The organism is Nitrososphaera sp., assembly GCF_037447015.1.
In the GTDB taxonomy this organism is placed as follows: Archaea; Thermoproteota; Nitrososphaeria; order Nitrososphaerales; family Nitrososphaeraceae; genus Nitrososphaera.
Map to the genome: position 1 here is coordinate 1 of NZ_JBBIHK010000003.1, position 52561 is coordinate 52561.

Annotated in this window: 60 protein-coding genes and 1 other RNA gene; 28 read left to right on the forward strand and 33 right to left on the reverse strand. The window is 54.9% G+C overall.

Annotated elements, in window-relative coordinates; all coding sequences use genetic code 11:
• Positions 1-689: transcription initiation factor IIB (gene tfb, locus WKI84_RS01675; protein ID WP_337861780.1), on the forward strand; the 689-nt coding region annotated here is incomplete at its 5' end.
• Here tfb and WKI84_RS01680 read toward each other — a convergent pair.
• Positions 679-1152: a hypothetical protein gene (locus WKI84_RS01680; protein WP_337861781.1), complete on the reverse strand. Its 474-nt coding sequence runs from the start codon at positions 1150-1152 to the stop codon at positions 679-681. The two genes, tfb and WKI84_RS01680, sit on opposite strands and share 11 nt — an antisense overlap.
• 45 nt (positions 1153-1197) lie before the next feature.
• Positions 1198-1506 carry a stress response translation initiation inhibitor YciH gene (gene yciH, locus WKI84_RS01685; protein ID WP_337861782.1) on the reverse strand — a complete coding sequence of 103 codons (309 nt, stop codon included), beginning with the start codon at positions 1504-1506 and terminating at the stop codon, positions 1198-1200.
• Positions 1507-1614: 108 nt separating this feature from the next.
• On the opposite strand from yciH, the gene WKI84_RS01690 reads away from it, so the two are divergent.
• From WKI84_RS01690 to WKI84_RS01700, 3 genes are all read left to right on the forward strand, one after another.
• The gene (locus WKI84_RS01690; RefSeq protein WP_337861783.1) at positions 1615-2010 is read left to right on the forward strand and encodes an Sjogren's syndrome/scleroderma autoantigen 1 family protein; all 396 of its coding nucleotides are present in this window, start codon (positions 1615-1617) and stop codon (positions 2008-2010) included.
• Positions 2011-2094: 84 nt separating this feature from the next.
• Entirely contained in the window at positions 2095-2238 is a 144-nt protein-coding gene (locus WKI84_RS01695) for a preprotein translocase subunit Sec61beta (protein WP_337861784.1), read from the forward strand.
• Positions 2239-2249: 11 nt separating this feature from the next.
• Positions 2250-4151, forward strand: coding sequence for a DUF2070 family protein (locus tag WKI84_RS01700; RefSeq protein ID WP_337861785.1), 1902 nt, complete (start codon positions 2250-2252; stop codon positions 4149-4151).
• Here WKI84_RS01700 and WKI84_RS01705 read toward each other — a convergent pair.
• Complete coding sequence (locus WKI84_RS01705) at positions 4126-4884, reverse strand: hypothetical protein (RefSeq protein ID WP_337861786.1); 759 nt, start codon at positions 4882-4884, stop codon at positions 4126-4128. The genes WKI84_RS01700 and WKI84_RS01705 overlap by 26 nt on opposite strands.
• Before the next feature lie 121 nt (positions 4885-5005).
• Here WKI84_RS01705 and WKI84_RS01710 point away from each other — a divergent pair, with 121 nt between their 5' ends.
• Positions 5006-5356 (forward strand): hypothetical protein, encoded by a 351-nt coding sequence (locus tag WKI84_RS01710; protein WP_337861787.1) that lies wholly within the window; start codon positions 5006-5008, stop codon positions 5354-5356.
• Here WKI84_RS01710 and cofC read toward each other — a convergent pair.
• Complete coding sequence (gene cofC / locus WKI84_RS01715; protein WP_337861788.1) at positions 5336-6031, reverse strand: 2-phospho-L-lactate guanylyltransferase; 696 nt, start codon at positions 6029-6031, stop codon at positions 5336-5338. The two genes, WKI84_RS01710 and cofC, sit on opposite strands and share 21 nt — an antisense overlap.
• 74 nt (positions 6032-6105) lie before the next feature.
• Positions 6106-7128, reverse strand: coding sequence for a 2-phospho-L-lactate transferase (cofD, locus tag WKI84_RS01720; RefSeq protein WP_337861789.1), 1023 nt, complete (start codon positions 7126-7128; stop codon positions 6106-6108).
• Positions 7129-7246: 118 nt separating this feature from the next.
• Here cofD and WKI84_RS01725 point away from each other — a divergent pair, with 118 nt between their 5' ends.
• Entirely contained in the window at positions 7247-8311 is a 1065-nt protein-coding gene (locus WKI84_RS01725) for a hypothetical protein (RefSeq protein WP_337861790.1), read from the forward strand.
• A 128-nt stretch (positions 8312-8439) separates the two neighbouring features.
• On the forward strand, positions 8440-8595 hold the full coding sequence (locus tag WKI84_RS01730; protein ID WP_337861791.1) for a hypothetical protein: 156 nt from the start codon (positions 8440-8442) through the stop codon (positions 8593-8595).
• Here WKI84_RS01730 and WKI84_RS01735 read toward each other — a convergent pair.
• The 7 genes from WKI84_RS01735 to WKI84_RS01765 form a co-directional block, all read right to left on the reverse strand.
• Positions 8567-9274 (reverse strand): NIP7 N-terminal domain-related protein, encoded by a 708-nt coding sequence (locus tag WKI84_RS01735; RefSeq protein ID WP_337861792.1) that lies wholly within the window; start codon positions 9272-9274, stop codon positions 8567-8569. The two genes, WKI84_RS01730 and WKI84_RS01735, sit on opposite strands and share 29 nt — an antisense overlap.
• 1 nt (position 9275) lies before the next feature.
• Positions 9276-10232, reverse strand: a complete 957-nt coding sequence (locus WKI84_RS01740; protein WP_337861793.1) for an RsmB/NOP family class I SAM-dependent RNA methyltransferase — start codon at positions 10230-10232, stop codon at positions 9276-9278.
• Positions 10233-10305: 73 nt separating this feature from the next.
• The gene (locus WKI84_RS01745; RefSeq protein WP_337861794.1) at positions 10306-10686 is read right to left on the reverse strand and encodes a hypothetical protein; all 381 of its coding nucleotides are present in this window, start codon (positions 10684-10686) and stop codon (positions 10306-10308) included.
• An 85-nt stretch (positions 10687-10771) separates the two neighbouring features.
• The gene (locus WKI84_RS01750) at positions 10772-10951 is read right to left on the reverse strand and encodes a hypothetical protein (RefSeq protein WP_337861795.1); all 180 of its coding nucleotides are present in this window, start codon (positions 10949-10951) and stop codon (positions 10772-10774) included.
• Between the two features lie 75 nt (positions 10952-11026).
• Positions 11027-11322: RNase P RNA component (gene rnpB / locus WKI84_RS01755), an RNA gene on the reverse strand.
• A gap of 131 nt (positions 11323-11453) precedes the next feature.
• Entirely contained in the window at positions 11454-12017 is a 564-nt protein-coding gene (locus WKI84_RS01760; protein WP_337861796.1) for a DUF367 family protein, read from the reverse strand.
• Positions 12018-12140: 123 nt separating this feature from the next.
• Entirely contained in the window at positions 12141-12458 is a 318-nt protein-coding gene (locus WKI84_RS01765) for a CU044_2847 family protein (protein ID WP_337861797.1), read from the reverse strand.
• A gap of 205 nt (positions 12459-12663) precedes the next feature.
• On the opposite strand from WKI84_RS01765, the gene WKI84_RS01770 reads away from it, so the two are divergent.
• Entirely contained in the window at positions 12664-14019 is a 1356-nt protein-coding gene (locus WKI84_RS01770) for a DEAD/DEAH box helicase (RefSeq protein ID WP_337861798.1), read from the forward strand.
• Positions 14020-14126: 107 nt separating this feature from the next.
• On the opposite strand, the gene WKI84_RS01775 is transcribed toward WKI84_RS01770, so the two are convergent.
• From WKI84_RS01775 to WKI84_RS01800, 6 genes are all read right to left on the reverse strand, one after another.
• Positions 14127-16856 (reverse strand): hypothetical protein, encoded by a 2730-nt coding sequence (locus WKI84_RS01775; RefSeq protein ID WP_337861799.1) that lies wholly within the window; start codon positions 16854-16856, stop codon positions 14127-14129.
• A 448-nt stretch (positions 16857-17304) separates the two neighbouring features.
• Positions 17305-18486, reverse strand: coding sequence for an FAD/NAD(P)-binding oxidoreductase (locus WKI84_RS01780; RefSeq protein WP_337861800.1), 1182 nt, complete (start codon positions 18484-18486; stop codon positions 17305-17307).
• Between the two features lie 234 nt (positions 18487-18720).
• Positions 18721-19608, reverse strand: coding sequence for a CBS domain-containing protein (locus WKI84_RS01785; RefSeq protein WP_337861801.1), 888 nt, complete (start codon positions 19606-19608; stop codon positions 18721-18723).
• A gap of 287 nt (positions 19609-19895) precedes the next feature.
• Positions 19896-20852, reverse strand: a complete 957-nt coding sequence (locus WKI84_RS01790) for a DUF4352 domain-containing protein (protein ID WP_337861919.1) — start codon at positions 20850-20852, stop codon at positions 19896-19898.
• A 40-nt stretch (positions 20853-20892) separates the two neighbouring features.
• On the reverse strand, positions 20893-21102 hold the full coding sequence (locus WKI84_RS01795) for a hypothetical protein (RefSeq protein ID WP_337861802.1): 210 nt from the start codon (positions 21100-21102) through the stop codon (positions 20893-20895).
• 197 nt (positions 21103-21299) lie between these two features.
• On the reverse strand, positions 21300-21758 hold the full coding sequence (locus WKI84_RS01800) for a universal stress protein (protein ID WP_337861803.1): 459 nt from the start codon (positions 21756-21758) through the stop codon (positions 21300-21302).
• 1381 nt (positions 21759-23139) lie between these two features.
• Between WKI84_RS01800 and WKI84_RS01805 the strand changes: the two genes are divergently transcribed.
• Positions 23140-24183 (forward strand): hypothetical protein, encoded by a 1044-nt coding sequence (locus WKI84_RS01805; RefSeq protein WP_337861804.1) that lies wholly within the window; start codon positions 23140-23142, stop codon positions 24181-24183.
• Positions 24184-24623: 440 nt separating this feature from the next.
• Here WKI84_RS01805 and WKI84_RS01810 read toward each other — a convergent pair whose 3' ends face one another.
• Complete coding sequence (locus WKI84_RS01810; RefSeq protein ID WP_337861805.1) at positions 24624-25706, reverse strand: hypothetical protein; 1083 nt, start codon at positions 25704-25706, stop codon at positions 24624-24626.
• Positions 25707-25910: 204 nt separating this feature from the next.
• Between WKI84_RS01810 and WKI84_RS01815 the strand changes: the two genes are divergently transcribed.
• Both WKI84_RS01815 and WKI84_RS01820 read left to right on the forward strand, forming a co-directional pair.
• Positions 25911-26456, forward strand: coding sequence for a winged helix-turn-helix transcriptional regulator (locus tag WKI84_RS01815; RefSeq protein ID WP_337861806.1), 546 nt, complete (start codon positions 25911-25913; stop codon positions 26454-26456).
• On the forward strand, positions 26440-26745 hold the full coding sequence (locus WKI84_RS01820) for a hypothetical protein (RefSeq protein ID WP_337861807.1): 306 nt from the start codon (positions 26440-26442) through the stop codon (positions 26743-26745). Before WKI84_RS01815 ends, WKI84_RS01820 begins: the two co-directional genes overlap by 17 nt.
• Before the next feature lie 125 nt (positions 26746-26870).
• Here WKI84_RS01820 and WKI84_RS01825 read toward each other — a convergent pair whose 3' ends face one another.
• Complete coding sequence (locus tag WKI84_RS01825; RefSeq protein ID WP_337861920.1) at positions 26871-27788, reverse strand: fibronectin type III domain-containing protein; 918 nt, start codon at positions 27786-27788, stop codon at positions 26871-26873.
• A 306-nt stretch (positions 27789-28094) separates the two neighbouring features.
• On the opposite strand from WKI84_RS01825, the gene WKI84_RS01830 reads away from it, so the two are divergent.
• The 4 genes from WKI84_RS01830 to WKI84_RS01845 all read left to right on the forward strand — a co-directional run bounded on the left by WKI84_RS01830 (position 28095) and on the right by WKI84_RS01845 (position 31847).
• Positions 28095-28625, forward strand: a complete 531-nt coding sequence (locus tag WKI84_RS01830) for a hypothetical protein (RefSeq protein ID WP_337861808.1) — start codon at positions 28095-28097, stop codon at positions 28623-28625.
• Positions 28626-28805: 180 nt separating this feature from the next.
• A complete protein-coding gene (locus WKI84_RS01835; RefSeq protein WP_337861809.1) occupies positions 28806-29822 on the forward strand; it encodes a hypothetical protein in 1017 nt (338 codons plus the stop codon).
• Between the two features lie 24 nt (positions 29823-29846).
• Positions 29847-30398 (forward strand): hypothetical protein, encoded by a 552-nt coding sequence (locus WKI84_RS01840; protein ID WP_337861810.1) that lies wholly within the window; start codon positions 29847-29849, stop codon positions 30396-30398.
• Between the two features lie 504 nt (positions 30399-30902).
• The gene (locus tag WKI84_RS01845) at positions 30903-31847 is read left to right on the forward strand and encodes a F510_1955 family glycosylhydrolase (protein WP_337861811.1); all 945 of its coding nucleotides are present in this window, start codon (positions 30903-30905) and stop codon (positions 31845-31847) included.
• Between the two features lie 936 nt (positions 31848-32783).
• Here the strand turns inward: WKI84_RS01845 and WKI84_RS01850 are convergent.
• Together WKI84_RS01850 and WKI84_RS01855 are read right to left on the reverse strand one after the other, a co-directional pair.
• The gene (locus WKI84_RS01850) at positions 32784-32966 is read right to left on the reverse strand and encodes a hypothetical protein (protein ID WP_337861812.1); all 183 of its coding nucleotides are present in this window, start codon (positions 32964-32966) and stop codon (positions 32784-32786) included.
• A gap of 133 nt (positions 32967-33099) precedes the next feature.
• Positions 33100-34302 (reverse strand): trypsin-like peptidase domain-containing protein, encoded by a 1203-nt coding sequence (locus tag WKI84_RS01855; RefSeq protein WP_337861813.1) that lies wholly within the window; start codon positions 34300-34302, stop codon positions 33100-33102.
• Positions 34303-34567: 265 nt separating this feature from the next.
• Between WKI84_RS01855 and WKI84_RS01860 the strand changes: the two genes are divergently transcribed.
• Positions 34568-35227: a CBS domain-containing protein gene (locus tag WKI84_RS01860; protein WP_337861814.1), complete on the forward strand. Its 660-nt coding sequence runs from the start codon at positions 34568-34570 to the stop codon at positions 35225-35227.
• Positions 35228-35243: 16 nt separating this feature from the next.
• Here the strand turns inward: WKI84_RS01860 and WKI84_RS01865 are convergent, their stop codons facing one another.
• On the reverse strand, positions 35244-35903 hold the full coding sequence (locus WKI84_RS01865; protein WP_337861815.1) for a hypothetical protein: 660 nt from the start codon (positions 35901-35903) through the stop codon (positions 35244-35246).
• Positions 35904-36078: 175 nt separating this feature from the next.
• On the opposite strand from WKI84_RS01865, the gene WKI84_RS01870 reads away from it, so the two are divergent.
• Positions 36079-36333 (forward strand): hypothetical protein, encoded by a 255-nt coding sequence (locus WKI84_RS01870; protein WP_337861816.1) that lies wholly within the window; start codon positions 36079-36081, stop codon positions 36331-36333.
• 4 nt (positions 36334-36337) lie between these two features.
• Here WKI84_RS01870 and WKI84_RS01875 read toward each other — a convergent pair whose 3' ends face one another.
• Positions 36338-36586 carry a histone gene (locus tag WKI84_RS01875; protein WP_337861817.1) on the reverse strand — a complete coding sequence of 83 codons (249 nt, stop codon included), beginning with the start codon at positions 36584-36586 and terminating at the stop codon, positions 36338-36340.
• Between the two features lie 77 nt (positions 36587-36663).
• Between WKI84_RS01875 and WKI84_RS01880 the strand changes: the two genes are divergently transcribed.
• Genes WKI84_RS01880 through cgi121 form a run of 4 tightly spaced genes read left to right on the forward strand, consistent with a single transcriptional unit; the run spans position 36664 to position 38534 of the window.
• The gene (locus WKI84_RS01880) at positions 36664-37449 is read left to right on the forward strand and encodes a TatD family hydrolase (RefSeq protein WP_337861818.1); all 786 of its coding nucleotides are present in this window, start codon (positions 36664-36666) and stop codon (positions 37447-37449) included.
• A gap of 44 nt (positions 37450-37493) precedes the next feature.
• Complete coding sequence (locus WKI84_RS01885; RefSeq protein ID WP_337861819.1) at positions 37494-37766, forward strand: 30S ribosomal protein S17e; 273 nt, start codon at positions 37494-37496, stop codon at positions 37764-37766.
• Complete coding sequence (locus WKI84_RS01890) at positions 37763-38032, forward strand: MoaD/ThiS family protein (RefSeq protein WP_337861820.1); 270 nt, start codon at positions 37763-37765, stop codon at positions 38030-38032. Before WKI84_RS01885 ends, WKI84_RS01890 begins: the two co-directional genes overlap by 4 nt.
• On the forward strand, positions 38010-38534 hold the full coding sequence (cgi121, locus tag WKI84_RS01895) for a KEOPS complex subunit Cgi121 (protein ID WP_337861821.1): 525 nt from the start codon (positions 38010-38012) through the stop codon (positions 38532-38534). Before WKI84_RS01890 ends, cgi121 begins: the two co-directional genes overlap by 23 nt.
• Here cgi121 and WKI84_RS01900 read toward each other — a convergent pair.
• From WKI84_RS01900 to WKI84_RS01920, 5 genes are all read right to left on the reverse strand, one after another.
• Complete coding sequence (locus tag WKI84_RS01900; protein WP_337861822.1) at positions 38531-39070, reverse strand: THUMP domain-containing protein; 540 nt, start codon at positions 39068-39070, stop codon at positions 38531-38533. The genes cgi121 and WKI84_RS01900 overlap by 4 nt on opposite strands.
• Complete coding sequence (locus tag WKI84_RS01905) at positions 39060-39719, reverse strand: L-threonylcarbamoyladenylate synthase (protein WP_337861823.1); 660 nt, start codon at positions 39717-39719, stop codon at positions 39060-39062. Before WKI84_RS01905 ends, WKI84_RS01900 begins: the two co-directional genes overlap by 11 nt.
• Positions 39720-39729: 10 nt before the next feature.
• Entirely contained in the window at positions 39730-41850 is a 2121-nt protein-coding gene (locus tag WKI84_RS01910) for a hydantoinase/oxoprolinase family protein (protein ID WP_337861824.1), read from the reverse strand.
• Positions 41851-42196: 346 nt separating this feature from the next.
• Complete coding sequence (locus WKI84_RS01915; RefSeq protein ID WP_337861825.1) at positions 42197-42349, reverse strand: hypothetical protein; 153 nt, start codon at positions 42347-42349, stop codon at positions 42197-42199.
• 61 nt (positions 42350-42410) lie between these two features.
• The gene (locus tag WKI84_RS01920) at positions 42411-45221 is read right to left on the reverse strand and encodes a PQQ-dependent sugar dehydrogenase (protein ID WP_337861826.1); all 2811 of its coding nucleotides are present in this window, start codon (positions 45219-45221) and stop codon (positions 42411-42413) included.
• A gap of 188 nt (positions 45222-45409) precedes the next feature.
• Between WKI84_RS01920 and WKI84_RS01925 the strand changes: the two genes are divergently transcribed.
• Together WKI84_RS01925 and WKI84_RS01930 are read left to right on the forward strand one after the other, a co-directional pair.
• On the forward strand, positions 45410-45583 hold the full coding sequence (locus WKI84_RS01925) for a hypothetical protein (RefSeq protein WP_337861827.1): 174 nt from the start codon (positions 45410-45412) through the stop codon (positions 45581-45583).
• A gap of 1 nt (position 45584) precedes the next feature.
• On the forward strand, positions 45585-45821 hold the full coding sequence (locus WKI84_RS01930) for a hypothetical protein (RefSeq protein ID WP_337861828.1): 237 nt from the start codon (positions 45585-45587) through the stop codon (positions 45819-45821).
• Here WKI84_RS01930 and WKI84_RS01935 read toward each other — a convergent pair.
• Together WKI84_RS01935 and WKI84_RS01940 are read right to left on the reverse strand one after the other, a co-directional pair.
• Positions 45784-46212, reverse strand: coding sequence for a hypothetical protein (locus WKI84_RS01935; RefSeq protein ID WP_337861829.1), 429 nt, complete (start codon positions 46210-46212; stop codon positions 45784-45786). The genes WKI84_RS01930 and WKI84_RS01935 overlap by 38 nt on opposite strands.
• Before the next feature lie 78 nt (positions 46213-46290).
• A complete protein-coding gene (locus WKI84_RS01940) occupies positions 46291-47223 on the reverse strand; it encodes a S16 family serine protease (protein ID WP_337861830.1) in 933 nt (310 codons plus the stop codon).
• 103 nt (positions 47224-47326) lie between these two features.
• On the opposite strand from WKI84_RS01940, the gene WKI84_RS01945 reads away from it, so the two are divergent.
• Positions 47327-47722 carry a hypothetical protein gene (locus WKI84_RS01945; protein WP_337861831.1) on the forward strand — a complete coding sequence of 132 codons (396 nt, stop codon included), beginning with the start codon at positions 47327-47329 and terminating at the stop codon, positions 47720-47722.
• 8 nt (positions 47723-47730) lie between these two features.
• On the opposite strand, the gene WKI84_RS01950 is transcribed toward WKI84_RS01945, so the two are convergent.
• On the reverse strand, positions 47731-48072 hold the full coding sequence (locus WKI84_RS01950) for a muconolactone Delta-isomerase family protein (RefSeq protein WP_337861832.1): 342 nt from the start codon (positions 48070-48072) through the stop codon (positions 47731-47733).
• A 94-nt stretch (positions 48073-48166) separates the two neighbouring features.
• On the opposite strand from WKI84_RS01950, the gene WKI84_RS01955 reads away from it, so the two are divergent.
• The 4 genes from WKI84_RS01955 (at position 48167) to WKI84_RS01970 (ending at position 51095) form a co-directional block, all read left to right on the forward strand.
• The gene (locus WKI84_RS01955; RefSeq protein ID WP_337861833.1) at positions 48167-48736 is read left to right on the forward strand and encodes a hemerythrin domain-containing protein; all 570 of its coding nucleotides are present in this window, start codon (positions 48167-48169) and stop codon (positions 48734-48736) included.
• Between the two features lie 24 nt (positions 48737-48760).
• Positions 48761-49207 (forward strand): hypothetical protein, encoded by a 447-nt coding sequence (locus WKI84_RS01960; RefSeq protein ID WP_337861834.1) that lies wholly within the window; start codon positions 48761-48763, stop codon positions 49205-49207.
• 106 nt (positions 49208-49313) lie between these two features.
• On the forward strand, positions 49314-49781 hold the full coding sequence (locus tag WKI84_RS01965; protein WP_337861835.1) for a PDZ domain-containing protein: 468 nt from the start codon (positions 49314-49316) through the stop codon (positions 49779-49781).
• A 63-nt stretch (positions 49782-49844) separates the two neighbouring features.
• A complete protein-coding gene (locus WKI84_RS01970) occupies positions 49845-51095 on the forward strand; it encodes an aminotransferase class III-fold pyridoxal phosphate-dependent enzyme (protein WP_337861836.1) in 1251 nt (416 codons plus the stop codon).
• On the opposite strand, the gene WKI84_RS01975 is transcribed toward WKI84_RS01970, so the two are convergent.
• On the reverse strand, positions 51092-52357 hold the full coding sequence (locus tag WKI84_RS01975; RefSeq protein ID WP_337861837.1) for an acyl-CoA dehydrogenase family protein: 1266 nt from the start codon (positions 52355-52357) through the stop codon (positions 51092-51094). The genes WKI84_RS01970 and WKI84_RS01975 overlap by 4 nt on opposite strands.
• Positions 52358-52561 lie beyond the last annotated feature (204 nt).

The following is a 52561-nucleotide window of genomic DNA, read 5'->3' on the forward strand; positions in this document are numbered from 1 at the left end:
TTGCCACCATCATAGGCCCCGTGGACAAGGACGCGTCGGGCAAGCCGCTGTCCGCCTCGATGAAGAGCACCATCGAGCGTCTCAGGACGTGGGACAGCAGGAGCCAGGTCCACGAGCCGGTCGACCGCAACTTCCGCCAGGCGTTCTCAGAGCTTGACAGGCTCAAGGACAAGCTGGCAGTCGGCGACGCGGTGATTGAAAAGGCGGCGTACGTTTACCGCAAGGCGCTTGAAAAGGGCCTCGTGAGGGGACGCTCTATTTCTGCTCTGGTAGCGGCTGCTCTTTACGCGGCGTGCCGCGACACCGAGACGCCAAGGACGCTCAAAGACATTGCAAACGCAAGCAACATCAAGAAAAAGGACGTGGCCCGGTGCTACCGCCTTCTGATACGCGAGCTTGACCTGAAGATGCCTGTCGTCGATCCTGTGAAATGTGTCGCAAGGATTGCAAGCAAGGCCGGCCTGTCTGAAAAGACCAAGCGCAAGGCCCTGGAAATCCTGAAAAAGGCAGAAGAGGGCAAGATCTCGGCCGGCAAGGATCCGATGGGCCTCGCAGCTGCGGCGCTTTACGTGGCGTGCGTGATGAACGGCGAGAACAAGACGCAGAAAGACGTGGCAGAGGCGGCAGGCGTGACAGAAGTCACGATACGCAACCGCTACAAGGGCCTAAAGACGCACCTCAAGCTCTGAGGGCGGCCACAAACTTTTTCCTTTCCTGCACCAGCTCTTCAAGCGTCTCTGCCGCTTCGGCCTTTTTCCCGTTGCCCTGTTTTAATTCAGATTCCAGGATGCCGAGGCAGGTGGCGATGTCGGCATCTATCGAAAGCAGCGCGTCCAGCTTTTCCTGCATGACGGCGCCGTTTGGCGTGAGAACGTCTGTATAGCCTTCAGGCATCTCCTGCGCAAGGCCGCGGAGCAGCGCGTCCAGCCCGCGGTCATGCGACAGCCGTGGCAGGATGGCGCGCACCCTCGTCCGGATGTTCTGGCCCGTCTGGCGTGCAAGGGCGCGCATCTCGACGTAGCTGGACCTGCCCGCAGACACGCCCTTTTGCACTATGGATGCTATCCTGACGGTCTCGCCGGCGTTGCCCTCCAGTTTGCGCCCCCGGACGTTGTTATTGTTGTTGTTATTGATACGACGATGCCTGGGCAATGGAGAAAATCCTGTCCGGCCGGCTTAAATGCCTTACCGAGTCTCCTACTGTACTTCAATCGCGGCTTCGTTAAAGCCCTTTTTCACAAGGTAGTTCTTGACGTCGTCTCGGTGATCGCCCTGCAGCATGATAAAGCCGTCCTTGGCCGTCCCGCCGCAGGCAAACGTGCTCTTTAGCTCCTTGACTATCTTTTGCATGTCCGAAATCTTGGGGTTGATACCCTCTATGAGGGTCGTCGTCTTGGAGAAGCGGCGCGTTTCCAGGCGGACGACAATCCGGGCGTCCTCCTTGTCGAGCTCCCCGCAGGCGCATAGATCGTCGGGGAGACCGCATTTTTTGCAGATAAGCGCCATCGAGTAACTAACTCGGTTTCCACGATTCCTATTATTAAGCCTTGTTGTGGCCCTCGCACACAACAGATATTTGCATGCGGCTGCACAGTAAAGTCGCAGTATAGATACATGGCGGCCAAAGAAGACAACGGTGCCAGAATCAAGAGCGCGGCGTCGATCCTGCTAAAGGGAGGGACGCTTGTCAGCGAGCCGTGCGAAAAATGCGGAGGGGTGCAGGTCAGGTTTGCAGACAAGGTGTCCTGCATAAACTGCGGCAACGAGTCAGGCAAGAAAGAAACGCCTGCGGCCGGCGCACCCGCTGCGACGGTGGCGAAGCAGCCAGAAGTATCCCCACCATCGGCATTGCCATCTTCAGCCGCAGCGGCAGCCATAGAGGCCAAGATAACCGCTTTAGCGCAGGAGCTGAAGGACGAGAGGGACACCGCCGTGCAGAAGGAGAAAGCAAGCCTGCTCGAGACGTACCTTCGGATACTGGAAAAGATGCGGGCGCTCCAGCTCGGCTAGCAGGGCAGAAGCAGGGAAACGGAATGTATTTAAAAGAATGAAACCAGACTAGTCCCGTTGAGCAGCAAGAAAAAGAATGCCCCGTTGCCGGCCTCCAGTGCAGGGCTGCTGCGCTTTTTCGAGGATGAGACAAAGGGCATCAAGGTCAAGCCAGAGTACGTGCTGGCCGGCGCCGGCGCCATGATAGGCGTGTCCATAGCAATCAGGATAATCTTCCCGGCTGGCTGAGCCGACGAGATATGTTGACGGCAACAAGACAGGGTGGCGGAGGAAGAGAAGCAGGCGGCAATGGTGACGACGACGTCTCTAACATCCACAGGCGCTGGTCTTTTGCAAGGCTGACCCCGACCACCCTGAGGGCGTCCTTTGCCATGACGCTTGCGTGCGCAGGCGCAATAATAGCAGCATCGCACATCTTTCACCTTGGTACAGGATTGGCGGGGCTTGCGGTGCACCTGCCGGCAGGGCTTGCGGCCACGGCAGGTCTGGCGTTTCTGGACTTTGCCATGCTGCGCGGCACGCCGGTCAACAAGCTGTCCAAAGTGGTCCATGTCTCGTCGTTTGCAAACCTGCTGTGGGCGCTCACCGTCCTGGCAGGGGCGCTTGCAAACGCCGTCTTTGCAAAGCAGGGCGAGGGCTATATCGTGGCAGGCATGTTCCTGGCAGCCGGCCTGAGGGTCGGCATATTCACGTCCGTGTTCGGGGCAGGGGTTCTCAGGGCCGTTGCAATATGCCTTGTCGCCCCGGTGCTTTTCGCGCTATCGTTCATCCCGCCCCAGTACTATGCCGCTGTGCTGGTAGAGCCGGTGGTCGGCCTTGCGTTTGGCGCCCTGTTTGTGGCCCTTGCCATCACGTGGGCGATCATCGCAGACAGGGCCGGGAGGCCGCAGGTCGAAAGCACGTTCAGGTTGTTGCAGGCGTTCCTGTCGGCCTGGACAGAGAACAAGACAGACGGGATGGAGGAATATTTCGAGTCAAAAGCGAGGAGCGAGAGCGTGTCGACCAAGGTGCTCACGATGGTGCCGGTGGAAAGTGCGCAGGCAGGGGCGGCGGCTGGAGCAATGACTGCGGCCATAGTCCTGCCAGATGTCCACCCCGGGCCGTTTGGCAACGTCGGCGGCAGCAACCTGCCGCACGTCCTGCACGAGCGGTTTTCGCGGCGCGCCCTTGTGATGCACAGCGTCTCTGACCACTCGCTCAACATCCCCTCGGGGAAAGAAGTGAGCAGGTACGTCGCCGGCCTGGACAGGCTGCAAGCCAGAGAATCGGGCAGCACGTGCAGCGAGCCGGTGCAGCGCAGGCAGGGGAGCGCCACTGCGACAGGGATAGCGTTTGGCAGGAGCGCCCTTTTGATGCTGTCGCTTGCGCCAAAGGGCATGGAAGACGTGCCCGACTCTGTCAGGGACGAGCTCGAGTCGCACGCCGCGCGCCTCGGGTTTGGGAACCTGATGCTGGTAGACTGCCACAACGCCATGGGCGACCACATAGGCGACGGCGACAGGGCCGACCTTCTGGCCGCAGCAAAAGCATGCCTTGACGGCCTAAAGGACGCGGATCAGGGCGAGTTTCTTGCCGGCATGGCAGTCATGCAGGACGACGACGACGTTTCGCGCAGCAACCTTGCAGGCTCGGTCGAGCTTGGCAAGGCCGGCCTTGTGGTGCTTGCCCTGCGCACGGCCACAGGCAGGGATTTTGCGATAGCGTGGGCCGACTCGAACAACATGGAAAACAGCGTGCGCGACAGGATTGTTGCCGCTGCGGCGGCTACTACTACTGCTGTTACTGATTCAGCGGCATCAGGCACGGCTACGACTACTGCCACCACCATGGTAGCAGAGGCGTGCTCGTCTGACACGCACGCGACATCGGGCAAAAAGGGCGCAGCCGGCGGCTATTTCCCGCTTGGGAGCACCCAGGACAGCCGCGAAAAAGTGGCGGTGGCGTTTTCCAGGCTTGCCCGGCTTGCCATGCAGAGGGCCCAGCGGTGCAGGTTCGAGCTGGCAGCCGTCACGACGGAGGTAAAGGTCATGGGGTCGCAGTTTGGCGACTACTCGTCGGCACTTGACAGGTCGATGGGCATAACGAAGGCGTTTGTGGGCGTTACCTGCGCGGCTTTTATCGCGCTGCAGATCCTTGCCTGACGATTGCGCGCATCTCGCCGAGATAGCCCCTTGCGTCCATTGCAAACGAGCGGAACTGCCAGACAGGGACCACGGGTATCCCGCCTACAAAGCGCGTGCTCTCTGCGTGGAGCGTGAGTATGGCAGGCACGGCAACCGATATCGAAGAGTCGCCGCCGACCAGCCGCTCCGCCCGCACCGCCTGCTTTTCGCAAAAGCGCGAAATGGACGACAGGTTGCCGCGCTTCCAGTGCTTGCAGTCGACGGCGAGGGCAAAGCCGGCCTGGATGCCGAGCACGTCGATCTCCATCCTCGGCTTTGTAAAGCGGACGTTGGCCCGGGTCGCAAATCCAAGCGACGAGAGCACCTCCGTAGCAAGCCCCTCAAAGTCCTTCCAGGAAAGGCCCTGCGACACCTGCTCGATGTCGCAGCCGGCTTCAAGCGCAAGGGCCGCGGCGCGCAGCCTGTCGCGGCCTGAAAACGACAGGGATGTGTCGTCACCATCACTATTATCGTTGCCACCGCCTTTTCCCTCCGTGCCTATCCCCTTTGAAAGCACATAGTCCAGGAGCGAATCGGCCGCCGACCTGCTGCTGCCGCTGCCGGCGACGCCTGACGCGGCGCGGAACCTTTCCCGCGTGGTCGCATGCTCCATGGCAGGCAGCGCCCTGACTATCATCCGGGCACGGGCAAGGCCGGGGTCGCCGACACAATCATAATTATAATCACAATCACCATCATCATCACCTTTCATGCGTCTCCCCGCTCTTTGGCAGCCCGGCTATTTAAGAAAAAGCATTGAAGAGATGGTTAGTTAGTCGGAAGCAGCAAGGGCGGTGACAACAGAAATAAGCCGGCGGCCATAACGCGCGGGTGTGGCTGACTGGAGAGACCTGACCGTCGTGCTGTGCATGGCCCTTGTGGTTCTGGGCGCAGTCGCGCTAGCCGTGACGGCCCGCTCTTTCTCGCTTGTCACCGGCAAGGTGGTAGAGAAAGGCGTAGGCGTGCTCCAGTTCGAGGGCAGGCCCCGGCTGACAAACACCGTGACAGTCCTGATAACAAGCGAAGACAGGGTCTTTGGGATAGGGCGCGGGACGGTGGTGCAGTATCCAGTCACAGAGGCAGACGCCAGGGCGCTCGCGGTGGGCTCGGACATAAAGTTCATGGTGTCATCGTACAGCCAGACCGTCAGGATAATCGATGGCCTACCGGAAAACGCCGCCTGACTTGCGGCATTTCTTTGCAAGAAACTGGGCAGCTGCTGAAGTGGCAACAGCAGAGAGACCTTGCTTGTTTTTCTCCACCCGCATCGCAAGCTCGGCCACGTCTGCCGGCGTGTCAACGTCGAACATCAGCCTCTCGATCAGGGCGACGCGTGCAGGGATGCCGGCCTGCCTTGCTGCCTGCAGGTGCATCTCGTAGCTGTTGCTGTCATAGTGCGTCTTTATCGCGGCAGGCGGCCTGCGCAGGAGCACGTTTGTCCCGTCGTACCTGACAGAGGGGCAGATCACTATGCACCGCTCGTCCTCCGCCGCCGTGGCTATGATTCGCCGAATATCCTTGGCGTCGAGCAGCGGCAGGTCCTGCGGCACGACGATGCTGGCGACGGCCCCGTTTTTCTTGCAGTACGCGTCTGCAAGCGCGACTGCCGAGTTGACCCCGCTGTCGGACCCCTGCTGCAGAAAGGTGGCGCCGTGCAGGTCTGCCACCTCTTTTGCCCTGCCGTCGCTTGAAACCACTACGATGCGCACGCCTGTCGCTGCAAGCGCCTTGAGCGTGTCGCCAAGCATCAGGCCGGCGAGCTGGGCGCGCTCGCCGTCTGTCAAAATGGGCGAAAGGCGGGTCTTCGAGTTTTCAAACCGCTTGACGGGGACAATGGCAAACGTATCTTCCTCTTTCAACAATGGCACGACGACAACAACACCCCCTCTTTCTCTCCTCCTTCTTTTCCTGCCCCGCCCCTCTTCCTCTCCACCTATCTCCGCCCAAGCAAGTACCTTGCCAGCGCGACCTCGTCCCTGCTGCTTTTCATCGTTATGTTTGCCAGCCTCACGCGCATGCCGGTCCGGCCTTCAATGCGGCCTGACATGCGGCTGTCGCTTTCAGAGATGACCAGCGTGCCGGCAAAATCTTGGTAATACCTTGCGACGCCTTCTGGCGAGCTTGGCAGCCCCACGGCTTTCATGTACTTGGCTGCCGGCCCGCTCACGGCCTTGTTGCCTATCATGGGAGACACTGCGACGACCCTGTCCCTTGCGCGTGCGAGCTCTTGGCGCAGGCCGGCAAGAGCGACCGTAGGGCCTATGCTCGATACAGGGTTGCCCGGGGCGATTATCACCATGTCGGCGTCTCTGATGGCGCGCATTGCATCGGCACTCGGCTTTGCCTTTTCAATCCCCCGGTACTGCACGCCAAGCACTGCCGGCCTGCCCCGGTTCTTGACCCAGAACTCTTGGAGGTGCATGGTAGTAGTTGTTGTTGTTGTCGACGTTGCATCAGCCCCGCCTGGCGCCCTTGCGGCGGATATCATGGTCTGCACGTCGTCGTCAGTGGCAGGGATTATTTTTTCCCGGATTCCAAGCCGCTTTGCGACTGCAGCCGTCACCTCTGACAGGCTCTTGCCCTCCCGCAGCATGGCCGTGCGCAGGACGTGCATCGCAAGGTCGCGGTCGCCAAGGGAGAACCAGGGCTTCTCACCCTTGCTTGCCGCCTGCGCTGGCGCCACCTTTGCCACCTGGTCAAGAAAAGAAAAGGTGTCGCCCCTGACGCCCCACCCCCTCTTTTCGTCGAGCATCCCGCCAAGCCCGTACACCACGGTGTCGATGTCAGGGCAGACGTACAGCCCATAGAGCCAGATGTTGTCGCCTACGTTTGCAATGACTGCAAGGTCGTCCTTCTTTTCCTTTTCCCTCCCCCCTCCTGTCCTTGCAGCCTGCGCAAGGCCCCGCACCAGCTTGACCGAGCCCGTGCCCCCTGCGATCACCGTTATCTTCACCATAGCTATTGACCACATTGTCAATGCAGGGGCGCCATATTATACCTAGCACGACGGAATCCGCAAAAAGCGGCATGGCGCCAAGATAAAGATTATAAAAGGAAGTGGCCGAGATTCCTTTGTGAAGTCGTTATCCGTAGTTGCTGCCGCGACGGTCTTTATCGCACTTTTGGCGTTTGGCGTAGTGCCAAGAGCTTTTGCAAACGACATGAACGCCGTGCTGGTCCCAGAGCGCAACAAGGCAGAGGCCCACTTTATCGGAGTCAAGAACATTGAATTCCGCTACCCCTCGGGCAGCGCCCTTGCCAGCCAGTTTGGCGAGAAGGACACGAGGATCAAGTTTACGATTGAGGGCGGGACGGACAGCACGGACAGCGGCGTGATCAACGCGCTGGCAGCCTTTAACAAAGGCTTCATCGATGCAGGCAGCCCCGCGCAGGCGACAAGCATCAAGCTTACCTATACCGCAGTCGTCAAGCCGGGCCCGGCCAGCACCCTCGTCTCGTTCAAGATCGAGGCGGCTCCGACGCTTGAAAAGTTTGTGCTGAGCAGGGGCGCAGAGCAGGACTTTTCTGGCGAGATCGTTGATGCTGAATGGAGAGGCGTACTTGTAAAGGAGCCCATCGTGGTCAACGCGCCGGAACTTGGCGAGATGGAGATCAGCAGGCCGATAGGTCTGCTTGAAAAGATATATCCCGACTTGGCGGCCGAGCTGGACGCTACGGCAGCCGCTGAGATACTGGACGAGCCGATACTCGACTTTAGGCGCTTTAACCAGTCGATGGACACGTGGCACTTCCTCTTTGACCCTTCAGGCAGCCTGGTAGAGTCGTCAGCATTCTTCCGCGAAGAGAGTGGCGCCAAGGTGGTGTCGATATATTCGCTTGGCGAGAGCAGCTTCCGCGAGGGCACGTTTGAGGCAGAAGAAAAGGACGTGGAGGCGACGGTCAGAGGCACCAAAGTCCAGATACACTCGCAGGTCCCGGCACCAAGCGGCCAGATCCAGATCGCAGGATTTGCCAACACAGACACCACGCAAAAGGACTCTGAGTTTTTCGCAGTCACCAAGGAGGCACCGGAGGGCGTTTCGACTGCCACCGGAGGGTTCCCGATACAGGTGCTGCTCGTGTTCGGCGGCATGATGGGCGCCATCGCGGTATTCATCCTGTGGAAGTCCAGAAAGTAAAGCCACAGCAGCAAGCAAAAAAAGAAAGAGCTGCGCCTTCCACCCGCTTTATTTTATTTCACAACATTGTACATAGTTTATGGATCACAACCCCTATTATTCCTGAAGACGACAGAGAGCTTGCACATATGAGAACAGAGGAAGAGGTCAAGTACGATCTTGACGAGCGCATCTTTGAGCTGTACGACAGCGGGATGACCATCAAGAGCATATCGGAAAAGCTGGAGACGACCCCTGACTATGTCGCTTCCGTCCTCAAGAACGTCTCGGTAGAGACCGGCTAGCAGCATCATTAGCATTAGCAGTTGCAGAGCCAGGCCGCATAATTTTGGCCCGCCCCTCGCTGCTCCCGCCATTGCCCTCGTCGCGGCCGCTTTCATCCCGCAGGTAGCTTCCGGCGTCTGCAAGGGTGGTTATCGTTACCCTCCCCTTTTGCAAAAGCGACCTGCCTGCAAAGCGCGTCCTCCCTATGCCGAGGGCCTCGCCCCTTGCGTTGACGAGTATGACAAGCTCGTTCTCGCCAAGTTCTGGCGACGCTTCCAGAACCGAGTCCCCCATCACGTCCCTGCCGTAGAGGACGAGCTTCTCGGCGGCGTCGCCCACTGCAACGTAATAGAACTTGCCCTCCTTCTTCTTCTTTTTGCCGACCCGGGCGAACAGGTCTGCGCCCTGGAGGGTAGGCGTAAACTGCTTTTTCTTTTTGCCGCCCAGCTTGCCTATGGCAAGCCCGGCCACGCGCGGGTTCAGGGCGACTGCTTTTTCCGCAAGGTCGCGGGAGGCGATGATGCAGACCTGCTGCTTTTTCTTTGTTGCCGGCCCTTCATCCCTTACAAGAAAAGCAAAGGCTGCTGCTCCGGAAGAGGCGAGCGCGTCAAAGGCGCCCCACCTGTCAAGCGCCCTGTTTATGACGGTCTGCTCCTCCCTTGTCGGCCTGCGGTACTTTATTGTTGTGGCGCCTGCCATGTCACTTTCTCTTCCTCATCCGGGCAATGAAAAAGCCGGTGGTGTCGTGCAGGTGCGGGTAGAACCGCCGCGCGTTTCTCACGGCGCCAGAAAACTCCATCCTGCCAAACGACTCGACGCCCCTGCTCCCGTGCGCAAACGGCTCTTCCACCTCGACGCCAAACCTGCGCACCATGCCGTCGACTATGGCCTCGTTCTCCTCCGGCGCAAAAGAGCAGGTAGAGTACACTATCAGGCCGCCCGGCTTAGCGGCATTGACTGCCGCCTCGACTAGCCTGCCCTGCAGGGCCGCGCAATAGTCCACGTCGGCTGGCAGGTGGCTCGTCTTCCTCGACGGATCCCGGGCTATCACCCCTTCGCAGCTGCATGGCGCGTCCAGAAGCACGCGGTCAAACTCGCCAAGCTCTGGCGCTTGCAGGCCGTCCACCGTGCATATGCACGTGTTGCACACGCCGAGGCGGGCCATGTTGAACTCCATCGAGCGCGCCCTCCTTTCCGAAGGCTCCAGTGCGACTATCGAGCCGGTGTTGTTCATCCTCTGCGCCATAAAGGTCGTCTTGCCCCCCGGCGCCGCCGCCATGTCGAGCACGGACTGGCCCTCCCTGACGTCCAGCGCCTCGACTGCCATGCACGAGCTCAGGTCCTGTATGTAATAGTGGCCAAGCATGTATTCGACCGTGGCGCCGGCAGACATGGGCGCCTTTTTCACCGCCATCACTTCGGGGATCGGAGTGGCGGCAAGCTCGAACCCCTTTGCAGCCAGCCTTGTTGCCAGCTCTTCCCTGCCCGTCTTGATCGTGTTCACCCGCAGGTACTGCGTGGGCGGCTGCTCCATCTTGGCCATGAATGTTGTGACATCCGGCACGTACTGCAGGAACCTGCCCACGAGCCACTCGTCGTATCCGTACCTGGCCGCAAGCTCGATAGACAGAGGGGTTTTTTCAAACAGGAGTGCCAACAGCAAAGAGGGTGGCGCGCAGCGTCCACATTTATTTTGCTGTTTTTTGCCGTCCTTCTCTCTCTTTTTGCTGCTACCTGCCGGCGCCGGGGAGCCCAAGCGTCTTTGCCGGCGTGCGGTAGTCGGTCACTATTTCTATGCCCTCGTTTGTGGTGACGCGGATCGTGGAGGCAAGCGTGTCTGGGTCTGGATAAAAGTAGTACGTCTGGCCCGGCTCCAGCGCGTCCCACCTTTGCACGTCGCCTGCGCCTAGCTCTGCCGTTATCCCGGTCAGCCGCTCGGTGCCGGCGTTTGCCACCCGCACCCGGTAGAGCGTGCCCGAGATGTCGGTGGTGTCCCGGGTTGCATCCACTTCAAGCACATAAGGCGGCCTGCTCAGCCAGGCAAAAGCGAAATATCCTGCCGCCAATGCGGCCGCAGCGGCCAGGGCGACCAGAACCAGTTTTACCTGCACGCAGTTTGCTTGGGCGGAAGAGAAGATAAGAGTTTCTTGCTTTTGAAAAGAAATGCACTAACTATCGCAATAGTTATTATTATTACTACCGCGCTTCGTCTTCGACCAAGCCCCTGCGCTTGATGTAGTTCAGGAGCGAGTCAAAGTTGTCCTCTATCTTGTAATAGCGCACCATGTTCTCCAGCTTTTCGTCGTCATAGAAACGGTTGTTGCTTCTGGCTTGCTTTCTCTCTCCTGCTGCTGGCGAGGGCGATGGCTTGGCCACTGTTTGTAATCATCCTAGCTTGTTGATAAACTTTGTACAGGAATGCTATAGAAAAGGCATTCATAAAATGAATGTGCGTGCCGGCCGTAACCCTCCTTCTGTTCTAGGCGGGATTCCGCTGAGCAGCCAACCTGAGCAGGTGCAGGACCCTTGCGCTCTGTTTGGCCTTGCTCCACCCGGGTCGGCAGTTGGTTTCATTCCAGTATCGGGAATCTCAGGCCATTTGTCGTCGCAGCCATCACAGATGCGCTCCCGACTGGATCTCTTTTCTGTTCCGTAGCCAGCCGTCTCCGGCTAATTATCGCTAATTCGGGTGCCTGCAGCGAGGGAGGAGTTTCCTCTCTTATCGAGTCGCCCGCCCGCCGGCGCGCACGTTATATTGATGCCAAAGCCTGCTATTATACGTGTGGCGCGTCTTTATCCCCTCTGCACATGCAGGAACGTCCCTATCGTGTTTCAGCTAGGGAGAGGGGAGAGTACGCGTGCAAAGACAGCGAGAACCTCAGCTTTGCTGCTGCGGCTGGTTGTCGTCAGGGCGAGGAGGGTGAGGGAAATACTCTTGCTCGACCTGCGCGACCTGCTCAGGGTTTTCGCACCGGGCATAGTCCTCCAGCAGGTCCGCGTTCAGATCTAAAAAAGTGTGGCCCCACTTGAACTTGTCCATTATCTGCCGGGCCTTTTGCCTGTCGCCAAGGATGTACAGCGCTCCTGCAAGCGCCTCTGCCGACGACAGCTTGCCCAGCTTGGCATAGTTGACAGGGTTTGCCGCAAGCATGGCAGGCAGGCGCCTGCCTATTCCTGACGAGAACACCCTCTCGTGGCGGGCTACCTCGTCTGCCCTCTCCCACGAGCAGTCCACGGCGCAGACAGAGCCGGCTATTGCAAGGTCCATTTTCGATAGCAGGGTGTCTGAAAACGGGTTGAGCACGATAGTGTCCTTTTTGATAAAGCGCACAGGCTGCGCGATGCCGAATTTTGCCAGCTTGGCCGCGGTGCACTTGAAGGGGTCGTCCTGGCGCATCATGTAGACCTGCGGCTCCACGACGTTCATGAGACGTAATACCATTAAAGCCTATTCTTTTGGCAAGCAAGGGCAGGTTTGCCTGCGCACCTGCACCTGCACCCGCACCCGCACTCTGCTTCAGACGCCGCTGCCGCCGCGCGCACAGGGATTATTATATTACTGCTGCTACGACTTGCCCCAAGTAAAAGTGACCCTCAGGCTGGCCTCTCCGGCAGCCTTTACCACAAAGATGTTGCCCTCGCCGGATATGCTCAGCCCAAACTCGGCCGAAATCGAATCCGGTTTTTTGTCGAGCCTGTCTATGGATTCGATGATGGTTTCGGTCATCGGCTGGATGACTTCAATGAGATCAGAAAGCTTTTTCCCGATTTTCTTCTCCACTCCAAGGGCACGGGTGGTGCGGCCCGGCTTTTCGCCCGTCGCGCTTTCAATGAGGACTATTCCACTGTCAGTCTTGAATTCGATCAGTCTGCCCATTGCCATTGCAGCACAGGGACAGAGTAGAAAAGCATTTCCCCATCAGGCCAAAACCATGCCGCAGGCCCGCAATATTGCATCAAGGCAAGGACAGCATGGCGGCGCCTGGCTGCATCGGTTGGCAGGAGGAGGAAGAGGAGGGGGGACGGGTAGGGAAGGGGAGGAGGCGCCAAAGTTTTTAGCGCCGGCCATTCCAGCTCTCTGCGATTTAATGCCAACAGCACCGTCGTCGTCATCATCGCCACCGTCTGCGGCGGCGATTGCAAGCCTCCGGTTCCCTTTTGAGCTGAAAAGGGACCAAGTGGAGGCTGCAGGCGCGTGGGTGGAAAACGGCTGCAGGGGCTCTGTCATCTTTAGCACGGGCACGGGCAAGACAGAGATAGCGTGGGAGTGTGCGCGCCGCGCGGCCGCCGGCGCCAAGACGTTTCGCATCCTGTTCCTGGTGCCAAGGATAGTGCTGATAGACCAGAACGTCCGGCGCCTGCTGAGCTACGGCATCGACGAAAACGCTATTGGCGTCTATTACGGCGAGCGCAAGGACATGACAAGGGAGATAACCATAAGCACGTACCAGAGTGTGATAAACAACTTTGACCTCATCAGGAACGCCGACATGGTGGTGCTCGACGAAGTGCACCTGGTGAGCGAGAGCGCCTCGGAGTACGACAGGATATTTGACGTCATAGTCGAAGACCACAGAAAGGCGATACTCGGGCTCACTGCCACTATAGACGAGCGCGACCCCAAGTACCAGACTATACTTACCGTGGCCCCTCCGGTAAAAAAGTACATGATAAAGGATGCAGTGACAGACGGCAGGCTCGCCAGGCCGGTCATCGTGGAGGAGCAGGTCAGGTTCACAGACGAGGAGCAAAAGATCTACGACGAGGCGAGCGCGGCCATCAAAGAGATCTCTAGAAAGCTGCAGGCTTACGATCCTGTCAAGATGACCAAGATGCTTGCCCGGGGCGGCGCGAGGGCGACCATGGCCAAGACGTGGTTTGCAGCCGTGCGCAAGCGCAAGGAGGTGCTCAGCTCGACGCGGCAAAAGCTGGCAAGGGCAGTCGAGATTGTGAAAAAGCACCCCGGCGAGCGCATCATGATATTTTCAGAGACCGTCGATTCGATACAGCAGCTGCGCGACATGCTTGAAAGCTCGGGCATCCCTGCGCGCACCATCCACAACGGCGTCAGGAGGCAGGAGCGCCAGGACATCTTGGAGAGCTGGGGCAGGGACTATTTCCCGCTCCTGTCGGTGCACACCCTTGAAATCGGGTATGACGTGCCGCAGGTGGGCATCGCCATCATAATCGCAAGCACGTCGAACATGAACCAGGTGGCCCAGAGGATCGGCCGCGTCGTCAGGAAGGCGGAGGGCAAGGAGCACGCGCTCGTCTACATAGTCTACGTGAACGGCACCAAGGACGACAACATGCTCAGGGTCGTCAAGGCTGCAATAGAAAAGGGAGGGAGGGGAGAGGACGACGGCGCGGCGAAAAGCTCGCGGCATTCAAGAGTCGCAGGCGGGAGGCGGCCGTCGGCGAGCCAGAGGACTCTCCTTGGCTAACCTACCGTGGCAGAGCGAGCGAGCAAGTGGGTGAGTCAACGCCAGATCCGAAAGTCGCGTCCTCCCACCACCCCCCATCTTTCTTTCAAACCCCCGCCCCCGTCATTTCACAGAGCAGCCCTATTCTTTGCAAGCAGCCTGCCCAGCGCGACGAGCACCCCCAGAGCAACTGCAGCTACAAACAGGCCGACCTCGAACTCGGGAACTGCCTGCGCCAGAGTCAGAGTTGCCAGCTTGCCCGCATCCAGAGACATCAGGACGCTGCTGCCGTCAGGGCTGATGGCAAAGCTTGACGGGGCGCCAATAAAGACTTCGTACAGATTCTCCTTCAGCGTGCCGTCTGAGCTTGCAAGCCTCAGAGAGCCTCCAGGCACCTTGTTGGTGTTGAACGTCTGGTAGAACACAAGATCGCTGCCGGGGCTCCAGCGGGGAGAGCCCAGGCTCTCTCCGCTAACCAAGCTGGTGAATTCCTTTTTCTCTACATCAAACACGACCAAGTCCATGCCCGGGCTGGCAGGATAGAGGTTCCGGAGGAACGCTATTTTCTTGCCGTCAGGGCTCACGTCTGTTGCGTAGAGTTTGTCCTGGCCCTGATAGATGACGTCTTTTTTGCCGCCATCCATGTCCATCACCCATATCACAGGCCCCTTGCTTTCGTAGGCCAGCCTGTCCACCTCCTCGTCGACGTAGACAACCCTGCCGTCCGGAGTCCAATCCGCATAGCCAAAATGGTCGTACCTGCTGCTGGCGCCAGCGCCGGGTAGGGGTATTGTCGTCTCTGAGCGCAGGTCGTAAACTATGAGCTCTACCTTGTTCTCGTCTTCAAGCATGCCACCTGCCAGTATCTTGCCCCCGTCAGGAGAAAACCGGGCCTGGAAAATGTAATGCGACGTTGGGAAATTGAGCCTTGTTATCTCTTTTCCATCCCAGCTCATCAATGCAAGGTCCCATCCCCGGCGGGGGCTGGCCGAAAAGTCCTGGTACGATATCAGTACAGAACTTGCGCTGCTGTCTTCTTCTTCTTTTTGTTTGTCTCTGCTAGGCTTCCAGTCGAGTATCTGAAACACTGGCGGGTTGGAGCCGGAATGGGACAGCCTGACAAGTTTTTCGTTACCTATTTCGCTGATCCCGTTGCCTGCAAATACCGGCTCCCTTACGATTACCCGGATGGCGTTGCTCTTGATTTCGTGTGCCGTTCCGTTGGCGATCCATTTTGCAGTTGCCTGTAAAGTCCACGGGCCGGTCATGTTTCGCGTAATGTCAGGGTACATGTAGTACAGGCTGTATACGCCATTGTTGCCGTAGCCGGCCGCATCGTTAAATGATGGTGCGGCATAGCGCGATCCGTCCGGCCTTGTCACGTCTGTAGAGAAAACGACGCCAGAGCCGGGGTCTGTCACGTTCCCTTCTTCATCGTACTTGATCTCCCTGCCGGCGTCAGGCTGGGGCCGAGGATGAATCCTGCCTTCAATTGACGTCCACCATGCCTGCGATATCTCTGAATCTGTAGCCCATATCTCGAACACCTGCTCTTCTGCCACAGTGGCGATAGGAGGGGTTGCAGCTGCCGGCGGTTCCGAGGGCTTTGCGGCAGGGTTGCTGCTGTCAGCAAAGGTGTCAGGTAGAATTTTCGCAAAAAACACGTCCCTGCTGCCCTGAATCTCGTCGGTCCATGCCACGTACGCCCCTCCTCCTCCGCCGCCGGCGGCGATTGCCACCTGCGGCGCATCGACCGTATCGCCTGCCGTGTTGCTGAGGTTAACAGGGCTGCTGAATGTCGAGCCGCCGTCGGTGCTGGCAGCAACAAAGGTCTCATAGTTTGAAAGGGCGTCGCGCCATGCTATGTATACCATGTCACCCCTGCTTGCAATGGAAGGGGCCAGGGCAGTTTCGTAAGGGCTCGTATCCCGGTAGAGGTCGCCTGAAATTTTCTTGACTGTGCCTTTGTCGTTCATCACAAACACGCCATAGCCGTTATAGAATTGCTGCCACGCCCAGACGACCTTTCCATCCACAGGGGATGCTTGCCACCCCCCTCCTACTGCAGGCCCGCTGCCTCTCGGTGTCAAGGCAGACTTGGAAAATGTGCCGCCGCCGTCGGTGCTTTTGGCCAGCACAAGATTTGGATGACCGGGAGCATCTGCGTCGATCCAGGTGACGTATACATTCCTGCCGTCTGCAACGAGCTGGGGCCACGCTTCAAACGGCTTTGCGCCTCGCAGATTCTTTGCGGGCTGGAAGCTTTTGCCGCCGTCGGTGCTCCTTGCAAACTGGATGTCGGCACTGTAATTCCCAGATTCATATCCCCCGATGGACCACGCTATGTACAAGACGTCATTTCCAGGGGCGGCCAGCTTGGCCATCCTTGCCGTCCCAGAACTGTTGGTGCTGACCTTGGCGACCTTGAAGGTGCTTCCGCCGTCCTGGCTTGCTGCGACGAATATTGCGCCCCAGGAATAATTCGATACGCTCCAGGCCACGTACACGCCCTTCTCTGTAGTCACCATCTGTGGGTCGTATGATAGCGTAGCATCAGAGTACTTGATGTCCTTGCTCAGGACAACGGGCTTCTCGAATGTTTGGCCGCCGTCGGTGCTCCTTGCAAAGTAGATCCTGCTCCTGTGATCCGTATCATCCCCCTCCCATGTCACGTACACATTGTTATCGCCAGATACCGCCAGTTTCGGATTGCTGCCTACCTTTTCGCTGACCGTTGCACGGCTGTCAAAAGTAGAGCCCCCGTCGCTGCTTTTTGTCAGAAAGATGCCAGTTTTGTTGCTGGCAGAAGAAAATGTGGTCCACAGGACGTACACTGTGTTGCCGCCGAGAGCAACCATCTGCGGCCCGTAAGAGCTTTCGTCCCTGCTCAGGTTGACGGGTTTAGGGCTGAAATTTCTGCCATCTTTTTGGCCGGGTTCGACAGCAAGGGAGTTTTGGGGCGCGTGCAAGAGCGAGGCAAGCAGAGATGCCATGACGGCAAAAGCAAGGACACGTTTAGGATTATTATTGTCGGATACGCCCAGATGCAGCAACCGGTAAGCGTTTGTCAAGTACCTTTGCGCGGTATTTATCTCTCTGCCCTGCCGCTGAGCCAGATTCTGGTACAGGCTGTAGCAAGAGGGGCCGCCTGCTGCGACGCCGCTTGACAGGCAAACCAGGTGATTAATTATTCACAAAAAATAGCATTGTAGTTCAAGTTCTGCTGAACCCTTGCTCTGAAGATGATATAGTTAGAACAAGATCTTCTGACTGTGGAACTATTCCACATGGAGGTCAAAGTTTGGTCTAGAACCAGTGGTGCATCCAATACTTTTCAAATAACACTTTTTGCATGTGCCATATCCTGTCAGGCATGTGAAACTTGATATCTGGTCTGGGCGAAGCTAGAAAGTTGCCTTTGACAAATGCACTCTTTCCCTGTCCCACCTCAAGAAAACACGAACCCTCGCCATCCCATGTCCTGAGCTTACCTTTTCCTCTGACCTGCACAGCAATGTTATTTGCCACCACCTCAGCTTGGCCATGTGCAAAGACGCCGGCTTTTGGTAGATATGGAACATATCCACTGGGCGTAGGCAATGATGCCACATCTCCTACTGCATAAACTCCTTTGGATTTGGTCTCAAGAGTTTCAGGATTTACTGAAATCCATCCTGTAGTTGGGTCTGTCAGCCCCGCTTCAGTAACAACCTTGGGTGCTTTGTGTGGAGGGACACAAAAGAGCAGATCATACGGTATTGTTATATCGCTTCCTTCAAACTTTAACTCTTTTTCTCCTACTTCGGAAAGCTTGAGCTTTGGATGATAGTTTATCCCTCTTGACTCCAAAAACTCAAGAACCTTGCTCCCGATTTCAGGCCCGACAGCTGGCAGAGGATTTGTTTCGGGAGTAAAGAACTCAAAATTTACGCCCTCCCTCATCCCCTTCTTTCGACAATAATCATCCAAGAGCAGTGCGACTTCGTACGGGGCTGCAGGGCATTTGAATGGTAGTCTTGAAATGCCTATTGCTATGGTTCCTCCCTGGAATTTTTCAATAGCCTCTCTGAATTTAAGGGCTGATTCCAAATTGTAGATGTGAAAGGCACGTTCTTGAAAACCTGGAATCAATTCTGGCGCGTATTCGGCTCCCAGTGCTACGACAAGAAAATCACTTGAAAATTTGCCATTGTTCTTTGTTGTTATCTCTTTCTTGTTCTGGTCTACAATATCTAGCGAGACAACCTCATCATTTATGATCTCTATTCCTTTCCTGCTCAGAACATGCATGTCTTTTTGAACCTGCTCAGGCTGTCTCATGTCCAACATGAGCCACGGGTACGATGGAGGAAATTCAAAATGCTTTTTTCGTTCAAAGAGTCTCACTATAGCTCGGTTGCCAAGTTTATCCTTAAGTATGCTAGAAGCAACTAGGCCTCCAATGCCGCCGCCAAGTACACTGATAACAGCATCTTCACCACCATGCATACCGTTGATTCTCTGAAACCGATTGATAAAAAGTCAGACTGCAGTGCACGGCAAAGAATGTATTGTGATCCCTGTCTGTGTCAACCTCCCCCGCTCTTGTTGTGTAGTATCCTTGATGCTGATTGCAATTAATTATCTTTCGAGTTTGTTGCATAACAAGATGTAATTAGACCGACAGTGACAGTCTATCTGGTTTTCAACATGAATTTATGAACAACAAATCCTTCCTGAAACCTAATCTATGTACTTTCCACAATGCGGGCACATTCTCATCATCGGATGTCCCGTTTCAAGGGGCATGGTCAAGTCTTCTGACAGCAGAGTAAGGCATACGTCCCATGGACTTACTACTGTATCTTTATAGACGACATAAGGATGATCCATGTTTTCCATTATCAAGCAAAGTTGGTCAAACCTGACGTCTTCTGTAATTACCTTTGCATTTTCGAGTTTAAACCGATTAGCGGGGATGTCCAAAAAGTAGTCGATATCTGTTTGAAACCTTAGCATCTTTGAGATTTCTCCAAGTATTAACCTGTCACTGATAAATTGGTTGGAGTTTTCTAAAATAAGTTTTCGAGTTTTATTTTCGTACATCAGATCCAGTATTCTGCTCAAGGGGTCGTCTTGACGAAAAGTAACAATTTTCTTTTTCGGCATCGATGAAACAGAAATGTCTGTTTTACATCTTGTGCCAACTTCAATCATTCGCCTTGCAGACACGGTAGAGCAATCACCAAATTCGTTAATGATGATGGCAAAGGCCCTTCTAGAGTTTTTCCAAATTTCCATTAAATCCCTGAATTTTGTTTCCTTTTCAACTTGTGGAAAGTCCTTAAGCATGATCTCTCCAACCTTGGTCCGGTATTGGGAATCGCGTGTTGGATTCCTTCGCAAATGATCCAATAGATCGTAACCTCCGACGATTCCAACTGGTTTAAAGTCTTCATCTCGCACTATGATTGAATCTACAGTTGATTCTAGATATTGAGCGCACATTAATGTGGCAACCCAGACTTCCCTTTCTTTATGGATATTGATACATACTGTGTCGGTTAATTTTCTTGGGAAAAGTTCTTCCAGCGTTAAATCGGATACCTTCTTGTTATTCGAGATATCCATGACTAACTCCCGTTAGTTCAGGCGATATTTATCAGCCGGGAATGCAGTGCATTGCACAGAAATCTGAATCTTCGAGTGATATAGTATTAGAATGCGTCGCGCATCGGGTGGAAATTTTGATCATGCACTTGTTAAATAATTACGCATTGTTGCTAAAAGCAGTGGCATGCTTCAGGGAGAAAATAGGGCGTATGCCCCATCAACCCGGGCTTGGATAATTGGAATTAGCACAAATATTTCCGACTAGTACACTTCCGTCGAAGTTGGCATATTTGCATCCAAATATCTCAATATATCTTTGCAAGAAATGTATTGTTAGGGCCTGCATACATCAATGTCAAGCCCGCCGATTGCTTTGGAACTTCTATTATAATATCTCCGGTAGTACTGCTACTTGGCTCCAAGTCGGTCTTTTTTAGTGGTGACGGCAGGTTATTGGAGGCAGATTCGTTAATGCTGTAAATGTAGGACTTGTTATCTAGAATGAAGACATACGAGGGATCCACCCTAACTGTGGAATTGCCTTCGTTCTGGAATGTTAAAGAAACCCGAAATGCTTCATTATCTGGCTTTGGCGCATAGCTGTCTATTCTGTCAATACTCGACACGTCTGTCTTGAGCCGTAGCGAATTATCCTTCATGCTTTCGCCAACTGCATACAAGACTTTTGCATCGCCGACTAACTTGGACTCGGAAGACCCGGGCTGGTCAAGAGTGATGCTGAACGACGAAGACCTGTCTGAATAGTCCAATATTGCAGGCGTCTTGCCAAAACTAGGGCTCTCAAATATCAAAAGAGTCCGGATGACTTGATCCTTTGGCAAGTAGATCTGTCTCAGTCCGGTGTCCACAGAAGATGTAATAATACTGGGCGCAATTTCTCCTACATCAGTCTTAAGTTTAAACAAATTTGGCGAGAAGGGGAGTATGTGGCCTATACTTCTTACCGATAGATCCACTGTCAGAAATTTCTGCTTTGATGAAGACACGATTGGAGGATTGTCAATCCTGTCCGATATTGCATAACTGTTTACCTCCATCATAATCCGGCTGTCGTGAACAACATCGTTTGTTCTTCCGGATCTTTCAGCAATCTGCTCCATTTGCATAGTACCATGCGGTTCTTCAGGCGTAGTCGGTGGTCCCTGAGTGATGCCGTAATTCGATAATGAATAGATAATGAGGGCTCCAACAGCAGCGATGGCTGCAATTGCTCCCCCAACAAGCAGGAACCTATTTGTCATCTTTTTCACCGCATGTTGTTAATCAGTGTTTGACGTTGAGTCAGCATCCGCCCCAACGTCTTCTTGGCTCGCGTCTTTCCTCACGTATCTCGCCTTCATCCAGGCCCATTTTCCTCTGCCTGGCCTTGATATACTGATTCAGATGCTCTTCATTGCAGAAAAGCTTCCCGAACCTTTTCAGTTTCGTATTTGAATCTACATCTATTCCGCATACCTCACAATAGTTTGCTGCAGATTGTTCTTCAGCCATGCTATGATTTGCCCATACTTTGTACTTATGGCTCAAGTGTACAGTGCAATGCTCTGGACTTAAGCATCTTGTACCGGACTGTTAGAGATCGAGGTGTTTGTACCTGGCATTTCCATTTAAGATTCCCGTTCAAGAATTTGACCCCATTCGTGTATAGGCTTTGCCATTTTCGTTGTTCATGCCGATACCTCCGGAATTCAATGTATGAGCATGACAGGACACTGGGACCTCTCTGAAACCTTTCTTGCTACGCTTCCCAGCGCCATAATGAACTTTGACGCACCCCCTAACCTTCTGCTGCCCATCACTATCAGATCTGCGTCTTTCTCTTGTGCAAACTTTAGAATTTGTTCGGCTGGGTCGCCTGTTTTAAGTCCTGCAGAAATCTGTAACTTCTCAGAGGAGAACAGTTTTATCTTTTCTTGGGCAAATCTATTCCAGCTATTCTCGACCTCCTTGATGAGAGTCCTTTTCGCTCTAGCTATCAACTCTTTGTCGTTTCCAAGCAGGAGGGTTGCAGGGACTTCTATCTGCTCTACGACGTGACACAAAATGATCTCGGCTCCAAAGGCTTTGGCAAATTCTGCAGCATACATTAATGCCTTATCCGACATCTGTTCACCGTCGTGCGGCACAAGTATTCTCCCAATCTTCAATCTGTTTCAGCAACCACCGATTTGTCTTTCTTCTTCTTCTGCCGCACCTGTCAAGCCCCATTACGCTCTGTCTTGCCATGACACACCGCTTCATTTATCCTTTGAGCAGAAAACTCGTCAAACCGTTCAGACCGGTCTCAAAAGCGTCGTACTAGTCTTCGCAGAGGTTTTGTTGAGAATTGCGGCAGGACAAAACACGTAGGAATCAAGAATAAATGCTTTTGGTACAATACTCTAAAGGCTCTATGCTGCACGGCAAAGAAGCTCAGATCATAAATCTCGGCATTTGCAAACTTGCGATGGCGGGCCAATATTCTTGGATGAGAATGGTTGCCAGACTTTTCTTTCTTTGCAAGGATACGACAGATGTCGTTTCTGCAAACAATTACCCGCATCTAACACGATGCTTCAGAACCAACAACCCCAAGGGTGTAGAAAAACAAGGATGGGAATGATCCGGAACACGTCAGCACTTTACCCGCGCGGTAGACAAGCAGAGGTCGTAATTCATAGTACTGCACAGCAACCCTACTGCTAATAACATAGATGCTCTTCAACTAGAGCATGGTACAAAGCGATTGGTTCGCGCACTTTGACTGGGGCTTGCCTTCGTTTTGCTAGTCTCAGTGGCTGCGGGCGGCTTCTTTTCTGCTTCAGACATATGACGCACGAGGGGGATGCGGAGCACAAAAAGTCAAAAAAGGAATCTGAAACGCATCAATGAAGAATGCCCAAGGAATGTTTCTATATGATGACTGTGCTTTCTTGGGTTCTTCTCCAATTCAGCTTTACCTGAAGAAAGGCAAAGCAAGACAGGCTATTCTCCAGTTGGCATTCGAAGTGTATCCCGCAGTCCTTACTTCTGTCATCATCTTGCATATTGGACCCGTGTTTGGAACTAGGATCTGCCAGACTAGATAGAAGCTGTAGTTTGCAACCACAATCTACGGTTAAGCGCCTCGTACCAAATCGTCTTTAAGACGTACAAAGATGATTTCTTGTGTTGGCTTGTAAGGGAATTTGTGACAGGTATGCTGTTGGAAAAGATTCACATTTTGAACGTATAGGAGATAGGGTCTACAGGTACTTGGGTGGGCACAAGAGGTGTAACATATGCGAGGTTTTCTTAAAAGTGGACGGTAATGCGTGCCCCTGTTGCGGCCTAAAGCTAAGGCAGAGTCCAAGAGGCATGAAGTATAAATGGCAATTGAGACGAATGAAGGGCGACTCTGAATAGCCCAGTAATTTGCCTTGTCAGATGTAATCGGATTGAATTTCACTTTTAGGGTCTTGTACCAAATTAATTATATGATGCGTGATAACCATAACCTACGACAAATCGTTGAGTTTGTCCTCCCTCATTTCACAAAGATTAACGTACATGTTGATAGGAACACTTTTGACATCCCTCATCATATCGGCTCAAAACGCCAGTGCAGGAGGCGGCCACGACCTGCCTCCTGCAAGCATTGGCGACAGAAAGGCTTCACTTTCAGTGAAATCGACGCCCGAGATCGCGAGTGTTTCAGATAGAGTTAACCTGTCCTATACGTTTACGGACCAGACTGCAGGCAAGGCAATCTCCCATGTGACGTACGTTGTCACGATTAACGACTCCAGCGGCAACAGGATATTCTCTGAAGTAGTGCATGGACATGATGGCGCAATCGATCTTCAGTTCAGGCGGTCTGATGCCAAGCCTTACAAGGTTAACGCAAATTACGATAATCTGGCAGCCAGCTATGTCTCGGATTTTGGGAGCCCGATAGTCATCGATGGAGCAGTTCTGTCAAATCCTGGTAGCTACAAAGCAATAATTGAAGTGACCGGGATAGATTTCGATAACACGTTTCTGCCAGATCCCATAAAGTACGAATACAACTTTTCCGTCCTGGAAAATCAATCATTCCAAGTCGATTATGAAGGCAGAGTCTTTAACTTGGACATCCTTTCACCAGTACAGATTTCGACTACAGAGTTCAAGCCGGAGAACAGACAACTGATAATGACTTACCCCGGCACCGATGCGATACACCTTGACGATTTCAGAGTGGTGGCAGATATTCCTAAAGAAATGATGGCAGGACCATTTACTGCCTCATTTGGCAATGGAGGCCAGCTAGACGTCAGGGAAGAGTCGATAAGCGATGATACTGTGCGGTTAATAATGAATGGCACCCATCTTGATGTTACTCAGCAAGATGGTCAATCTCAGGATGAGGAGAATAGCAGCAGCGGCAGTATGGCAAATATGCACAGCATGCAGACATCTGCCAGTTCCGATATGCCTAATGCCATAGTGATTACTTCGACGACGGTCGTGCCGGAATTTCCCCTTGGATTACCATTGGTGTCAGCTGTAGCACTTGCAGCAGTATTAGCCTTTTTCAAAGGAAGGGAAAAACGATTCCTCAACAGGACATAATCCCCGTGCTTACGCGGCAGAGGCGCAGCTGATGTCGCGCAAGGCAACAATTTTCAAAACCTCGCTTGCAACATGTTGTCCAGAATATGCAGGGGACTCTACAAACATTTAGACATGCCAACATAAAAAGTGGTGCACGTACTTGCAAAGAATGTGTCAAGAACGCTACAAGAATTTCTTGGTAGAAAACGAGAGAATAACCATTTTTTACCTTCGCCTCATCCCGACTACAAATAGCCAGATTCCCAGAGTACCCAAAGTCAGGGGTAATAGAGAAGTGAGGTAAAGGTTGCCGGTGTTCATAAATCCGCAATTTGCAAGGCATTCCTTTGTAGGAGGCTGCGCGTTAACCATCCAGAACAGCAGTGCAGTAAGAGCAATGATTGCGGACCCGAGGATTACCAGTTTTTTATTCATTTGATAGTGTCGCCCCCGTCGGTTTAACCCACATTGGTCAGATGATGTTTGTTTCTACGCTTCTCTTCTCTCATAATGTAAATTATCCCAATTAGCAAGAATATCTCTAACGACTTGGCGAGCACTCCTGCAACCTCTATCCTATCCGGCATATTTGTAGGTGAAAGGGGAGCAGGTAGCACAATGGTATAGGCGTACAGCCCGACAAGAATCGCGGTGCCTGCAAACCCAAAGAGATTAACCCGCATGCTTTTTCCATAATAGTCTCTGTCGGAGGTTCCTGAGAAAACCAAGAAAATGTACATGGTTCCATACGCAATTTGCATCCCTCCCGCGATGACGAAGAATATGCTATACTCTAGTCTAAGGGATGCATGCGCAATGTAAATTGAGAGGTGTACAATGCCCCCTGCGATTGCTGAAAGCATTATCGAATATTTGGCAACTTCCAGCCTTGAAATCGATCCCGGCCCGTTGTTGTTGTACTGCTTCATCCTTTTTCGGTAGGTCAGCCCAAGGATTCCGCCTACTATTGCCAGGGGCACGCCCAAGGATGTCGCAATAACAGAATTCCAGACAGTGCCAAAGCGCTCTGTAATTGCCACATTAAAGATGGACCTGTTGCAATCGCAGTTGGCGGTGCTGCTTAGTATTTCTCTGGGCGGGTCCAAAGAACCCAGGCGGGCAGGGGGAGCGTTTGCAGTGCTCAAGACGATCTGATAGCTCCCTGCTTCCGGGAAAGCAAACGGAACTTCAAAGTCTCCTGTTTCATATTTGGTCCAAGGAAATGCCTTTATCCTGTCCCCTTTGCTCGTGTAGACCTCTATCATTGCAACGACGTCTTTGGCGTCATTGCCGTTCCTGTCTTGGACGCTGAACATTATCGTGGTGGGCTCTTGAGGGCGGGCATAATCTGACCCGAGGGCCTGGTATACATAGTACATGCCCTGTGATTCGCTACGCCCGTTGTAGATTGGAAGGTGCTCAAAGTGTGCGTATGATTCTGAAACCAGTGATAGCGGACCGTTTCCAAAGAACAACACGCCGGCAAGCACTCCAGATATTGAAAATGCTTTGCAAATATCATATCTTGAGGGCGCATTCATTTTCCATTCCGCCTTTCTTTTTTAGGCGTTCTCAAATTGGGCACGAAGGTAGGGTATCCCATGCCTCTTTTTCGCGGCCCTGCGAGCAACATCATTGTAATACCGAAAGAAAGATTTCGTGCAGGCAGTAAATTGGCTTTTGGTACAATTCTATAAAATTAAACAGTTAGTTCATAAGTCACACAGGGGATTTACCACATAGCTGTGTCTCCAGAGGAGAGCACTAAGGACATAGTGTATAATTTCATTGCACGCCAGCCCGGCTCTTATTTTAGAGAGATATTGCGCTCACTAGATATCGGCCAAGGCAATCTGCAGTACGCCATAGGTGTCTTGGAAAGAGAAGGCAAGATAACGACAATAAAGGTTGGCGCCCACAAGCACTTTTACCCCTCAGAAACGGACGAGCAGAGCAAGATCATACTGAGCATCCTATCCCAAGAATCGCCTAGAGAAATTCTGATCTTTCTTGCACGCCACCCCGGCTCGTGCCAGACAGATGTGGCAAAGGAGATTCATTGTTCTTCGCCCACCGCAAGGTGGTATCTGATGAGGCTAGAATCTCTGGGCTTGATTTGGAGCAGGAGGAACGGTTCTGAAATAAAATATTACGCAAATACTTCTGTTCCGCAGCTCGCTAATTTGCTCAAGATGTACCGCCCAGGCATCTGGGGCAGATACGCCGACAGGATGGCCGACTTGGTGCGCACGTTTGACAAGGATGAACATGTGAATGATGAGCATATCTGATCTCCTACCGTTCCAATTGACTCACCATGGCTTCTGGTGGGAGGTATTCAGCCTTGCAAGTGCGGGATTAGCGGTGGCGCTGCTTGCCATTGTTCTGCTCGCATACAAGAGGCACAAGCTCAGGAGGCTCGTCCCCCTTTCAGCCGCATTTGCACTATTTGTCTTGAAGGTAGGCGTGCTGCATCTGGACAACTTTTTTCCTGCCTTTCAGCAGCAACTGTCAGTTGTATCGGTGGCAATCGAGTTTGGCATGCTTTCCATGATATTTCTTGCGGTATTTAGACGCTAAACTTACTTACTTGGGCTTCTGGGAGGCAGTACCGGGGTCTTCTATCGCAAATTCGTGGCATCAGGTAGAAGGGCTCACTTATTGCTGCTCCAATGCCATGCTATCGCTCTCCAGAATGAAAGATTTTATTCTTTCAGTGTCGTGAAGGTCATAATGTCCGAGTATACTGTCTTCCCCTCTACTGTAGCCTTGAACCGGTAGCTGTATGTTGCGCCGGGTTCCAAGTCCTTCAACATGACAGAGTGATTCTGATGCGCAGAATTCATTCCCGCCATGCTGTCAGTGGCAGTCTTATCCATGCGGGCAGGGCCCTTGCCATATTCCACTTGGCACGTCACCGGGATGGAAGTCGCTCCTTCCACCATGGCAGAATCTTTGGTGATTCTTGTCACCTCTATGTTGCCGAATTCAAGCATTTTATTGGAGCTGGATGATGACGATGATGATGTCATTTGATTCATTCCCGTGCCAGATTCCATGTTCTTCATTCCGCCGCCTTCGCCTGTCAGCATCTTGTCGAGTCCTCCGGGCCGGGTCATAATACCATACATTTCATTTGAGCTGGCGAAATGATCCTCGCTCTTTTCATTATCGATCATGAGGCCCAGTACGTTCTTCCCCATTATGTGAACCGTTATTGGAACCTGAGAGTACTTTAGAGTATTGCCAGAATAGATGTCTGCAGTTCCCATCATTGCCAGCTCTCCGCCTTCTGCAATTACTGTATCTGAAACATAATTTCTTATCGAGTGTTTGTGCAGGGATGTCCCATCGGGCTTTACCATAGTGAATGTGGCTGAAAATGAACCAGTCATCGAGTCATCCTGGGACTTTAGTTTTATTTTCCAGCTGCCGCCCTGTATCCAAGAAACCTTTCCTTCTTGTATCTGGTTGTTTGCTATTAGTCCAGAAGCAGTAACACCTTTCATCTGTTGCATGCCCTGTCCGGGCTGTGCGGATGCAACATTGGCAGAGACAAGCGACGCGGAAAGAAATACAAAGGCCGTCAATGTTGCTGCAAGTAGCATTCTATAGTTTCGCATCAACAGCGAGCTTTGTTGGATGAGCCCCTAGATAAATAGAGTACTTTACAATTGTAAAGCGTCCATGATCATATAGAGTTGTACCAGCAAGGTAATAACACCCTAACTTCAAGATTCACTGCTTTCCGATGGCATTGGCAGGCATGTTAACAGTAGTCGGGAGTTTCATCGCAATAGTCCTGCTGTTTATACTCTATATCTTTCCTGATGTGATTTGCGTGCCTTTGAGGACGAAGACAGCGTCCGATGCTCAAGAGAATGGAACCAAGGATCCGGTGGTAGAGTTATGCAGAGCGATAAGGGGACATGAGGTACAATAACGAGCCTAGTGCGCTTAGGAAAATTGCGATGTCCATTGCCGCAGGCTTGGCTGCAATAGCTTTCTTTGCACTAATTTTTACATCGTCCTACTTCTTTCTGCCGCCAAAATCCCCTGATAACACAGAATCTGCACCCACAAAAAATACTCTAGCGGGCTCGGGTCTTACTGTGAATCACGGCCATGCAGAATTGACTGTACTGGTAAATGGGGACAAGCTCGACTTTTCTAAGCCAGAATACCAGAATAAGAGTATCCGCATTCACCTGGAAGACAATGATGGCTCGACTCTGCATATCCATGACAGAAGTACACGGATTGAAGTTTTCTTTGAAAGCGTAGGCATGTCGCTCGATAACAATTGTTTGCAAATCCAAGATGGCACATCATACTGCAGCAATTTTGATAACCAGATCATTTTTTCGGTAAACGGAATGGCAAATGCAGGGTTTCAATATTACATTCCTGCAAATGGCGATACAATAGTTGTCAGCTACGGGAAAATCGAACACCACTAATTGAACCATGAATTGCAAGGGGCGGCTCGCAGCATTGTTGTCCGGCACCGCATCTCGTCTCACTACAGAATTAACCGATGCAACGCTGCAGAACCTGTAACGGACAAGACTAAATTTAGGCAACATGGGATTAGTACTACCATAACGATGTCAAGAATAGCTTGCTGCTGGATTATATTTATGATAACGATGATCTCTTTTCTACCAAATCAATGGACGTGGGCGCAGCCGCCCTCTTCTCCCGGGGAGTTGGTGACTTACCAAAAACAAAGCAACTTTATCAAGGAATTTTCAGTTCCCTTTGAAGAGCTCGGCCTCAGAGGGATTACAACAGATTCGCAAGGAAATGCCTGGTTCTATCATTCTACCAATACGACGAGTACCCTTGTCACATTCAACCCCGATAATGGCACATTTGCCAAGTTTCCAATAGAGGATAAGACAGTCTCCGATGAACCAGTAATAAACCTCGCTTCATCCCAGCTTGCCTTTGATGAGAGGAGAAACGCCATTTGGTTCACGGATGCTCGCACAAATTCTATAGGCAGGTTTGATATTGAGGGCGGGGGCGGAATTCGCCTATTGAAGGTTCCTGCTAGTAATGCCGGGCCCATGGGCATTGCCTTGTCGCCTGACGGCAAAGCGGTCTGGGTTGCCGAGATAACAGGCGACAGGATAGCCCGCGTTGATGCCGAATCTCTGGCCATGACAGAGTATTCTACAGGCGAGGACAGCGGCCCTACACTTTTGACTTTTGATGACAGCGGCGTCCTGTGGGCCACGCTTTCATTTTCAAACAGCGTCCTGCGAATCGACACGCAGTCTCTTCTTTCTTCCAACCCCTCCTCTGCAATGACAGAACTGAGGATCGCAGGAGACACCTTCTCGCCTTTTGGAATAGCAGTGTCTGGCGGAAAGGTCCACGTCTCTGATCACGGCTCAAGCAGAGTGATTGTATCAGATGTGGGTTTTGTCAACTACGTCTCATACTGGACCTCGCCTTCGATGCTATTCCCCACGTCCCTTCCAAGCCAGGTCGTAGCAGACGCACAGGGAAACATATACTTCCCCCAGCACGGGGGCAACCGAATATCTTCGATTGACAGGGCAGGTGTTATGAGCGAGTACGAGATACCGACAGGCCCTCTTTCGACTGCCGTTTTTGTGGCGGCTTCTAGCGATGGAAGGAAGGTCTGATTCACAGAGTGGGCGGCCAACAAGGTGGCCTACCTCGATACTGCGATGCAGGTTCCGTTCACGCTCGGTGTGGAAAAAACTACCGTGACGCTGGACCAAACGGGACCAAAGCGCGTCGCCGCTTCCCTTGGCTCCCCTTCTTCAGATGCTGCAGAAATCCCGGTATCCCTTTCAGAGGTGGAAATAGGTCTTGCAGGCATGACCGAGTCTGGCCTCAAAGGCGTGACGTACGAGGCTCAGCCGCCTAGGGTGAACCTGCATGGCGCTAGATCTGCTGAATCAGAAATACAGATAAGGGCTCTGGAAAATGCAAGGCCGGGCAGCTACGTCGCGATGGTCAGGGCATTTGCCCCTGAGAATGACGGCCTGATTGTCTCAAGGCTTTATCCCTTTGAGCTGGTTCTGGACGTGCCAGAGCCTGCTCCCGGTCAAGACAGCGTGATGATCCAGAATTCGCAGCAAGCTATGGACCCTGGAGTTCAGTATGCGCTCAGGATAGCGGCTCCGATTGGGGCAGTCGGCGTGCTCGCATTTGGCATATACAGATGGAAAAAGGCAAAAAGGCGTGCTAGCTGAAGCTCGGCAACAGCCGCCGCCATGGCCGGAATGTTCTCCTCTTCTCTGTTCGTCTCCTGCCCTTTTCATTTCAGCATACTGGTTGCCGTGCTCCTCGGAACAGAAATACTTGCCAAACCTTTTGACCGCAGCTTTTTCTTTGTCGACGTCTATTCCGCACACAGGGCAGTGTTTCTGGAGAAATCCAAGCACTTGCTTTTCATCCAAACCCATCGTATATCAATATAGTATTTTACAATTGTAAAGTGCTGTCTTTAGGAACAGAGAGATACCTGTCATGCCAAAAATAACATGTTCAAAGACCCTGTATGCAGCATGATGGTGGGCAAAGATAAAACCCGGTTTGCGTCCAGAGTGGGTGGCAGGACAGTACACACCTGTGCTCAGAAACGTGCAAGTGCAGGTTTGGGGCAGATCCGTCCAGATTCCATACTAATGGAGAATTTCTGGATAAATGTGGAAAAAATCGTTTATAGCAAGATGCAGGTTTGCAGGGTGAACTAGATGGGTAGGCATGAAAAACCGACAGGCACCAAGGCAGGGACAAAATTCATTGCGATAGTGGTAGTAGTTGCAGCGGCTGTGGGGATAGGGCTGGCAGTTTCAGTGGCCGGTGGCGCGCCTCCCGCGACTCCCGGTTCCCGCACCGTGCCGTGGATCCATGTGCACGGTCTGGGCGTCGATCCTTCCGATCCAGGCGTGCTTTACATAGCAACGCACGGCGACTTTTACAAAAGCGTGGACGGCGGCGCCCCCGTAAAGGTCGATAGGCACAGGGCTGACTATATGGCCTTTAACGCGCCGATGGCAAAAGGTGCACCGCTGTACTCGAGCGGGCACCCCTCGACGGGCGGAAACACCGGCCTGATAAGGAGCACGGATGGCGGGGAGACGTGGCAGACTGTCTCGACCGTTTTAGATTCGCCGGTGGACTTTCATGCCATGGCCGTAAGCGCAAGCGATCCGAATATCATAATCGGCTTTGACAGTGGCGGGAGGGGCCTGTTCAAGACCTCGGATGCCGGCCGGACTTGGGAGAGGCTCGACTACCCGGCAGAGTTTGTTACTACGCTAGCAATCGAGCCGGACAACCCTGAAATGATTTTCGCCGGTACGCGTGAAGGAGTGTTCAAGTCTAGCGATGGGGCGGCTAGCTGGACCCTGCTCGACCAATACAGCGGAGCAGCGGTGATGGCGCTTGCCTTTGATGCAGAAGGCAACCTCTACACTTCAACTGAAGAGTTTGGCCTTGCAAAATCGCCGGATCTCGGGCAAACGTGGAAAGGAATCAGCCGCCCGCCCGACAACCTGACGGCCACCTCGATAGCGGTGGATTCCGAAAACAGGGTTCTATACGTGGCAGGGTACGCTGCCCCGCAGGGCTACCAAGAGGTGTTCAGAAGCGATCTCGACGGTTCTGATTGGCATTTGGTGGGCACAAACAAGTAGGCCTTTGCCCAAGGCGCGATCATATGCATGATCTTTTTATGGCTGAAATTCCAATTGCAGACATGGAAATAAGGTGTGCTGATTGCGGCTGCCTGTCTTCTGAGTGCAAGAATAGTTCTTCACCGAAAAAATGCCCCAATTGTACATTAGACGAATGTTGTTGCTGGGCCACGGTCCAGGGTTCCCGTGTCTGAAATTGTGTTTGAGGAAATTTTGAGCGCATAAGCTAGGGAAAAATCTTGACATCCAAGGACCAAAGCCATTGGAGGAGGCAAAAAGACACTTTTTCTTCTTTCAGTTGCAGTGGATGGTCGATAAGGTAACCCGTCTGCCTCCATCCTTGCTGATAGAATTTGACAAAGCCTGTGATGACAGCCTTTTGAGGCTGCCACCACAGGTGGATGTTCTGTAGCTAAACTAGCCTTTGAATTAATTATAAAGCATTTGGTACAAGTCTATAACGGATATGGCCACCCATATCCCGGTCTCCCGACCGCCTACTGTTTGGGATAAAGAAAGAAAATCGTTAACCGCAAACTAAGCGCCAGACACTTACTTTCTGCGAACTCGGCATTGCGAGAATGAAACATGCGCGACCCGCATTATTTGTAATAGTCTGAGGCTCACCTTTCGAGCTATAGCAGCAATATCCACACATACATAATGGATCATTTCCGGTCTCGCATGATGTAGATTGAGGGGGTAAAACACCATGGAGAGGGGAGTGTTTCTTTCAGACAAGGAGGCGGACGAATAAAGTTGATTGCGCCTAAATTTTTTCTATGGCCCAATACTGGTAACCGCGATGGCGCTTTTGGGTGAGAACCTGCCATCGCGAGTTACACGAGAACCTTCTGCAACTCCCTGTATCAAGATGGGAGATATAATGTGTTTGGTACAAGATTGCAATTGTAATCTTGTTGGACTGATCCGAGACTATTGGATCACATTTAATCTGACGCCCTTGCTGGCTTCTTTAATGTCGCAGTATTCCGCACCGATCATCAGGGGGTATCCTGCAACTTTAACGTCTGACGCAAGAGTGAGCACAGGATTATCTCCTTTATTCGACTGGGAATTGAAAGAAAGTACGTCTTGGCTGAAAATGGCGCGGGCCATTTGTGTGTCTGTATCGCCAAGATCGATCTCGGTTTAAGCTGGTCTTTCTTTTGACCATCGTGATTGAGGCCGTGCCATCCTGACAATTATGGCATGCAGATAATCTTGCGGTGTCGCAGTGCACCTTCTTTTACTATTTAGATTCAGTTATTGCAGGCCTCGTTCCTAATTGTGCGTCAATATCTAGAACCTTGCCGTCTCGCAGCACGGTGAGCCTGACGATATCGCCGGCAGATTTCTCCCTCTGCAGATAAACCAAGATGTCCTCAATTTTTCTTACTGTTTTGCCGTCGATTTCGGTTATTACATCTCCTCCAAGTGGTATCTCCCTTCCATCGACGTTAACCGGTTTAGCTTCCCCACCCTTAATTCCGGCCTTAAATGCAGGGCTATCTGGGTTGACGCCTATTACAAGAAAGCCTCTTGGCTCTTTGAGCCCGAGGACTTTGGCTATCCCCGGTGTCATGTCGGTGCCTGTTACGCCAAGCCAGGGATGTTTGAAAGAGCCAGATTCGACAAGTGTTGGTATAACTTTTGTCATGGTCTTTGAGGGAACCGCAAACCCGACGCCGGTGAACTCGCCTGTGGTTGAATATATCGCCGTGTTGATCCCTATCACCTCGCCCCTCATATTGAGAAGGGGTCCGCCAGAGTTGCCAGGATTTATGGGTGCATCTGTTTGTATGACATCGGGGATCGAATATGTGCTGCCCTGATCAGGACCAGACAGATCTGCGGGCAATAGCCTTCCCAATCCGCTAACTATGCCGGTCGTCATTGATCCAGAAAGTCCAAATGGGTTGCCTATGGCAACGACCTGCTCCCCCACTTTTAATTCTGTAGAGTCTGAGAATTTGAGTGGCACAAACTTGTTTTTTGGCGCGCCTTCCACGGAGAGAACCGCTAGGTCCGTATATGGATCCGAACCCACCAGCTTTGCGTTATAGATAGTGCCGTCCGAAAAAGTGACTGCAAGCGAGTCTCCGTGTGCGACAACATGGTTGTTTGTAATTATGTAGCCGTTAAGATCATCATATACAAAGCCAGACCCAAGACCTGAATCAGAGGCATCGGAGTCATGGGCGGTTGTGACTTGAACAACGGATTTCTCTGCCATCTCAAAGATTTCGGGAAGAGTCAAATCCTGTTCTAAGGCAAATGCGGCACCGGGGCTGTTTTCATTCTCCTCCGGTACTGGCGGATTCTCAACTGAAGGTTCCTCAAGGATCGGGGCTGGCCCCGAGTAAGCCACGCGAGAAGCAGAATAGGCCAAAAAAGCAGATGCAATGATAATAATGCCTGCGGCAATGATCGCTGCCGTAGAAGTGACTTTCAAAACGCAATCAAAGTAAATGGCGGCGTTTATAGATTATTTGGTACGATGTTCTAATTGCAGAGTTTCAGTAGATTTGGGTCTTGACTGCTCATTATGGCTAACCTACGTAGCAGCCGCACCTCCTTTCTATCTGCGCTGCTGGATCCATGGTTGGACACCAGCAATTTTGCAAAGGGAGGTCAAAGGACAGAATTTACAAGCACCTCCGGGATTGCAAAGCATTGCACTGCATCCGGACAGCAATAATAATAGTCATAGACATTTAATGCCGCTGATGTCGCAAGATTCAGAACAGAATAGGAGCAGCGCATTGTCCAAGAGTGATGACAAAGCGAGAAAAAAGGAAGCAATCGCTTCTTATTATAATCATTCAGATTTGTCTGCAGAGGCCATCGCTTGGCAGCTAGACATGAGGCTGGACGAAGTTCAAAAAGCAATAGATGAGCTAGCAAAGGACGAGGCTCTGGCATTGCTGGCAGGTCAAGCCACAACCCGGATCGACAAGATCATGACACCGCATGTCGCTAGCCTGGAATCGTCAAAGACTGCGCTTGATGCTGCAGTCATGATGAGCGAGAAGAGAATAAGCAGCATAGTAGTAACCAAGAACGGGCTCCCTTTTGGCATCGTGACTGAGCGCGACATTGTGCGGAAGGTAGATGCAAGAAACAGGTCCCCTCAGGACATAAAGCTAGAAGACATAGCTTCGCATCCTCTCATTGTTGCCGAGCCCGGACTGACGGTCGAAGAGGCTGCAGACTTGATGACAAAGAACAGAATTCATAAACTCCCAATAGTTAGTGCCGCCGGCGAATTGCTTGGCATGGTCACCATAACTGATCTTGCAGCATTTCTCTCGCCCTCAAGGAGACCCGGATTAGCCCTTTCAGTATTGCAGGCAATATCGCGAAGGCAGAATGATTGAGAATTAATTAAATTATTCATATCCCTGCCATGCTCTTGGACAGCATGTCGCCCATGCTCTCCAGATACGAGTCGACGTCCATCTCGATGACCCTGCCGGCGTCGATGTTGATGATGTATATCGTGTGCAGCCGGGCGTTCAGGATCTCTTCCTCTTCCACGGGCGGGTTGCGGTAGTACCTGTCGCAGAACGCCTTTAGCTCTGCCACGTCGGCAGGATCCCTGTCCCGTGGCGGCAGGCGGAACAGCTTTGGGATGGGGAGAACGCTGACAGGCGGCGTGGCAAGTATGAACTTGTTTGCGTGCTTGCTATAGCGCGCAACCTTGCTTGCTATCCTTGCCGCGTAATACGCAAGAGGGTCTAGCGCGTGCTCGGGCGGGATAAAGCCTGTCTCTATCTCCACTATCGCGGCGCCGTCCCCCTTGGTCGCATAAACGTCGCACACAAGTATATCGGTCAGCTGCTTTTCCACGTCGACCGTGTACCCGTCCCGTATCAGGTGGAGGGCGCAGACCAGCTCCATCGCCGAGTGGTTTATCTTGACCAGGTTTTTCTGGTAGAGCTCTATCAGCCGCCTCCTCACAAAATCCAGCCGCTCCATGTTTTCGGCCGGCTCGCCGGCGGACATGCGGACGCACAGGGACGCGACATCTGCCGTGAAACGCTCCAGATCCAAGCTTCTGTCTGTTACTGTGGGTGCATGTGGCTTTAAAGATTGTCTGGCCGCTGCTGCTACTACTACTATAGCAGCAGGCCTGCTCTGCGCCGGCGCGGCGGAAACACCAAGTACGTAGATATTCACACTAATCTTTTTATAGAAACTGCTGCGAGATAGCACGGTGTGACAGGACTTGCCTCAAGGTTCTGATCCTGTCCTTGTTGAAGGTACAAAGCTCCGGACGATCCTTGAGAAGGTGCTTGAGCCCTTTGGCGAGGCCGGCCGGCGCTACATCATGGAAGACATCCAGGAGCATGGCATAGCGTTTGACCACTCGCTCTATACGCTTGCGCAGGTTGAAGAGGCGCTCTCTGTGATAGGCAGGGACGCCGCGGCCATACTGATGGGGCACATACGCAAAGAGCTCGAGAAAAACAGCAGCAGGTAGGGTTTCAGGCTTTGACCACGTTCTTGGCGGCAAGCCTGATGTCGTCGGGCTTGATGGTCTTTCTGCCGGCGTGGACAGACAGCTCGGCTGCCTGGCGGGCGATCCTCTCTGCGACCTCCTCTATCACCTTGCGCAGCTCGTCAGCCGCGTCGTCGCTCACCCTTTCGGCGCCGGACTTTTTCATGATGCGGTGCATGGCTGCAAGGCCGAACTCTGGGCCGGAGGACGAAGATGAGGAGGAGGACGATGACATTTTGCTATTTCACCATCTTGGTTGGCGCGCTGGGGTTAAAAGTTTATTTTCGCTCCAGCGGCAGACTCACTCTGGCATTGCACTCCTCCTTCCTGTACGACGTGCACGTGCACCTCACAGACGCCGAGTACGCCGGCTATACCGATCACATAGTCGCGTCGCTCAGGGCCATGAGAATAGTCGCCTGCTCCGTGTCGGTGGACGTCGCAAGTTCAAGGAGGGGCCTTGAGCTCTTTGGCCGCCACAGAGACGCAGTAAGGCAGTTTGTGGGCATCCACCCCGAGTTTGCCGCCCGTGAAAGCGTGGACGAATTTTCAGAACTTGCGCGCGCCAACGAGGACATGATAGACGGCATAGGCGAGATAGGGCTTGACGGCACGTACGAGTCGGAAAGGGGCGTGCCCTACGGGAAGCAAAAGCAGGTCTTTTCGGCCATGCTATCTGTCGCAGAGTCGCTGCGCAAGCCCGTGTCAATACACTCGCGCCGGGCGCTTGACGACATACTGGACATGCTGCCTTCATACAAGATTGAAAGCGCCCTGCTGCACTGGTTTGCAGGGAGCAAAAAGCAGCTTGCAAGGTCGATGGACATGGGGCTGTACGTGTCGTACGGGCCGGCGCTCGTGTACTCGGAGGACAAAAAAGTCCTGCTAAGGAACACGCGGCAGGACAGGTTCCTAGTAGAGACTGACGGCCCCGTCCGCTATCCCAGGTGTTTTGAGGGCAGGCCGGCGCTCCCCACGTCGTTCCTTGCAAGTGTGGTCGCCTCTGCGGCGCACACCCTGAGGCAGACGTTTGAAGAGACGGCGGCAACCCTCGAAAGGAACTCGCAGGCTTTTCTAGCCGCTACAACCGGCACCTGACAACAACAATTATAAATTAAAGAAGGGCTCGGTTTTCCGGATTAATGAACCGAATAAAGCGCATATCGACGGAGCTCCTGGAAAAGTACCCGAACAAGTTCGGGCTCGAGTTTGACGCTAACAAGAAGGCCCTCAACGAGGTTGCAGTCGTCAAGTCCAAGGTGCTCAGGAACGAGCTGGCAGGGTACATAACCTCCTACCTTCGCAAGCAGGCCGCGCAGGAGAAGGCATCGTCTGCAATGGCCGAAGAAGAGGAAGAGAGCCTCGAAGAGTCGGACCAGGAAACACCCTCAGCTTCTGCAGCAGCAGAAGAATGATCCGGATAAGGCTCCTTGGCGGGGCCAAAAAGGCTGTCGGCAGGCCCTCTGTCGAGCTCGACAGGCCCGAGTCCTCTGTTTCTGAAATTTTAAAGTTTCTGCAATCCAGCGCGCAAGAGCCCCGGCTTTTGGAGCCGGAAAACCTCATAGTCGCCGTGAACGGCGTCGACTCGCAGGCGCTCGACGGCGCGCTGACGGTGGCAAGGAGCGGCGACTTGGTCACTGTAGTGACGGTGGTGCACGGTGGCAGCAGACGACAACAATAACGATAACGCAGTGGTGTTTCTGATTGCAGCCATAAGGCCGGTCAAGGCCGGCGCCGGCAAGTTCATAGACCGCATGCGCGCTCAAAACCCTAACGTGCACGTCCAGGCCGTCGACGCGCAGGCGGTATTTGGGCGCGACCACGCAGAGGGCGTGCTGCACATCGCCCTTGAGGCGTACAGGCGTGGCGTAATGATTGCGGGCAAGGTCGAGACTGAAATCCTGCTCAGGGCGGCGTGCACGGACCAGATTGCCGACGCGCTGAAAAAGGCGGGGCTAAAGGACGGCAGGCCCGGCTGCGTGATCGCCTTTTCAGACGACAAAAAGGCAATAGAAGAGCTGGGCTCCTACCTTGAGAAAGTGGCAGGGCTTGACGATGACGACGGCGCCATCCTGCCCACGCCGGAAAAGCGGAAAAAGCTTGCAAAAGAGCACGGCATAAAGAACGAGGGCAGGCTGCTCGAGTCGCTTTTGGAAAAGGCGGCCATACTTGTGAAAGGCTAGCCGCGCTTTTCCACGACCGCGCTGAACATCTGGCCGGGCCTGAGCACCGACACGCCGGCGTGCCGGCCGATTATCTCTACCAGCACGATCCAGTCAGGGTTGTCCAGGTTCACCTTGCGCTTGATTGCCTCTGCGACATAGTCGATTATCTCCCTTGAATGGAGCGGACTGTGCCTCTTTTCCACCGTTATGCGGAACGTTTCATCCGTGCCCATCTTTTTGGAGGCAAGCTCGCCTGCGGCGCCCTGTATGTCTTCAAGCTCTACCGGCGCCGGCACCACCTTCTCCACCGGCAGGGCCCGCAGTATGTAGCGCACCTGCCACGGCTCCTGCGCCACCAGCTCTTTCAGTCTTTCAACTACCCGGAAGGGGTCGGCCGACGTGCGCACGAGTATCAGGCCGGTCACGTGCGTTATCTCGGCCTCGGCGTCCGGGTCGCCAAACCCGTCGAGGATGTCGAGGACCTCGTTGCAGGCGTCTTCCTCCCGGAAGCGGAACGTCGACACTATCAGGTTAAAAGAACCATCAACCACCATTTTGATCATCAGAAAGCGCGGCCATTATCGCGTCGGCAGGTACTGCGCCCTGCCGGGCTATTGTGGGTTTTGATCCGCCGGTAATATCGACGATGGTGGACTCGACGCCTGCGCCCCCTGTGGCGGTCCCGTCTTTTTCGGCTGCAAGCAGCGCGTCATAGCCGGAAAGCGACTCTGCGACCTGCCGCGCCGTCCTGCACGACCCGCCGCCTGAGGGGTTGGCGCTCGTGCCTACCAGCATCCGGCACTGCCGCAGCAGAGCAAGGACGCAGTCGTTTGCAGGCACCCTGACTGCAAGGCTGTCCTTCCCGGCAGTCACCCTCGGCGATATTTTTTTGTCCTTGAGCGGGGCGACGATGGTGAGTGCGCCGGGCCAGAACAGGGCAGCAAGGCGCCTGCCTGCGCCGCCAAGCTCGACCAGCGACTCTGCCACATGCACGTCTGCGACCAGAACAGGAAGGGGCTTGCGCTCGTCCCGCCCCTTTATCTCAAACACCCTTGCGACTGCCCTGCTGTCGTACGGGTCGCACCCGATGCCGTACACCGTGTCTGTCGGGAACACGACCACGCCGCCGGCCTTTACCAGCCGGGCGCACTCTGAAACGTCTGACGGAGAGGAGCAGTCAAGGAATTTCTTCTTGTCTTGCAACCGGCGATCATCAATCCAGCTTTACTATTGCCGCCACGTCTTTGGCGGCCGCTTTTTTCAGCTCGTCCCGCACCGCCTTTGACACGTGCTCTGGCGCCGTGAGGCTTGAAAAGTCCATCAGCTTGACGCCGTCGAGTATGTGCACCTGCGGCGCAAGGTCTTTGCCGCTGTCCCGGTGGTTTCTCAGGAACTCGTCGACCCTGTCTGCCACCTCGTCAGGGTCGCCGTTGAATATCGCGGCGTTGTCAACCGACAGCCGGACCCGGCCGTACCTGTCGAGCACGAGCACCGGCTGCCTTTTTGATTTCAGGAACAGCTTTTTCCTGCTCGTCTCGCACGCAAATATGTGGTAGTTCTTCATGTCAAATATCCGCTCGACGCCCTCGTTCACGCCGAACAGCTCGCAGGCAAGCACGTGCGCGTCGCTTTCGTTGATCTCTTGCGCGTTGGCAGTCCCTATGTCAAGCGACACGTTGCCCATCGCAGTCACGCGCAGGAGCGACCGTTCGCTTATGTATTCGGACTGGATGGTTATCGACTCGGCAAGGGCGCCCCGCTCAAGGGCCGCCTTTTTCACCTGCTCTGCAAGCGCGCTGATGTCTTCTGGCATCGGCCTGCTCACCGTCTTTTCCACCTCTTCGTGTATCATAGCCGCTGCGACCCCGATGGACGATATCACCTCTGCGTGCTCGGCTATCCTGCTCTGCAGCTGCAGCTTTCTGGCAATGTACGGCACGAGCACGGACGCGCCGCCCCCGCCCCCGATGAACACGGTGCGCTCTTTTTTCAGCTTGTACTCCTTTATCATGGGCTCGACTATCTCTATCACCTTTTTTGCAGCCGCGTCCAGTATCATGGTCGCGGCCTGCTCGGCAGTCGTGCCAAGCCGGGACGCAAGTATGGACAGCGCGATTTTTGCAGATTCCTGGTTTGCCCGGGCATAGTCGCCTTCCGGCACGAGGCCAAGCGCGTTTGCCGCGCACGTGTTTGTTATCGCGTATCGCTTGCCCCCCGCCGTCTCTATGGCGACATAGTCTATCGGGTCGCCCTCTTTTGGGCTGAAGGTTATCACCTGCCCGCCCTCCAGCTCTTCCGGCAAGGCAAAGCACGAGTAGGGCAGGCCGGCGATGTGGGCAGACCTTGGCCCCACGTCTGTCACCTTGCGGCCGGACCACCGGACAAGCGAGCCTCCGGCGACTCCGGCGACGCGCACGTCAAGCGAGCGGATGCACGTCGGGTGCTGCATTATCGTCACGTAGCGGATCTCTGGCCTGCCGTCCTTTATCACGCAGACGTTTGTGGACGTGCCGCCCACCTCGACAAAGACGCCGTCTATCACGCGCAGGTGCAGGAGAGCGCCTGCAACGCTTGCGGCCGGCCCGGACAGGACGGTGATGATGGGCTTGCTCTGAAAAGTGGCCATGTTGGTCACGCCGCCGTCGCCCTTCATTATCAGGACCGGCGCTTTGATCCCCTCGTTCCTGACGGCAGACTCGACATAGCGCGCAGTCGCAGTCGCCTTGGGCAGTATGCCGGCGTTTATCGCAGCAGTCAGCGTCCTTATCTCCAGGCCATAAATGCCGGTCAGCTCGTGGCCGGCAGTAGCAGGCACGTCTGCCTTTTGCATCACAAACTGCTCGTTGCTAGGGTCGTCGACTCCGTACGCCTCGCTCACCACTATCACCTCGGCCCCCTCCCTCTTCAGCTCGGCTATGGTGTCTTCGACCTGCCTGTCTTCCAGGTACTTGGAAGTGTCCAGGAACCTGTAGCAGGTGCGCAGGTACTTGTTTGGCGCAAGCTCGACATCGCGCACGTTGGTGCGCTTGACCACGTTTGATTTTTCAAGGCCGACGCCCATTCCCACTATGCCCACCTTGGCCGTGTCCCCCTCGAGCAGGGCGTTCACGGCCTGCGTGGTGCTGTGCGAAATCAGCTCTATCTCTGAATCAGAAATGTCGTGTTTTTGCATCAGCGTCTTGAGCGCCTGGACGATGCCGGTGGACACTCCCTCGCTTGAAGAATGCGTCGTCGGGACAGTCACCTTGCCGACTATGTTGCCGGCCGCCATGTCGATGGCGACTGCCTTGGTGAACGTGCCCCCAACGTCGATGCCGACCCGTATGCGTCTCATGATGTATTAGGCAAGCCTAAGACGGCTGATTCTAATTTAAACTCTGTGCGGAGGGGCCCTGTCAAATTAGCAGCTGATAATACATTCTCTCTTAGCGCACTGTCCGCCGCAGATTTGACAGCGTCTAAAAAATAAAAGGTTATGAGAGGCGGGTGTTACCCTCACCTCTTGTCGTGCCTTTGTTGTTCTTTGTAGGATCTTGCGTCCCATCATAGAAGATGTCCGTCATACTGGGCGCTTGCCCATCAGCTCTTTTGCCTCCCGAACATGTACCTGGCGGACCCTTGATGGTGGCCTTTTCCCCTTCTGCCCGCCGAAAAGCAGCATCAGACAGTGCATTAAAGAACTAACCCAAGAAAAAGAAATCGCTATAAACAGACAACGCCCGATTTGCAGGGCGCAGGAAAGCTGCTGCTGTTGTTGTTTTCTTTCCCGCCGCACTTTGCTGTCCGCCGTCGCCATCTGATATAAAAGAACAATTATTTTCGCTGTTTTCCACTGGAAACGCGCGCTAGCGCTTTTTACGATGGCGGGGCCCCTCTCTCTCCACACTCGCGCGCTTACCCGTGCGTCTGCTCAAGCACCATGTACAGGTCTTCGCCGGTGTCATAGTACAGCCAGCCGCCGGATTCGTACCGTATGCGCTGCGAGTCCTCCCCGTCAAACTGGCCGTCAAGCGTCCTGTCTATCATGACGTACACGCCGTTTGCGCTGTTGCCGCCAGAGTACTTTACCCCGATCCTGTCGCCGGCCTGTATCGTGTACAGCTCGTTGTTTGCAAGCCTGAACTCGTAGTCGCTGTACGAGGTCGACACTGACGCGGCGTCTATGCTCCCAAACAGCTTTGTGACGGCCAGGTCTTCTTTGTCGATGATCCCCACCTGCACCGTCCCGGTGGGCGACCCCATCCGGGCAAGGCCCAGGGTGATGCGGTCTATCCTGTCGCCCACCAGCTGCGACGACGATGTGACATATTCTGCGTTGACCGGCCTGCCAGAGTACAGGAGCGAGCCCCACGAGGTCGAGGTGTCAGACATGTGCGTTATCGGGTATTGTGGCGACGGTGACGGGGATGGTGACGGGGATGGTGACGGAGGAGGAGGCTGTTGCGACGCAGTCCTGTAGACGGCAGTCAGCACAACGTCCGAGTTGAGCGCCAGCGTGCGCGGGTTTGCAGTCGAGCCGTCGGACCACCTGTCAAAGTAATAGCCGCCATAGTTGCCCATCGTGACCGAATACTGCTGGCCCGACGCAAGCTCGAACGTGGACGGCGAGTAGCCCGTGTCCACCACAGAGCCGGCGCTGTTTCGGACCACCGTCCAGTAGCCTGTCAGGGCGTTGCCGCCTGCGTCCTGCGTCCTCACGGTCAGGCCATAGCTTGCAGGAGGCGAGGCCGCCACTTCGACATAGTTGGCCGTGTACGTCGTGGCAGACGGTGGCGTGCTTATTTTGTGCGTCGCCGCCCCGCCGTCCGACCACGACTGGAACTGGTACGTCCTGCCGCTGACCGTCTGCTGCGCCGTCGCCGCAAGCGTCCGCTCGATGCCGGCCACCCCGACAAAAGAGTACGGGGCCGTGCGGGGCGAGCCGTCCAGCTCTAGCTGCACGCCGGGCACGTTTGACGCAAGCGTTATCGTGGCCTTGTTCGGCACGAGGTCGCGCGTGACAGTCGTGGCAAGCCCTGACGAGTCTGTCACCGTGAGGTAGATGCGGTACCAGACGTCGTCCGAAGTCTCGCCGGCAGTCGGGATGGTAAAGGTGCCGCTCTTTACCCCGTCAAACTGCATGAACGGGTGCGTGTGTGTATTGTGGTGAAAGAGCACGGCCCACTTGAAGGCGCTTGCAGGCATGCTGGAGCCGTCCTGCGCGTCCGTCGCAGAGCCGGCAAACGAGATGACGCTACCGCCGCTGTACCTTGCGCCTGCTGCGGGCGAGCTTATCGTGGCAGAAGGCGGGCTCCCCACGGTGATTGCCACGGAGGCGGTGTCAGAGCCGCCCCTGCCGTCCCGCACGGTCAGCGTGGCCGTGTAGGAGCCGGCAGGCGCAAAGGTGTGCGACACTCTGGCGCCGGCCGCCGACGTGCCGTCTCCAAAGCTCCAGCTGAAGGTCAGCGCGTCGCCGTCGGGGTCGGTGCTTGACGAACCGTCAAAGCTCACCGCAAGGGGCGCGGCGCCGGACGTCGGGCTTGCAGACGCCCGGGCGTCAGGGGCCCTGTTTGAGCCGCTGGCATTGTTGTAAGACACCTTGCGCACCTCGCCAGCCATTATGGAAAGGTAGTAGAGGCTGCCGTCCGGCCCCACCTTGACGTCGACGGGAGTGTTGGCGCCGGCGATAAAGTCCATCGCCTGGCTGCTGCCTGGAGGCAAATACTTTACAAACCCGGCCACATAGTCGCCAAAAAAGTAGGCGCCCCTGTACGTCGACGGGAACTGCGTGCCAGAGTAGAACGCGCCCCCGGCTATCGACCTGCCGCTTCCTGCGTGCGCGTAGGCGTACAGCGGGTTTGTGTAGGCAGGGTTTGAGCAAGGGCCCTCGCAGGCGGGCCAGCCATAGTTGGCCCCTGCCCTTCCCACGTTCACCTCCTCCCAGCTGTCCTGCCCCACGTCGTTGATGTACATCCTGCTGCCATCCAGCGGCGAAAAGGCAAACGTGAACGGGTTGCGCAGGCCAAGGGCCCACACCTCCTTCCTTGCGTTTGCGGTGTTGTAGAACGGGTTGTCGGCAGGTATCGTGCCGTCCCGGTTGATGCGCAGGATCTTGCCAAGGCGCGAAGAGAGGGACTGCGAGTTTGACGGGCTGCCGTTGTCGCCAGTAGCGACGTAAAGTTTGCCGTCAGGTCCAAAGTGTATGGCGCCCCCGTTGTGCCAGGCCGGGCCAAGCGCCTCAAGGTTCAATAGCTGGAACTCGCTCCCTGCAAGGGCCCTGTCCGGGTTTGCAGGGTCTGCGGTGAACCGGCTGACCCTGTTGTGGACGGACGGGCTCGTCGCCGTGTAATAGACATAGACGTATCCGTTTGAGCTGAAATCAAGGTCGAGGGCGACGCCAAGCAGCCCGCGCTCGCCTGTCGGGTCCACGGCCAGCGACACAAACGGGGTGGAGAGCAGGACGCCGTTCTTTATCACCCGCAGCTTGCCTCCCTGCTCGGCGACGAAAAGCCGGCCGTCCGGCGCAAACTCTATCGCAGTGGGATAGGAGAGGCCGGCGGCAAGCCGGGTGTCGACAAACCCTGCAGGCACCGCGGCTGCAGCAGCCTCGGCAGCAGGGATTGAGGGCATGGAGGGCAGGGACAGCGAAGAAAAAGAAGAAAAGAGAAGGAGGAAGAGCATCGCAAGCGCCGCTGTTGTTGCGGCAAGTGGCGCGCCCAAAGTCATGGCTCATCACAGCTTTTGAAGATTGAAAAGACTTGCCGTACTTGAGTACAGGAATCTTTTATGATGATCAACTATATTGTTGACATGGAGGCAGCTCAGGGTGCAAAACACATCATGCAATATGTCAGCTCCGTCTAGACTCTTCATTGCCGCCTCCACTCCTGCCAGATGCAGGACATCATAATTGAGTGTTGTTTATTACGGGGTCGCACGCAACCGCCTGCGTGGTAAAAAAGACCATATACGGCAGGTGCCCCAAGTGCAAGGCTAAGGGCGACCTTGTGGTCCTGTCAGGCGACCCGGGCCGGGAGAAGTTCAGGTGCAACCAGTGCTACCACGTCTTTGGGATGGACGAGCTTTGAGATGATCTACTGCTGCCAGGACGGCCACATCTCTTTTTCCAAACAGCTCTATTCGTGCGGCATGAAGGGCTGCGGCCTCCCTGTCGAAACCGTGAGCGACGAGGACATCGAGTGGTTCTACAGGATAAGCGCCGGCGGGCTTGCCATCAACGAGCGCGACCTGCACATGATCCTGGAAGACAGGAACATGCCCAGAAAGGTCAAAGAGGCCGTGAGAAGGGTCTTCCCAGGGATTTAACACCGCTACTGCCGACGGCCGAGATATTCTTCTTTATCTTTCTTGCGGCGTGGGTGCCGTGTTTTCTTGCCGCCACCTGCACCTTCCTAGTGGTCATGATGATGGTGGTGTTGAGCATCGCCACGGCTGCGCCCTGGACCAGCTTTTCTGCGTACATGCCTTCGAGGAAAAAGATGAGCGAGCTGGTCTTTGAAAAGAACGCAATCCCCACCTTTATCACAAAGAACTTGCGCGTGCCCATCGTCATTGCGACTATTGCCCTGCCGCCCCTTCTCTTTTGCAGCGGCTGGCCTATGACGCCGGCGATCACTATCTGCGCGCGCTCGGCCACCCCCATGAGCCGGATGGAGAGCATGCTGAACAGTATCCCGACGAAAGCGATGGTGCCCAAGTGTAGATAGGAGTCGGGATCTGCCGATTTAACAGGCCAAGCTAAAACAGTTAAAGCTGACCCGTAGCTTGGCCGAGCTTACAAATACCGGAGTGCGTCGTCGATGCTTGCCACCTCGACGACCGACATGCCGTACCTCTCTTCTGTTGCAGGCGAGAGCGGCTTTTGCTCGCTTGTGCACGAGCGGTAGACAAACGGCCCCTCCTGGCGCTCCTGGCAGCTCTGGGACGTGTACGTGGCCTCGCCCTTGGGCACCAGAAAGGTCTTGGCGCCGTATTCGCCTGCCGCTATGGCTTTCTCCGGCACGCCGCCAACCCTGCCGATGGTGCCGTCCGGCTCTATAGTGCCTGTGATGAGCACGCTGTTGTCCAGCTTTTTCGACTGCAGCTCTGATATCAGGAGCACCGTCATGGCCGCGCCGGCGCTTGGCCCGTCGACTGCCCGAAGATCGCTATCGCCGGCTTGGGAGGAAGAAGGAGTAATTGAGAATATCACGTCTTTTTTGGACATGTCCACGTCTGGCACATGCTCCTGAGCCACCTTGACGGCAGTCCTTGCAGATGTTTGGAAGTCGACGCCGGCTGGCAGCTCCGTGTTCACAAGGACGAGCCCGGTGCCGTCGCGCACGTCGACTGTGATGTTCATTACTACCCCCTCGTACTGGGTGCGCTGGAAGAACCCGTCGCTCACCACTATCGACCTCACCGCCACGGCGGCTATCGTCTGGCTGCTGCTCTGCGGCCTCTGGCCCGGGGGAGGAGCGGCGGGCGCAGCCTGCGCCGGAGGCTGCTGCTCTTGTTGCTGCGGCGGTGCTGGTGGCGGCGGCTGGGAAGCAGGCTGCTGCTGTTGTTGTTGCTGCTGTTCCTGCCGCGCCTTTTCCAGCGCCGAGACCTGCGCTCGCAGGTCAGAGACTGTCCGGCCAAGGTCGCCGGCCTGCCTGTACAGGTAATAGTTTGCAAAGAGCGAGACGGCAAGGATTGCCACAAGTGCGGCCGCAAGCGCATTCTTCAATGCCCCACTAGCACCGCCGCCACATTTGGCTCTACGCGTATATTTACCTAGACCGACACATTAACAAACCCCCTCAAGCAGAACAATGCCTGCCATACACCACATGGAAAACAAGCACAAGGAGCTTTGCACCCGTATTTTGGGCCTGGACCGCTCCATCCGCTTTGCCGGCCTTGTAGACCACCTCGGCTCGCTCCTTGCGACAGCGTACAGGGAGGGCCTGACGCCCCTTGCGTCCCGCGAAGAGACGGAAAAGTTTGCCAGCCAGGCCGTCTACATGACTGGCGCGCTCGGAGTCGGCCTGAGCTCCAGGATAGGCAAGGTGCAGTACGTGGTGGGCAGGTACGAGAACCTGTTCAGGGCGACGGTGCCCGTGATAACAGACAGGTACGACAAGTTTTACCTTATGCTCTCTTTCGACGTCGGGACAGACGTCGTCTCGACGGTCGAGGGCAAGGTCATCCCCTTCATAGAGGCCAACAAGGCCGACCTTGCCTAGCTCTGCTGCTATTGCTCCCTTCCTTTCTTTGGCATCGACGCCACTATGGACTGCAGCTCTGCCACGAGCGCGTCGGCGGACTTGATCTCTGTCAGCGGGCGCACCGTGCGCTCCACAAGCGGCATCGAGGGCAGCAGGAACAGGATGTGCTGGAGCTCCTCGTTCGAGGCGACGTCGAGCACCATCATGCCGCCGGGCGCGTCTGCAAACGCGTAGGCGAACTTTAGCTTGCCCTGCTCCCTGAGCCCGTCATAGTTGGCAAAGGTCTGCTGCAGCATCTTCATCTGGCCGACGGCGATGTCAGGCTGGACGAACTCTAGCTTTACCATGTCGATGACAAGAAACAACATATGTGTGCAGGGTAAGAATGGCACCCGCAGGCGGATAAGGCTATCGGTGAGTTATTATTCCGGCCGCTGCGCAAAATAAGACACAAAAAGAGACATGATGTCGTCATCTACAGAATCGCTCCGCAACGACCACTTTCTCATTGAAAAGATGATGAGGGCGCTCAACACCACCGCAGAGCTGCTAAAGGCAGGCAAGAGCATCCCGGCGCCGTTCCTAGAACAGGCAATCGACTTTACAAAGAATTTCACAAACGTCTGCCACCACGGCAAGGAGGAAGACACGCTGTTCCCGACGCTTGAAAAAGGAGGCATGCCCCGCCAGGGAGGCCCAATAGCAAGGATGCTCTTTGAGCACGAGATTACCAAGCAGCTTGCAGAAAAGATGGATGCCTCTGCCAAGGCGTACATACAGACCGGCGACCCGGCCCAGCTTGTGGCAGACATTTCTGCATACACCGAGCACGTCTCTGCCCACCTGACCAAGGAGAATTTCAGGCTGTTTGTCATGGCAGACATGATGCTGCAGGGCAAGGCCGCGCAGGTGGGAAAAGAGCTTGCCGAGACGGAGGAGGCCAAGCTAAAGGCCCTCGGCAAGACCCGCAGCCACTACGAGCAGCTTGTAGACCAGTATGACGCAGAAATGATAAAGAAAAAGCAACAATAACGATGATAATAATAGCAGCGTGTCATGTCTAGCAGCAACAACAACGCCAGCGTCAGTGGCGGCAAAAAGAGAAAAGACGACGAGATTGCCGGGATGCTGGACGAGCTGCACGCCCACTACCTGAAAGGAAACGAGTACGACGAAGGTGACCCCATCTTTTACCGCATAAACTACCGGCTTGCAGAGACGTTTGCCCTGGGCAAGGAAGAGGCTGAAAAATACCATGCGCAGTACCACAGTGCCAGACCGAGGAGGGTCTCGGAGGGCTTTTGCGACTATTGCGGCAAGGTAGTTACGATAATCCCCATAATCTATGGGGTGCAGGAGAGCGACATGGCGCGCATGGAGGCGGCGCAGGCAGAGGGCAGGCTGATAATAGGCGACATGGAAAAGGTGCGCCATGGCGGCAAGGTAGCCATGTTTGGCTGCAGGGTCTGCAAGGGCGCGCTTGAAAAGTACGGCACGATCTGACTCTACACATCTCCTTGCTCGCATCACCACCGCTGGCAGATAGAGGCAGCGGCGTCAAACATGAAAAACAGTAAAGTTGTTATCCCCTGGCAGCGAGATCCGCGGTGTGGTGCACACCGCAGTCAGCACGGGCGTCGCGTTCGGGATACTCTTTGTGGCAGTAGGGGCCTCTTTCTATTACGCTAGCGGAAACCCTGTGACTGTGACTGTCACGGGCGAGCCATGGGCAGGTTTTGATGGAGTGACTGTCACGCCCCAGATCGCACAGGATCAGAGTCTTGCAGAGGCCAGAGGCGTCCTCGTGACGGTGGTTACGCCAAACAGTCCGGCAGACAGGGCGGGGCTCAGGGCAATAGAAAGGGTTGACGAAATCGATGGCAGGAAGGTGCCTGTAGGTGGCGATGTCATCATTGCGATAGACGGCAGGCAGATAGATGTCAGGGAGGATATCAGGGCAGCACTTGCAGACAAGCATGTCGGCGACAGAGTGACCTTTACAGTCCTGAGAAACAGTGGCAGCGTCAGTGCAAACCTCACGATAACTCTGGGCGAAAGGCCGCAGGGCGCACAGTGAGACAGCAGCCTGTAGACCAGACGTGTAATTATAAGCAAGAAACGGCCACCCATATCCGACAGCATGGGAGAGAAGAACAAGAGCAGAATAGTCACTACGCCGCCGGGCCCGAAAGCTGCGCATATCATCGAGTCTTTGAAAAAGAACTGCTACGACTCGACGTTCACCTACCCGCTCGTCATCGAAAACGGCGGGGGCTGCTACATAACCGACCCCGACGGCAACACGTTCCTCGATTTCACTTCAAACATTGGCGCCTGCCCGCTGGGCTATTCTCACCCTGCAATAATGCAGGTCCTGTCAGAGATGTCAAAAAACGGCGCGCACAAGATAGCCGGCCAGGACTTTTACTGCAAAGAGCACGCCGAGATAGCCGAGAAGTTTTTGTCCATACTGCCGCCAGGGTTCAAGGCGTTCTTTGTGAACTCGGGCGCAGAGGCAGTCGAGAACGCCATCAAGATAGCGTACCGCAGGCGCATGGCACAGGGGCTGCCAGTGCTCCCGGGTGTTTCCTGCGTTGGCGCCTTCCACGGCAGGACGCTTGGAGCCCTCTCATTCACGTTCAGCAAGCCGGTGCAAAAGGCCGGCTTTCCAGAGCTCCCCGTGATCAGGATAAGGTTCTGCACCGACGACTCTGACCCAGAGATAGACGCGGCTGAAAAAATCCTGCAGCAGAACAAGGTCGCGTTTGTCATCAGCGAAGTGGTGCAGGGCGAGGGCGGATACAACTTTGCCAGCCAGAAATTTGTAAAGAACCTGCGCGCCGCCACCAGGGCACACGGCGTGCCCTTCATACTCGACGAGGTGCAGTCCGGGATGGGCAGGACGGGCAGGTGGTGGGCCCACGAGCACTATGGCGTCGAGCCGGACATCATGAGCGCCGCCAAGGCACTGCAGGTGGGCGCCGCTGCGTTCAGGGCGCCAGAGTACGAGCCGGACCAGCAGGGCGTGCTTTCAAGCACGTGGGGAGGCGGGAGCAGGATAGACATGGCTGTCGGCGCCGCCACCATCGAGGCCATCAAGGGCGGGCGGCTGCTTGAAAACGCGGCAGAGATGGGCGGGCGGCTGAAAAAGGGGCTGCAAGAGCTCGTCGGCGGCAGGGGAGGGGTGACGCAGGTGAGGGGCATCGGGCTCATGGTGGGAATAGAGTTTGAGGACAAGGTGCGCCGCGACGCGGCCCTTGCGGCCCTTTTCAGGAACGGCCTGCTGCTCCTGCCGGCAGGTCAGAAGGCGATGCGCGCCATCCCGCCCCTTGTCATAGGCAGAGAAGAGGTGGACGAGGGGATAGAGATAATGTCCGGCGTTCTCGGCTAGTAGGCGGCGTACTGGTCGCCGAGCACCCCTGACGCTATCTTTAGCTCGAGCACCTCGTTTGCGCCCTCGTATATCGTCGTGGCCCGAGTGTCGAGGAAATGGCGCGCCACTCTGGCAGTCTTGCGGTACCCCGCCGAGCCAAAGACCTGCACCGACCTGCTTGCGCACTCGAACGAGCGGTTGCTTGCGTGGAACTTGGCCACAGCAGCAAGCATGTCGGCCTCGGCGCGCAGGGCCGAATACTCTTTGTTGCCCCTGCCGAGCTCGTCGAGCCAGCCTTCGTTCCCCCGCTGCTCCTGCTTTAGCTGCTCGACGTATTCGTGCAATTTTTGCCTCGCAGCCGCCGCCCTGTAGGTCAGCCAGCGCGAGCTCTGTATGTCGACTGCCATGCGGGCGATGTGCTCCTGCACCAGCTGCTTTTTTGCAAGTGGCGCGCCGTGCTGCTCGCGCGATTTTGCGTATTCTGTGCACTCGGCCAGGCAGTCCTCCATCACGCCGACTGCGCCTGCCGCGACAGAGAGTCGGCCGTCTATGAGCGCGCTGTACGCGATGCTCAGGCCCTGCCCCTTTTTGCCAAGCAGGTTCTTTTTCGGTATCCTGCAGTTATCGAAGTGGACCTCGGCGTTCTTGACGGTCAGCAGGCCGACCTTGTTCTTCATCTCCTCGGTGCGCAGGCCCGGCGAGCCCCGCTCCACTATGAAGGCCGAGACCCTGCCTGTGGAAGGGTCCTTGGCATACGCGGTCATGACGCCGGCAAACGTGCCGTTTCCTATCCAGTGCTTGCGGCCCTTTAACACGTAGGAATCGCCCTCCTCTGCAAAAGTGGTGGTCATGGACGCAGGGTCGCTTCCTGCCGCCGGCTCTGTCAGCGCAAAGGCCATTATGCTGTCGCCCCTGGCCGCCGGCGGCAGATACTGCTTTTTTTGCTCCTCGCTTGCCCACCCCTGCAGCACAAGCTGCCCTATAGAGATGTGGACGGAGAAAAAAGTGCGAAGCGAGCTCCCCTCCCGGCCGATGCGCTCAATGGCAAGGGCGTAGGTGAGCATGTCAAGGCCAAGCCCGCCGTACTTTTTCGATACCGGGCAGCCGAGCATCCCTATCTTGGAAAACGCCGGCACGACCTGGTCGTTCAGCTTTTCTGCAAGGTAGCTTTCCTCCTCGTGCGCCCTGACCGACCTGCACGCGCCGTCCACCCTGTCGAGGAACTGCGCCTGCTCCTGCGAGAGCTCAAAGTTCATCTGCGAGATGTTGGAATACGACAAACTGATCTGTCACGCCACTAGGTTGCCGGCGTAGATATAAAAGCAAGACTGGGCCCCGGACATGGCAGCGGTGGCGGCAGCGACAAAAAGAGAAATGAAGTTTGAAGATTTTGCAGTCGGGCAGGTGTTTACGTCATCGTTTGCGATAACCGAGCAGGACTTTGCGGCCTACATCTCGTTTGCCCGCACAAGGAACGTGCTGCA

Bases quoted from the DNA above. Each gene is read 5' to 3' on its own strand.
- WKI84_RS01795 (WP_337861802.1), bottom strand. From the start codon at position 21,102: ATGGCTGAAGAACAATCTGCAGCAAACTATTGTGAGGTATGCGGAATA.
- WKI84_RS01805 (WP_337861804.1), top strand. From the start codon at position 23,140: ATGTTGATAGGAACACTTTTGACATCCCTCATCATATCGGCTCAAAAC.
- WKI84_RS01700 (WP_337861785.1), top strand. From the start codon at position 2,250: ATGTTGACGGCAACAAGACAGGGTGGCGGAGGAAGAGAAGCAGGCGGC.
- WKI84_RS01835 (WP_337861809.1), top strand. From the start codon at position 28,806: ATGATAACGATGATCTCTTTTCTACCAAATCAATGGACGTGGGCGCAG.
- WKI84_RS01930 (WP_337861828.1), top strand. From the start codon at position 45,585: ATGATCTACTGCTGCCAGGACGGCCACATCTCTTTTTCCAAACAGCTC.
- WKI84_RS01910 (WP_337861824.1), bottom strand. From the start codon at position 41,850: ATGAGACGCATACGGGTCGGCATCGACGTTGGGGGCACGTTCACCAAG.
- WKI84_RS01820 (WP_337861807.1), top strand. From the start codon at position 26,440: ATGATGAGCATATCTGATCTCCTACCGTTCCAATTGACTCACCATGGC.
- WKI84_RS01825 (WP_337861920.1), bottom strand. From the start codon at position 27,788: ATGCGAAACTATAGAATGCTACTTGCAGCAACATTGACGGCCTTTGTA.
- WKI84_RS01790 (WP_337861919.1), bottom strand. From the start codon at position 20,852: ATGACAAATAGGTTCCTGCTTGTTGGGGGAGCAATTGCAGCCATCGCT.
- WKI84_RS01920 (WP_337861826.1), bottom strand. From the start codon at position 45,221: ATGACTTTGGGCGCGCCACTTGCCGCAACAACAGCGGCGCTTGCGATG.
- WKI84_RS01735 (WP_337861792.1), bottom strand. From the start codon at position 9,274: ATGGCAGGCGCCACAACAATAAAGTACCGCAGGCCGACAAGGGAGGAG.
- WKI84_RS01860 (WP_337861814.1), top strand. From the start codon at position 34,568: ATGCCGCTGATGTCGCAAGATTCAGAACAGAATAGGAGCAGCGCATTG.
- WKI84_RS01705 (WP_337861786.1), bottom strand. From the start codon at position 4,884: ATGAAAGGTGATGATGATGGTGATTGTGATTATAATTATGATTGTGTC.
- WKI84_RS01955 (WP_337861833.1), top strand. From the start codon at position 48,167: ATGATGTCGTCATCTACAGAATCGCTCCGCAACGACCACTTTCTCATT.
- WKI84_RS01810 (WP_337861805.1), bottom strand. From the start codon at position 25,706: ATGAATGCGCCCTCAAGATATGATATTTGCAAAGCATTTTCAATATCT.
- WKI84_RS01945 (WP_337861831.1), top strand. From the start codon at position 47,327: ATGGAAAACAAGCACAAGGAGCTTTGCACCCGTATTTTGGGCCTGGAC.
- WKI84_RS01830 (WP_337861808.1), top strand. From the start codon at position 28,095: ATGAGGTACAATAACGAGCCTAGTGCGCTTAGGAAAATTGCGATGTCC.
- WKI84_RS01760 (WP_337861796.1), bottom strand. From the start codon at position 12,017: ATGGTATTACGTCTCATGAACGTCGTGGAGCCGCAGGTCTACATGATG.
- WKI84_RS01770 (WP_337861798.1), top strand. From the start codon at position 12,664: ATGCCAACAGCACCGTCGTCGTCATCATCGCCACCGTCTGCGGCGGCG.
- WKI84_RS01885 (WP_337861819.1), top strand. From the start codon at position 37,494: ATGAACCGAATAAAGCGCATATCGACGGAGCTCCTGGAAAAGTACCCG.
- WKI84_RS01780 (WP_337861800.1), bottom strand. From the start codon at position 18,486: ATGCATGGTGGTGAAGATGCTGTTATCAGTGTACTTGGCGGCGGCATT.
- WKI84_RS01900 (WP_337861822.1), bottom strand. From the start codon at position 39,070: ATGGTGGTTGATGGTTCTTTTAACCTGATAGTGTCGACGTTCCGCTTC.
- WKI84_RS01890 (WP_337861820.1), top strand. From the start codon at position 37,763: ATGATCCGGATAAGGCTCCTTGGCGGGGCCAAAAAGGCTGTCGGCAGG.
- yciH (WP_337861782.1), bottom strand. From the start codon at position 1,506: ATGGCGCTTATCTGCAAAAAATGCGGTCTCCCCGACGATCTATGCGCC.
- WKI84_RS01875 (WP_337861817.1), bottom strand. From the start codon at position 36,586: ATGTCATCGTCCTCCTCCTCATCTTCGTCCTCCGGCCCAGAGTTCGGC.
- WKI84_RS01970 (WP_337861836.1), top strand. From the start codon at position 49,845: ATGGGAGAGAAGAACAAGAGCAGAATAGTCACTACGCCGCCGGGCCCG.
- WKI84_RS01845 (WP_337861811.1), top strand. From the start codon at position 30,903: ATGGGTAGGCATGAAAAACCGACAGGCACCAAGGCAGGGACAAAATTC.
- WKI84_RS01850 (WP_337861812.1), bottom strand. From the start codon at position 32,966: ATGGCCCGCGCCATTTTCAGCCAAGACGTACTTTCTTTCAATTCCCAG.
- WKI84_RS01785 (WP_337861801.1), bottom strand. From the start codon at position 19,608: ATGGATATCTCGAATAACAAGAAGGTATCCGATTTAACGCTGGAAGAA.
- WKI84_RS01775 (WP_337861799.1), bottom strand. From the start codon at position 16,856: ATGGTTGCTCTCGGCGGCAACACAGTGTACGTCCTGTGGACCACATTT.
- WKI84_RS01690 (WP_337861783.1), top strand. From the start codon at position 1,615: ATGGCGGCCAAAGAAGACAACGGTGCCAGAATCAAGAGCGCGGCGTCG.
- WKI84_RS01960 (WP_337861834.1), top strand. From the start codon at position 48,761: ATGTCTAGCAGCAACAACAACGCCAGCGTCAGTGGCGGCAAAAAGAGA.
- WKI84_RS01730 (WP_337861791.1), top strand. From the start codon at position 8,440: ATGAGAACAGAGGAAGAGGTCAAGTACGATCTTGACGAGCGCATCTTT.
- cofD (WP_337861789.1), bottom strand. From the start codon at position 7,128: ATGGTGAAGATAACGGTGATCGCAGGGGGCACGGGCTCGGTCAAGCTG.
- WKI84_RS01765 (WP_337861797.1), bottom strand. From the start codon at position 12,458: ATGGCAATGGGCAGACTGATCGAATTCAAGACTGACAGTGGAATAGTC.
- WKI84_RS01950 (WP_337861832.1), bottom strand. From the start codon at position 48,072: ATGTTGTTTCTTGTCATCGACATGGTAAAGCTAGAGTTCGTCCAGCCT.